We start from the raw sequence: 56,507 nt of genomic DNA, 5'->3' as shown, positions 1-56,507 counted from the left end.
TGTCCTATGAAGCCGCACTCGGCCCGGTTGTCAGCCGGAGACTCCTGGTCTTCGGTTCTTTGGCTGGCTTCACCCTGCTGCTCGATCCGGTCAGGAAGAACTTCGAGCTGGGTCAGATAAACCTCGTCCTCGCGCTTCTCATCATGGCGGACCTGCTCGGCCGTGGCCGGCGGGTCCCGCAGGGTGTCCTCATCGGAATCGCGGCCGGCATCAAGCTCACGCCGCTGATCTTCGTGCCCTTTCTCCTGCTCACCGGCAGGTGGCGCGGCGCGCTCTGGGCGGGAGCGGCGTTCGCCGGCACGGTGGCCGTCGGCTTTCTCGTCGCGCCTGGCTCGTCGGCCACCTACTGGGGTCATGTCTTCCTCGACGCGGACCATGTCGGCGGGATCCCGTTCGTGTCGAACCAGTCGTTGTTGGGGGTACTGGCACGCCCCATGTTGGGGGCCGACGGGGCCGAGCCGCTGTTCATGCCGCTGGCCGCTGTTCTCCTCGTGGTCGGCCTGGTGGTTTCGGTCCTGCTGTTCCGCCGAGGCCTCGACCTGCTCGGCGGCCTCACCTGCGCGCTCACCGCCCTGCTCGTCTCGCCGATATCGTGGAGCCACCACTGGGTGTGGATGGTCCCGATGCTGCTGTATCTCTCCTTCCATCCGAACCGACCCCGCTGGGGAAGGGTCTACGCGACGGCCGCCTTCACGCTCTTCGCGCTCGGTCCGATCTGGTGGTTTCCGAACACGCATGATCTCGGTCTTTCGTACCACGGCTGGCGGCTCGTCGCCGTGAACTGTTATTTCGCGGCGGGTCTGCTCCTTCTCGCGCTACTGACGACCTGCCTGCGCTGGCCGTCGTCGTCCGCGCTGCCGCGCTGGCCCGCGGCCGCACCAGGGAAATCTGTCAGCTCCGCGCCCTGGTCGACAGGTCCACCGAACTCGGCGCAGGCAGGGTGAGCGCGCGCGCCGAAAGACCATCGGTGTCGGCGTGAGTGGTTCGCGGCCATCTCGTGGACACCGTGCTGTTCCTAGGGGTTCGCCAGGCCGAGAGGAGTCGTCATCTCAGGCGCGGGCGGAAATTAATCGTAAGCATGCCGTAGGTTACGTAGACCGATCGCGTACGTTCCGGAAAGGCGCCTACGCTCGCCGCGTGCGATCACGGTGGATCCTCATAACCAGTCTGGTCGGTGTCGTGGTGTTGGCGTCGGGCGCCTGGGTGACCTATGCCGTGGGTGAGTGGAGGGGCTGGTGGGCCGATCCCCTCGTGGAGGACGCCCCGGTGGCGCGGCCGGCGGCGGTGGAGCCGCTCGCGAGTGGGCTGCGGGTGCCCTGGGACCTGGCATTCCTGCCTGACGGGTCGGCGCTGGTCACCGAGCGCGACACCGCCCGCATCCGCAAGGTCGCCCCGGACGGGACAGTCACCGACGTCCGAACCATCACCGAGGTGCCCGAGATGGATGGTGAGGGCGGGCTGCTCGGGGTGGCGGTCTCTCCCTCGTACGAGCAGGACAACCTGATCTACATCTACTTCACCAGCGAAGTGGATAACCGGGTGGCCCGGTTGCGGCTGGACTCGCAGGACCCGCCCGAGCCGATCCTGACCGGCATCACCCGGGGCCAGATTCACAACGGTGGGCGGATGCGGTTCGGCCCGGACGGCATGCTCTACGTGACCACCGGGGAGGCCGACGACCGTCCCAGCGCCCAGGACCGGGAGGACCTGAACGGCAAGATCCTGCGGATCACGCCGGAGGGAAAGCCGGCTCCGGGCAACCCGTTCCCGGGCTCGCCGGTGTACAGCTGGGGGCACCGCAACGTGCAGGGGATCGCCTGGGACGAGACGGGTCAGCTCTACGCCTCCGAGCTCGGCCATCATCAGCTCGACGAGGTGAACCGGATCGAGCCCGGCGCCAACTACGGCTGGCCGAAGATCGAGGGCACCGGTGGCGAGCCCGAGTTCACGGACCCGATCGTGACCTGGCGCCCCCCCGAGGCCTCCCCAAGCGGGATCGCCTACCACGACGGCAAGATCTGGGTTGCCTGCCTGCGTGGGCAGCGGCTCTACCGGGTCAACACCGACGGCTCGTCGGCCGAGCAACTGCTGACCGATGAGTTCGGCCGGCTGCGGCTCGTGACCGAGGCCCCGGACGGCTCGCTGTGGGTGCTGACGAACAACCGCGTCGGCCCGGACTTCGACCTGATCCTCCGAGTGACCCCGTGACCCCGTGACCCGTAACCCCGTGACAGCGCCTCGGCGCTGTCCGGCACAGCGTCGCCCCATGTCTCCGTGAGGGTGACTCGTCGTCCACGATTCGTATCGCCCTACGCGACGCGCTGGCCCGCGTCGATGCCGCGACTCGGCACTCCATGACGCGGGCCAGCCACGCTTACGGCACCTCAAACGGAGGTGCGCGCGTGACGCCGGTCACCAGTTGGCCGCCGGTGTGCCTGCGGGTGAGCGGGAAATGCGCAGGGTCAGCGATCGGGACCGTGTCTGGTGACGCTGGGTGTTTGCCTTCGACCCAAGATCCTGTCTAACGTTGTACTCGTTCCGGTCGGGAGCACGAACCCGCCGGGACGTGAACACCGGGCCGACGCCGAGTTCTGCCCACGGTTTCCGGTGCATGTCGTCTCTTCTTTTCGCGGGGCAGAAGCGGAACACCCGTCTGTGGGTGACCGGGCGGATGCCAAGATGCATTCTCCTTATAGATCATGGCCAGCAGGCCACGGTCTCGCGTGCCCTTTCGGGCCGCTTCCGCAGGTGTCGTGGGAAAGCATTCTTCTTGTCGATCCGACGCACCGCCAAGAGCAGCCTGCGCAACCGTCTCGCCGCCGTCACCGTGGCGGGAGCCGTCGCCACCGGCGCCGGGATGATGGCTGCCTCTCCGGCCAGCGCCGCCTCCGACGTCTCGATCGCCCACGCCGCCAAGAACGCGGGCCTGTCCGGCTGCCGCGGCGTGCCGACCTCCACCTGGGTCGCCATCGCGCTGGCCGAGTCCGGTGGCAACTCGGGCGCTCGCCTCGCCACCAGCATCGAGGACTCCCGCGGCCTCTGGCAGATCAACACCTGGGCCCACCCGTGGACCAAGGGCAAGAACCTGTACGACGTCTCCACCAACGCCGCGGCCGCCAAGAAGGTGTGCTCCATGCAGGGCCCGACCGCCTGGTCGACCTACACCAACGGCGCCTACACGAAGTACCTCAGCCGCGGCCACGCCGCCGCCGCCAAGTCCGGCTGACCGATTCCGAACCGCGCCTGAGCGCTGAACTCGGACGCACGCGGGGCCTCCCCTCACGGGGAGGCCCTCCGTCGTCTCCGGGAACACTTCGGTGGTTTTCCGGAAAATTCGTTGGAGATTTACTGATGCCCATAACCGACCGACCTGCGCGTCGCGCGCCTGGTGACGAGACTGTTGGTGACGAAGGCGCCGAGCCGGGTCTCGCCCTCCGGCGCGACCGGTTCGGACGCGCGGGACGGGTGGGCGGTCGAACGAGTGGACGTCGCCGGGGGATGACCGCGTACGGCCCGTCACCGCGGGCGCCCCGGAACCGGAACGTGTACGGGTCCCGACGTCGGCTGGTGGCCTGGATCGTGGCGGGTGCCGTTGGGCTGACGTCGGCGGGCATGGTCGCGTCCGCGCGGCCGGCGCTGGCGGCCGAGGTGTCGGCGACAGGATCGACGTCCGCGACAGCGTCAACACCGGCGACTGCGTCAACGCCGGCGGCCGGGTCGGTGGCCGTCCGGAAACAGCCGGTCTACACCGTGCGCCAGATCCTTCCGGGCGCGCCGGCCAACGCGGTCGCGCTGACCCTGGACGACGGACCGGACCCCCAGTGGACGCCGCGGGTGCTCACGCTGCTGCGGAAGTACGACGTGCGGGCGACCTTCTGCCTCGTCGGGCGACAGGCGCATGCCCACCCGGAGCTGGTCCGGCAGATAGTCGCCGCGGGGCACGCGATCTGTAACCACAGCATGACGCATCCCCAGCCGTTCGCTCACCAGTCCGCGACCGCGATCGAGAAGGAGATCGGCGACGCCCAGGCCGCGATCAAGGACGCCGCGGGCACCGCGCCGCGCCTTTTCCGCTCGCCGGGTGGTGACTGGTCGGCGTCCGTGTTCACGGCGGCGGCCAGGCACGGCCTGACCCCGATCGGCTGGGACGTCGACCCCAAGGACTGGTCCCGCCCCGGCGTCCAGAAGATCATCGACAACCTGCTGGCGGCGAAGCCCGGGGACATCCTGCTCTGCCACGACGGCGACGGGGACCGCGCGCAGGACGCTGGCACGGACCGTTCGCAGACGGTGAAGGCCCTGGAAACCGCCCTCCCTCAGCTGAAGAGCAAGGGCTACACGTTCGTGACGCTGTAGCAGAGCCGCCAGGACCAACTGGCCAGACCCGGACCGCGCCTCAGGTGGGCGCGCCCCAGGCGCGGACGGCCAGCCTGCCGGTGGTGCCGAGGTCGAGGTGGATCGCCAGGGTCACGGGATCGGCGTCCTGTTGGGCCCGCACCCGCACATACGGGACGTTGACGACGGTGGGGCCGAGCTCGGTGGTGTTGCGCCACATGAGGCCCGAAATGGCGCTCTCGCCTGGCTTCAGGAGCAGCGGACGGGCTGGGTCGTCGAATCCGGCGACGGTGGCGATGCCGCCGCTCCCAGGCACGATCTCGACACCTTCGATGAGTGACCGGTCCTCGGCCAGCAGTTCCAGGAGCGGATGGCCGTCGAGCGGGTAGTCGTGCGTCCCGCAGTTCTCCAGGTGCAGACCCACGACGCGCAGCCCCATCGCGGCATCGCCGTCATCGGCGGTGACGCGGATGCCGGAGGGCGGGCACTCGCCGGACGCGGGTGGCGCCTCGGTGGCGGGCACGCCGTCCACGGATGGGGCCGCGACGGAGGTCCGGGCCGCGACCTCGGCCGCGCCGGGGGCGTCCGCGTGTTCGGATCCGCACGCCGGGAGCAGCAGGAGCGCGGCCAGGGCCGGAAGAAGAAGAGCGGCTCCGCGCATCCGGTCATCCCATCAGGGCCCGAGGCCGGGGCCCGCGCCACCAGCCGTGCCGTATCCCTGAGTAGCGAAAGCGTTACCTTCTGGCTGTCGGGCGTGTGAACTCGGCGTCGCGGATGATCTCGACCCGGCGCCCCGATTCGGCCGCGCGCGATCCTGGCGCGCGAGGTCCCGCCTCGTCGGACGCCCGGATGCTCGGCCCGTGCCGGTATTCGACCGCGAGAACGCCCTCCTCGTGGATGTCGTCTCCGCTGCCGGCCTCCGCTATTCTCGGAGTCCGCGAGCGTGAGGGGCGCGTTCCTTCGACGGGGTGAAATGAGCCAGGAAGAGGGGATCGACCCGGGGGCGCTGATGGGAACCGCATTGGCTGCCTTTCTTGCGCTTATCCTGGCATCCGGGCCATGGAGGGCCCTCTCGGTAATTCTCGGAATTACGCTGACATTGCTGTTGCTGGCAAGCTACCGGGTCACTGACTGGGGAGTTCGACGGGAAACCGCCATGGTGCGTGGTTTCGCGCTCGGCGCGGTAGCGGGCCTCTGCGCGGATCTCGTCGTCGCCTATCCGATGCAGGAGTGGTGGGCGCGCCGGAACTTCGCCGCCTGCCATCAGTCGCAAGACGTCGACGGCTGCTTTGCTCGTCACACCACGGATGCCCTGTGGCTGCCCTGGCTCGTGGTGTTTGTCACCGTAAGCGGCATATATTTCTACCGCTGGTGGAAGCGGCAGCCAGATCGTCGGCCGGCCGCGGAGGAATAGATCAGCCGAATCGCGTGCTCCAGCGCGCCCGACGCGCCGGTGATCGGTACTCCAGGTAGGACGGACCCGGCGCGGCCCGGGCGGCTGGCGCCGTGCCGGCCAGGCACCCGGTCCAGGAAGACTCCCACGACGTGCCCAGCCGGCCCGGATCTTGCCGCGTGCCGCGGGACCAGCGACGCCGCCTCGCGGCCGTCGACAACCAGTACCCGGCCCCTCCGGCCCTCCTGATTCGTGGCCGGAGTGCCCGTGGCCCGGAGACCGACTGCCGGGCGTCGGCGACGCGAGATCGGGGTAGCTGGTCAGCGGGTGGTAACGCGGGCCCGACGGACGAGCCCGCCGTCTACCGGGCGGATCGAACAGATCGTGAAGGAGTGCCGAAATCGACCAGGCTCGCCGGGGGTCCGTCGCGGCTTTCGCCTACCGATCAGAAGGCAGATGGTCGCGCGTCCGTACTGTTCTTTCCCGGACAAATGGTCGTCGCGCCGACCCTTGGCGCGATGGCGAAAAATGCGTCCCCTCGGCCAAGTTCGACGCGAGAGGGTCCGTGGCCGACCGGGCCGTGGCGCGAGTTGCCCGGCGCGGTCGGCCCGGCGAGGGGTGCCGGATGCCTGAACGAGGCGTACCACGATGACCGGTGGTAGTTCGACATTTCCGTATGTTGCCGCCGCGTCCGCGGCGTTCGTCCTTTTCGTGACCGTAGGCACGTTGGCGCTTCCGCCGTTCGCCGGCGCGGTGCTCGCCAACCTCGGGACCGCCGTGGGCTCTCTGGCGACGGTCGTCTGCCTGGCCTGGACCGGCTGGCGCGCGCGAGGGGCGGACCGGCATTGGCGGGTGCTCATCGGGCTGGCGTTGGGCCCGCTGGCCTTCGTCCTGGCCTGGCACATCAGGCAGGTGCTCGAGCACGGTCCCTCCGTCGCGACCGGCCCGCCCGAGACATCCAACGTCTTCTTGCTGATCATCGGGTTGGCCCTGGCGGGTGTGCTGTCCTTCCCCACCGATTCGGTCGACGCCACGGACCGGCGCGTCGGCACCGACCGGGTGGGACGCCGCTGGTACGTCATCACCGTGCTCGACAGCCTGGTGGTCGTCGGCTCCGTCGCGCTTCTCGCGTGGTCGATCCTGTTGGGGCCGCTCGTTGCGCCCAGGCGGGTCGACACCGCTGGACTGCTGTCCGCCGTGGGAGCGACGGTCGGATTCCTGATCCTGCTGGCCGGCATCCTGCTGCTGGCGTCGTTTCGACGGCCACGGTCGGGGCTCGCGCTCGCGCTGCTGGGCGCGGGCCTTGGCGCGATGATGTTGTACGCGGCCATCTACGCGCTTGTGATCGCCAAGGACGGCCGCACCATTCCACCGCCCGTGGACCTCCTCGCGGTCGCCGGGTGGCAGCTGGTCTTCCTGGCCTGCCTGGTGCCGGTGCCCGCTCTGGCGCCGCCCGCCCCGCGCCGCACCCCGCGGACGCTGTGGGCCCACGCCGCGCTGCCCTACCTGGCGCTCGGCGTCGCCGGAGGGCTCGCCGCCAGCCAACTGATCATCGAAGGCGCCGTCGGACGGGTGGAGACCTACGGGCTGCTCGGGCTGCTCCTGGTGATCACGGTCCGGCAGATGATGATGCTGGGCGAGAACACCCGGCTGCTCGTATCGGTCCGGGCGAGCCGACAGGAACTGCACCACCAGGCCTTCCATGATCCGCTCACCGGGCTGGCCAACCGCGCGCTGTTCGCCGACCGGCTCGAGCAGGCGCTCGCCTTCCGAGACGGCCGGCCGTTCGCGCTGGCGTACTGCGATCTCGACGACTTCAAACGGGTCAACGACACGCTCGGCCACGGGGCTGGAGACGAACTGCTGCGGACGACGGCGACCCGCCTGCGCGCCGCCGTCCAGCCCGGGGACACGGTCGCCAGGCTTGGCGGCGACGAGTTCGCGCTGCTCCTCGAGAGCGGCCGCGAGAACCCGGAGGCGGTGTGCCGGCGGCTGGCCGCGACGATCCGGGCGCCCTGCACCCTGGCGGGCCGTTCCCGACCAGTCGGAGCCAGCTTCGGACTCGTCATCGCGGACCCGAAGCGCCACCCGATGGCCGACAGCCTGCTGCGGGACGCGGACCTGGCCATGTACGCGGCGAAGCGGGAAGGCAAGGGCGGGCTGGTCGCCTTCCGGCCAGACCTGTCGACGCCCGAGTCCGCCCCGCAGGCGCGCGCCGATCTCGAACGGGCGCTTCGCGGCGATGATCCCGACAACCTCGTCGAGGTCCGCTACACGCCAGTGGTCGATCTTCATACCTGGCGGACGGTGGCGGTCGAGGCCACGCCGCGCTGGGTCCGCGGCCACACGCGGGAGTACGCGCCGGAGCCGCTGTACCGGCTCGCGGACGAGGCCGGACTGACCATGCCCTTGCTCGACCTCATCCTGCGGCAGGTCTGCTGCGGCCTGGCGACGCGCGGTCCAGCGCGGGCGCCCGCGCCTGTCCTCGTCGCTGTCCCCATGAACCGCGACCTGGAGGAGTCACCGGTCGCCGGCGTCGCGGACCTTCTCGCCGATCACAGCCTGCCCGCGCGGTCGATCGCCCTGACGCTCACCAGCGGGGGAGGCCTCCCGAACCTGACCGTCGGGGTCCCGGTGCTGCGGCGCCTCGCGGACCGCGGTGTCCGGCTCGTCCTCGACGGAGTCGGTGGTGACCGGAGCACCTTCGCCGCCTGGCGCGCCCTTCCAGTCGACCTGGTCAGACTTGACCGTTGCCTGACCCATGTCGGTGACGCGTCGAGCCACGGGCGTGCCTACCTGGTTCGGGAGGCGGTGCTCGCCGCCACCGCGCGACTCGACCTGACCGTGATCGCCACTGACATCGGCGACGCCGCCGAGGCGCGTGAACTCGCGTCGGTCGGCTGCCACCACGGGACCGGTCCGCTCTATGGCCCGCCCCGCCGCCTTGACGAGACACCCGCGATCACGGGATCCGCGCCCACCGGTGCTAGTTTCCCGCGGGTACCTGGTCCTTGACCTGGTCGTAGCCGACCTTGGCTGGCGCGTCGGTCGGTGAGTAGATCACGCGGATCACGCCCGTCGGGAAGATCTCCGTCGCCGTCACCTTCAGGTGGTACGCCGGGTCGCCGTCGTCGAAGAGCCTGCGGCCCTTGCGCGCCGCGACCGGGTGCACCAGCAGGCGCAGCTCGTCGACCAGCCCGGCGGCGAGCAGTTGTTGCACCACGGAGATCGAGCCGGGGATGAGGATGCCCCCGATGCCAGCGTCGGCCTTCAGCGTGGTGACGGCCTCGACGAGGTCGCCCTCGACCAGCTCGGAGTTGCGCCAGGAGAACGTGAGCGGCTGGCGGGAGACGACCACCTTGCGGACGTCCCCGAGCTGCTTGGCGAACGGCGCGTCGTCGCCGCCCGCCGCCTCGCGGTCCGGCCACGCTCCGGCGAAGCTGTCGTAGGTCAGGCGGCCGATGAGCAGTACGTCGGAGGTGTCGTAGTCCTCGGCGACGGCGCGGCCCATGTTCTCGTCGAAGTACGGGAAATGCCAGTCGAAGTCGATCTCGGCTACACCGTCGGCCGAGATGAACAGGGTGGAGATGACCTTCGCCACAGCGCTGGTCCCTTCGCGTCAGGGGGTGTCGGTACGTAGACCGGCGCGGCGACCAGATCTCATCGCCCGGTCACGGATCCTCCGTCCGCCAGGCGTCGGCGATCTGTGTGTAGAGGGCGAGGTGGTCGGCCGGCCAGCGCAGGCCCGCCTCGAGGGTGTTGAGCGCGACGTGGGTGGCGCCGAGCGCGACCCAGCGCTCGACCTTGGCGGTGACGCCGGCCAGGCCGCCCGTCGTCAGCCGTACCTGGCCCTGCAGGCCGAGCGCGGCCGGGTCTCTGCCCGCGCGCTCGGCCGCGGCGCGGACCGCCGTCCAGGCGGCGGCCAGCCGGTGGCCGGCACCGAGCGTGGGGTGGGGGATCCAGCCGTCGGCGAGGCGGCCCACCCGTTCGAGCGCCGTCGGGGCGTCGCCGCAGCCGATCCAGATCGGGATCGGCCGTTGGACCGGCAGCGGGTTAATGCCGGCGCGGTCGACGACGTCGAACTGGCCTTTGTGATCGACGGCCGGCTCGGTCCACAGCCGGCGAAGCAGGTGGATCTGCTCCTCCAGACGGGCCGCGCGGGAGCGGAACGGCACACCCAGGCCGTCGTACTCGACCTCGTTCCAGCCGATGCCGACGCCGAGCCGGAGCCGGCCGCCCAGGAGGGTGTCGACGGTCGCCGCCTGTTTGGCCACCAGCGCTGTCTGGCGCTGGGGCAGGATGAGCACGCCCGTCACGAGTTCGAGGGAACTCGTGGCGCCGAGGTAGGCGAACAGGGTCAGTGGCTCCAGGAACGGGATCTCGTGGTCGTAGTGCCCGGACCAGTCCGGGCGGCTGCGCGAGTCCGCGCCGAGCACATGGTCATAGGCGATGAGGTGGTCGAATCCGAGCCTCTCGACCTGCTCGGCGAACAGCCGAACGGCCTGGGGATCGCTGGGTTTGATCTCCGCCTGCGGGAGCACGGCCCCCATCCGGACCGGCCGGGCCTTCATGACCGAGCACCTTCCGCCGGGGCCGTGGTCGACAGCCAGGTCGGCCGGAACCGGCGCTGCCGGATCTTCCAACTGTTCCCCGCCCGGACGAGCTCGTCGTCGTACCGGCCGAAGACGGAGGTGGCCGCCTGCCTCGTCGCGTCCACCAGGATGGCGTGCAGGTAGCACGACGCGACCGCGACCTGCTCCTGGAACACCGCCTGATGGGTGCTCACCTGGTGCAGCGTCCGGCCGAGGCGGCCGTGGAAGTCGGGCGCCCAGTCCAGGAACTCGGCCAGGGTCCCGACCCGCAGCGGCATCCCGAAGCTGATCGTCGCGTCCGGGGTGAAGCAATCCCGCAGCGCCGCCCAGTCCCGCCGATCGATGGCGACGGCGTACGCGTTCTGCACCGTCATGATCGCGACCGCGTCCACGGCTTCGGTCATGCCACCCCTCACGTCGGTCCTTCGGCCACGTCGACCCTTCGGCCGGTGCCCGCCGGTGCCCGCCGGTGCCCGCCGGTGCCCGCCGGCGACGCCGCGGACCTGGGTGCGTCGCGCGGCCCGCACGCGAATCCGGCCGCGCGCGGCTCGGCGCCGGCATCGCAAGGTGGCATCGTTGTCGACATCGAGATCGATGTCAACATTACCGAGATCGGCGCGGACGCTTCCGGTCGGCGCGGATGTCGAAGCCGAGGAGGGGATCGATCTTCTCGTTTTCGAGGGTTTCGATGACTCCGTCGAGGTGAACCAGGATGGGCGGTGGGTGCCCGGCATTGCTCCACCGCACCTGACCGTGGGCTGGTCCTTCGCGGGCATGCGGCGGCCGGAGGCCGCTCCCGCCTGGGTCAGGACTGGGCGCGTCTGACGATGTCGAGGTAGAAGTCGTCGATCGCGTGCACCGCGCCGAAGAACTCGTCGAGTTCGCGGGGTTTGCAGACGTACGCGTTGGCGCGCAGTTCGTAACTCGCTGACACGTCGTCGGGCGCGTCCGACGTCGTCAGTACCACGACCGGGATTCTCTTCAGGGCCGGATCAGCCTTGATCGCGGCGAGCGTCTCCCGGCCGTCCATCCGGGGCATGTTCAGATCGAGGATGATCAGGTCGGGTCTGCGGCGGGCGGGGTCGCGCAGGTAGGCCATGGCCTCGACACCGTCGCTCACGGCCTGCACCTCCTGCCCGAGACCGCGGGCAAGAAAGGCTTCGGAGACGAGCATCGCGTCGCCAGGGTCGTCCTCGGCGAGGAGCACGGAGTACGGACGGCCCGGCGGGTCGGTAACGATATTGGGTATCTCCGCAACGATAGTTGGTTGCCTCGTGCCGATCCGCGAGCGCCCGACCATCGTCGCACATCGTCACGCCGAGGACCGGCGGTCTTCCTTTGATGATCGTCAGCGGGTATTGGTCGTCCAGATGGCGTGCCGGGCAGCGCCGCACGGGACGGACGCGGACAGGACCCGTAGCCCTGTCACGCCCCAGGCCCTGCCTCTCCGGCCGGCGCCGGCCGTGTTGGGTCTGGCATGCACTCCCGCCGCGTCCGGCGCGGGACCGAGCGGGTGAGGGCGGTGGCCAGCACGACGGCCGCAGCGACGGCGTACGAGCTGACGCGTAGCGTCCAGGCGTCGCCGGGCAGGTCGGTGAACAGGGAGATGTACAGGGGATAGGCGGCCGCGGCCACGACGAGCCATTCCAGCCTGCCGGCGAGGACGGCGAGCGCGGCCAGCAGGACGCCGTACCAGGGCTGGGCGGGCGTCGCGGTCAGGAAGGCGGCGCCGACGAGCCACAGCGCGGCTCGTTCGGCCGGCACGCGATCCGGATCGGCGCGCAGCACCGCGATCGTGACCGCGGCGAGCACGCCGACCGCGACGGCCTTGGCCGCGGTTCCGTGCAGGCCGAGCCCGGCGAGCAGGAGAAACCGGCTGCCCTGGTCGTATCCCTCGACGCTCAGGTACTGCGGGAGGAAGCCGAGGACGCCCGTTCCCACCGCCAGGACGTGCGGGAGATAGGTGAGTCCGACGACCGCGCCGGCCGCGCACAGCAGGCCGATGCGCCGGTGCCGAGAGCCTCGCCCGATCATCGCGGGGAACAGCAGCGCCGGGTAGAGCTTGACGGCTACCGCCGCTCCGAGCAGCGCCCCGGCCAGCCACGTCCGCCGCCTGGACGTCGGCTCCGACGTGGCCATGGACGACGAGGCGGCCGCCGACGTGGCCGTCGGCGGCGTCAGCGCCGCTATGGCGCCGAGCGCGAGCAGGGCGCCGAGGACATCCACATGCGCGTCGGAGCCGACATCCAGGCCGGCGAGCGGCGTCAGGGCGTAGAAGGCCGCGGATCGTGGATCGCGCCCCCGCGTCGCCAGCGTCCTCATGAGAAGGCCGACCAAGGCCAGCGAGGCGAGCGACGCGTAAAGCTGCAGTTTGTGCTCGCGGGGTGGTCCAGGCAGGACGTGCACGGCGGTGAAGTAGGCCTGGGCGACCGGCGGGTAGATGGTGTGCGCGCGGGGGTAGTTCAGCCGGGTGCAGCGCGGGCGGGGGTGGTCGGCGGTGCATCCGGCCGAGTCGGGGAACAGCCAGTCGTCCCGGACCCGGGTGAGCTCGGGGTCGAGCGGGCCGTAGCGGTAGGGATCGATGCCGGCGGCCTGCACCTTGCCGTCCCAGGCGTAGCGGTAGAGGTCGTCGGACAGCCGCGGGCCGCCCGTGAGGGCCATGGCGTGGATCGCGACGGTGGCGGTGAGCATCAGAACGAGGGCCAGCCGGCGGGGAGCGGCCAGCACGAGCAGGGCGGCCGTGGCCAGGCCGAGCGCCCACCACAGCACGGTCAGGTACAGCAGGGCTGGACGGCTGACCAGATAGCCCGGCTGGCGCAGCACCGCCACCTGGATGGCGAGCACGCCCGCGAGCCCGACGGCGGCGCCGATCAGCGCCGCCAGGCGCCACCCGCGTGTCCGTCCCGTCCGCCCGTCGGGCGCGGAGATGGCCCGGGCACCGTCGGGGGCGGCGCGGACGGGGGCAGGGGCGGGGGTGGTCGGCATGCGGCGAGCCTGGCCGCTGTTCGGCCCGAGGTGGGTGTGCCGCGACCGGGCTTCTCCGTTCCGTAAGGCTTCGCGGCCCGCTGGGACGGGTCACCCGGACCTACGGTGCGTGAGTGCGCGTGCCTTCTGGACGATTTCCGCATCCACCCGCGTTCCCGCGGCGCGGCCCGCTGCGCGAGGGCGCCTTTCCGAGCCGGCTGCATGACCCGCGGGTCGCCGCGCTGCTCGGTATCTGGCTCGGGATCGCGTTCGGCGTGTGCTTCCTGACGGGTCTGGTGTCGCACTTCATGCAGCACCCTCCGTCGTTTCTGGACTGGCCCTCCCGGCCGGTCTGGCTGTACCGGGCGACTCAGGGCCTGCACGTGGCCACCGGGCTGGCGACCGTGCCGCTGTTGCTGGCGAAGCTCTGGACGGTGTACCCGCGGCTGTGGGAATGGCCGCCGGTGCGCTCGGCCGCGCATGCCCTGGAGCGGCTGACGATCGTGCCGCTCATCGCGGGCGCCGTCTTCCAGCTGGCCACCGGAATAGCGAACACCGCCCAGTGGTACCGCTTCCGGTTCTTCTTCACCGTCACCCATTACTGGGTTGCCTGGATGACGGTCGGCGCGCTGCTGGTGCACGTCGCCGTGAAGCTCGCGGTCGTGCGGGCGAACGTCGGCTCGGGCCGGGCCGGACGCGCGCACCTCACCGACCGGCGGAGCGCGCCGGAACCGGCCGGGGAGGGGCTGTCGCGGCGTGGCCTCGGGGTCGCCGTCGGTACCGCCGCCGGAGTCATCACCCTGACCACCGCCGGCCAGTTCGTGCCAGGGCTGGCCCGGCTCGACCTGCTCGCGCCGCGGCGGCCCGACCTCGGCCCACAGGGGCTGCCGGTCAACCGGACCGCGGCCGCCGCGCGGGTCATCACGGTCGCCCGTGACCCGAACTACCGGCTGGAGGTCGTCGGCCCACGCCCGTTCACCCTCAGCCTCGCCGAACTGCGGGCCTTCGACCATCACACGTCGAAGCTGCCGATCACCTGTGTGGAGGGGTGGGCCGCCGACGCGACCTGGCGCGGCCCGCGGCTGCGGGACCTGCTCGACGCCGCTGGCATCCCGCCCGGCGCGACGGTGCGGGTCGAGTCGCTCGAGTCGCGCGGCGGCTACCGCGCCAGCGAGGTGAACCCGCCCCATGCCCGGGACCCGCTGACGCTGCTCGCCACCGGGCTGAACGGGGCCGTGCTCGACCTCGACCACGGATACCCGGCCCGGCTCATCGCCCCGAACCGGCCTGGCGTCCTGCAGACCAAATGGGTGCACCGGGTGGTGATGCTGTGAAGGCGAACCGGGGCAAGGCCCTGCGCGGCCTGCTCGCCGCCGCCGGCCTGGCCATGGCCGGATACGGCATCCACGGGCTGCTCACCATGACGCGGGCCACCAACCCGCCGCAGGCGGCTCGATGGCTGATCGGCGGCATTCTGGTCCATGACCTGGTCGCCTTCCCGGTCACCGCCGCCGTGGGGCTTGTGCTCACCCGGTTCGTGCGCGCGCCGTATCGGGCGGTGGTGCAGGGCGCGCTGCTGGTCAGCGCGACCGTCGCCTTGGCCTCCCTCCCGCTGTGGCGTGGCTACGGTGGCTCGCCCGACAACCCGACGGTGAACCCGCTGCCCTACGGGCGGAACCTCGCGATCGTCCTCGGCGCCGTGTGGGCCGGCGCGGCGGCCCTCATCGTCGTCCGAGCGGTGCGGGCATGGCGAGCGCGGCGGGTGTCGGGCCCCGCGGGGCCGACGGGGTCCGCGGAGTCGGCCGGGACGGTGGGGTCCGCGCCGGAACCATCCTGAGCGGCGTCCCCCGCGCACCACGCGAGGGACGCCGCTCACGCGAGATTCACGACCTGCCCAACGCCGCGAAGTGCCGGCCCTCGCTGCGCCAGGTCCGCGCGACGCGCAGCCCGGCGGCCGAGGCGTGGTCGCGGATCTCCTCGGATCCGACGAACGCCCAGGGGAAGGATTTCGACAGCTGCCCGTCCGGGCCTTCCAGGCGGATGAGCAGCTGGCCGGTTGGCGCCGGGTGGGTCTGCAGCTCGACGAGTACCCGACCGGCCGGGCCGAGCAGCTCGGCGGCGCGGGTGAGCAGCCGGCCCGGGTCTCCGCCGATACCGATGTTGCCGTCGGCCAGCACCAGCGTCGACCAGCGTCCCTCCGCCGGAAGCGGGTCGAAGACGTCGCGGCGCAGCGCGGTCGCGCCGGCCCGGCGGGCAAGCCGCACCGCGAACGCCGCCACGTCGATGCCGAGCGTGGGCACACCGCGCGCGGCGAGGGCGGCGGCGAGCCGGCCGGGACCGCATCCGACGTCGAGGGTCGGACCGGCGCAGCGCCGCAGCAGGGACGCGTCCCCCGGCGCCAGCCCGCCACGCCAGGCGAGCACCGGCAAAAGGTCCCGCCGCCCGTCGGGGTGGCTCACCCACAGCCGGCCGTCGGCGGACCGCAGGGCCGCCTCATACACCGAGGTAGGCGACCTGCCCTCCGCGGCCGGCAGGCTCGGCCCGTCGCGCCCGTCGCGCCCGTCGCGCCCGTCGCGCCCGTCGCGCCCGTCGCGCCCGTCGCGCCCGTCGCGCCCGTCGCGGATCGCGGCGGGCGCCCGGCGTCCGGTCGCCGTCGTCGTCATCGCCGGGCCGGTCGTCATCGCCGGACCAGCGGACGGGCCGGGCCGGTTCCAGCGTCGCCGGTCCGGATGGTCCGCACGGTGGCGGCGAAGCGTCCGTGGGGGGCGAGCCGCGCGACCGCGTCGACGTCAGCCTCCGTGTCGACGTCGCGCAGGACGGGCAGCGTCGCGACCCGCAGGCCGGCCTGGGTCAGTCGCTCCCGTTGCCGCGCCCCGGTGTCCGGCCGGGAGGTGGCGACCCCGCGCAGCAGGCGGCCGTCGGGGCGGCGCAGACCGAGCGCCCACCATCCGCCGTCGGCGGCGGGGCCGAACACCGCGTCGGCGTGGGCCAGCGCGCGGCAGGCGTCGGCGAGCAGCGCGGGGGTCACCTGCGGGGTGTCCATGCCGATGAGGAGCGCCGCGCCGGCAGCGGCGTCGAACGCGGCGGCAAGCCGGGCGTCGAACGGTCCGCGGACCTGCGGGACCACCTCGATCGGCACCGGCAGCCACGGGCCGACCGCGCCGTCGAGCACGAGGACGGGCCTGACCGGCCCGAGGCCGGGAAACCGGGCGAGGCGGCTGACGGCCGCCAACGTGTCCGCGATGGCCGCCTCGGCCACGGCCGCGGCCTGCGCCGGGGTGAACGGTGGTGTCAGCCGGGTCTTCACCCGGCCGGGGACCGGCTCCTTCGCCACCACCAGGAGCGTGACAGCGGGAGCCGGCTCGACGGGTGTCGGCCTCGCGGGCCGCTGGGAGATCATCGCAGGCTCGCGAGCGCGGCCGTCATGTCCCGCACCGTGCGGGCCGTGCCGAGCGGCGTCCCGGTCACCTTCGACCGCCCGGCCCGGGGGTGGTAGTCGACGTCCGTCTCGACGATGCGCCAGCCGGCCTGCGCGGCGCGCAGCAGGAGCTCCAGCGGGTAGCCGAAGCGGCGGTCGGTGATCGGCAGGCGCAGCAGCTCCGCCCGGCGGGCGACCCGCATCGGCCCGAGGTCGTGGACTCCGACGCCGCGACGGCGCAGCCGCTGCGCGACGATCGCGTTGCCGAGCCGCGCATGCGGGGGCCAGGCCCGGAAGGAGGTGGGCCGGCGGCGTCCCAGGACGAGGTCGGCGCGTCCGGCCGTCAGCTCGGCGACGAGCTTGGGAAGCTGCGCCGGGTCCAGGGACGCGTCGGCGTCGCAGACGCAGACCACGTCGGCGTCCGCCGCGAGCAGGCCGGCGTGCACGGCCGCCCCGTAGCCGCGCCGCGGCACGTCGACGACCACGGCGCCCCGCTCGCGCGCCAGCCGCGCCGAACCGTCGCGGGAGCCGTTGTCGGCCACGACGGCGCGGTAGCCGGGTGGTATCCGGTCGAGGACCCAGGGCAGTGCCTCGGCCTCGTCCAGGCAGGGGAGCACGACGTCCACCGACGTCGACCTCTGGTGACTTTGCGTGAGCATGATCGCGACTCTAGTAACAGCCCGCCAACATCGACCCTTACCGAACAAGGAAATCCGGCCGGCGAACGACCCTCGCTCCAGGTCCCGCGCGGGCCTCCTTACGAACCCGTGACGGCCTGTCCGGCGCCGACCGCGGCGGGTGCCAGCCGACCTATGGTGGCGGGATGACGCGCATCCTCGTGGTCGATGACGACGCCACCGTGGCCGAGGTCGTCGACCGGTACCTGCGCAACGCCGGATTCGACGTCGACCGGGCGGCGGACGGGCCGGCGGCGCTGCGCATGGCCGAGGCCGTCACCCCCGACCTGGTCGTGCTGGACCTGATGCTCCCCGGCCTTGACGGCATCGAGGTCTGCCGCCGGCTGCGGGAGCTGGCTCCCATCCCGGTGATCATGCTGACCGCGCGCGGTGAGGAGGCCGACCGCATCGCCGGGCTCGAGTGCGGCGCGGACGACTACGTGACCAAGCCGTTCTCGCCCCGGGAGCTCACGTTGCGGGTGCGGTCCGTGCTGCGCCGGGCGAGTGAGCCGCCGCCGGCCGGGTCCGGGGTCCTGCGCGCCGGCACCCTCGTCGTCGACGCGGCCGCTCGCACGGCCTCCCGCCACGGCCTCCCGCTCGGGCTCACCGTGCGCGAGTTCGACCTGCTGGTGTTCCTGTTGCGCCACCCCGGCAGAGCCTGCACCCGCGCCGAGCTGCTGGAACAGGTCTGGGGCTGGACCTACGGCGACCCGTCGACCGTCACCGTGCACATCCGCCGGCTGCGGGAGAAGATCGAGGACGACCCGACGGCCCCGCGGCTGCTGGTCACCGTGTGGGGCGTCGGCTACCGGTACGACCCGCCGACCGCGGCCGAGCCGGCTCCCGCGCGGCGGTCCCACGCCGCCGATGGGTAGGTCCGGCTGGCCGGGTGGGCGCGGTGGGCCGGTCAGAGGGGAGACGGAGTCATGAGCGCGGACCTGCAGGTCATCGGCATCGCCCTGGCCTGCTCGGCGGTGGCCGCGCTGACCGGTGTCCCGCTGCTTCGCCTGCTGCGCGTCCGCCCGCTGTGGGCCACCGCGGGCGTGCTCTGCGTCGTTCCGATCCTCGCGGTCGCTGTCGGCGTGGCAGGCACCGCCCGCGCCATGTTCCTGTCGCGTCACGACCTGCGGGTCGTGCTGATCGTCGTCGCGGTCTCCGCGGTGGTCGCGACCGCCGCCGCGGTGCGCCTCGGCCGGCCGGTCGTCGCGGCCACCGGTTCGCTGACCCGCGCGGCGGACACGCTGGGCGACCCGGCCTACCAGCGGGCCGACCGGATCCCGACGGCCGAGCTGACCGCCCTGGCGTGCACGCTCGACGCGACACACGTACGCCTCGTGGAGGCGCGCGACCGCGAACGCGCGCTGGAGGCCAGCCGGCGCGAACTGGTGGCCTGGATCAGCCACGACCTGCGCACCCCGCTGGCCGGGATCCGGGCGACCGCGGAAGCGCTCGCGGACGGCCTGGTCACCGATGCCAGGACGACCGCGCGCTACCACAGGCAGATGCTCGCCGACGCGGAACGCCTGACCGGGATGGTCGACGACCTGTTCGAGCTTGCCCGGCTCCAGGCGGGAGCGCTCGAGCTGACACTTGAGAAGGTCTGCCTCGCCGACATCGTGTCCGACGCCGTCGCCACCGTCGATCCGATCGCCCGCGCCAGGCGGGTCGTGGTCACCGGCCGTGCCGACGACGCCGTGTACGTCGACGCGGACGCCGCCCAGGTGAGCCGGGCGCTGATCAACCTGCTGGTCAATGCGATCCGCCACACCCCCGACGACGGCACCGTCGAGGTCAGGGTCGAGCGGGAACGCGGCGCGCCGCGCGGCGACCGGCCGGCAGGGCCCGACGACGGCCGGGCGATCGTCGCGGTCGCCGACCGATGCGGCGGCATTCCCGCCGGGGACCTGCCCCGGTTGTTCGACCTGGGATTTCGCGGGGAGACCGCGCGTACCCCAGGCGACGGTGGCGATCATCCTCACCAGCCGCGGATACGGTCCGGCATCGGGCTGGCGATCGTCCGCGGCATCGTGGAGGCCCACGGCGGCGACGTCACCGTCCACAACCAGCGGGACGGCTGCCGTTTCGTCGTCGCCCTCCCGGCCGCCTGAACCCCTCGGGGGCGGCAGGCTTCCGCGGCTCGTAAGATCCGGCGGGCCCCGGCGCCGTTAGCGTCGCGGACATGCGGGTCCTCGTCACCGGCGGCGCCGGCTTCATCGGTTCTCACCTCGTCGACGCGCTGGTCGACACCGGTCACACCGTCCGGGTGCTCGACGCGCTTCTTCCAGCCGCGCACCACGCGAAACCCGCGGTCAACGCGGCGGCCGAGTTCCTCGCCGGGGACGTGACGGACCGGGCCGCGGTGGACGCGGCGCTCGACGGTGTGGACGCCGTCTGCCATCAGGCGGCGATGGTCGGCCTCGGTGTCGATCTCGACGACCTGCCTGGCTACACCACCCACAACGGCCTCGGTACCGCGGTGCTGCTCGCCGCGATGGCCCGCCGCGGGGTGGGGCGGCTCGTGCTGGCCAGCTCGATGGTCGTCTACGGCGAAGGTGGCTTCCGCTGCGCGGCCGACGGCCAGGTGCGCCCCGGCTCCCGGCGGCCAGCCGACCTGGACGGCGGCAGGTTCGAACCACCCTGCCCGCGCTGTGGCGCGCCGTTGCGATCGACGCCCGTCACCGAGGACGCGCCGCTGGACCCGAGGAACGTCTACGCGGCCACCAAGGTCGCTCAGGAGCACCTCGCCTCTGCCTGGGCCACGGCCACCGGCGGCACCGTCCTGGCGCTGCGCTACCACAACGTCTACGGCCCGCGGATGCCACGGGACACGCCCTACGCCGGGGTCGCGTCCATCTTCCGCAGCGCCCTGGAACGGGGCGAGCCACCCCGGGTCTTCGAGGACGGTGGTCAGCTCCGCGACTTCGTCCACGTCCACGACGTCGCCCGCGCCAACCTGGCGGCGCTACGGCACCACTCGGCGCCCGGCGGGCTCGTCCCGGTCAACGTCGGCTCCGGGCAGCCCCACACCGTCGGCGACATGGCCCACGCGCTGGCCCGTGCCTTCGGCGGACCCATGCCCGTCGTCACCGGCCAGTACCGGACCGGCGACGTCCGGCACATCGTCGCCTCCTCCGACCGTGCCCGCGATCTTCTCGGCTACCAGGCGGCGGTCCCTTTCGACGAGGGCATGGCCGCCTTCGCCCGCGACCCGCTCCGCGAGTGACAGCCGGAAGCCGAGCCGCCTCAGCAGCGGGCCGGAAGCAACGGTCTTGAACCCGTCCCCGGCTGATGTCCGGGTCGGTTCAGGTGAACGGTGCGGCCGGTGGCTGGGCCGGGGCGGCGTGTCGGGTCCGGCTCTGGGCGCGGTAGCGCCCGGGAGGGATGGCGCGGTCTCGGGAGAAGGCGCGGGAGAAGGCGTACTCGGAGGTGTAGCCGACGGCGTGGGCGATGACCTCGATCGGGTCGTCGGTGTCGCGCAGCCGGCGAGCGGCGAGGTCCATGCGCCATCGGGTGAGGTAGGCGGCCGGGGTCTCGCCGACGAGGGCGGGAAAGCGGCGCGCGAGGGTTGCCCGGGAGACGGCGACGTGCCTGGCGAGCGAGGCCAGGGTCCAGGCGCGGCCGGGATCGGCGTGCAGGGCGGTGAGCGCCGCGCCGATCGTGGGATCGTTCAGCGCGCGTAGCCAGGAGATCGATGGCGTGGTGGGCTCGGCGCGCAGCCAGGCCCGCAGCACCTGGATGAGCAGGACATCCACGAGCCGGTCGAGCAGCGTCGTGGTGGCTGGCCCTGGCTCGGCGAGCTCGCCTGACAGCAGGCGGAGGGTGTCGGCCAGCGGCCCGGCGCCGGGTGTCCCGGCGGGTACGTGCACCACCTCGGGCAGCAGGGTGAACAGCGGGGTGGTGACGGCGGGATCGTGCCGGTAGGAGGCGCACAGGATCCTGGTCCGCGCCGGTTGGGTTCCGACGTCCAGGCGACCGTCGGTGGCGAGCGAGGCTTTCGACGCGGCGTGATCGAACGGTTCCAGCGGACCGTCCGCGTCGCCGGCCAGGCCGTGTTCGGACCCGGTGGGCAGGAGGACGACGTCGCCGGGCATGAGCCGCAGGGGTGGCTGCCCAGGAAGGCGTAACCAGGCCGTGCCGGCGGTGACGGCATGGAAGGCCGCCGCCGAGATCCGGAACAGCCGCAGGCCCCACGGATCGCCGGCGTGGACCGTCGCGGCGACGGTTCCGCGCACGCCGGCGACCCGCAGCACGTCGGCGAGCAGATCCATTGCCGCAGCCTACCGATGGTCGTCCGACCCGCCGATTCGTGAGACGACCAGACAACAATCTGAGACTTCTCGGCATCGATCAACGCCGTTGCGCGCCATACGGTTGATCTATTCGAGATCGCGACCGGAAGGTGACGCATGAACGTCAACGACAGCATCGCCCTGGTGACTGGCGCGAACCGGGGCCTCGGCGCTCGCCTGGTCAGCCAGCTCCTCGACGCGGGGGCGAGCAAGGTCTACGCCACCGCGCGGGATCCGCGCGCCATCACGCCGGCGGTGAGCGCCGACCCGCGGGTGAGCATCCTGACCCTGGATGTCACCGACCAGTCGAGCGTGGATGCCGCGGCCAAGGTCGCGACCGACGTCACCCTGCTGGTCAACAACGCCGGAGTTCTTGGATTTGGCGGGGCCCTCGACGGCGACCTGGACCTGTTTCAACGTGACATGCTGACCAACCAGATCGGCCTGCTGCGGGTGAGTCAGGCTTTCGTCCCCATCCTGACGGAGAACGCGCCGGGCGCGATCGTCAACGTACTGACGCTGATCGCGCTGGCGCCGGTGGTCGGGATGGCGGGGTACTGCGCGTCGAAGGCGGCCGCGCATTCGATCACCCAGTCCCTGCGGGCGGAACTACGCGGTACGGGCATCGAGGTCGTGGGGGCCTACCCGGGGGGCATCGACACGGACATGCTCGCCGGGGTCGATGCCGTCAAGGCGCCGCCGCGGGTGGTCGCGGAACGGATCGTCGCGGGCATCGCCACCGGACAGACAGTGATCTGGCCCGACGACGCCTCGGCCGGCGCGGGTTCGGTCTACCTGACCGACCCGCTCCGCCTCGAAGGGATGCTCGCGGGCTGACCTACAGCTCTGCCCGGAGCGCGTGCCGTCGGCGCGGGCCGGTGGTTCCCGCCAGCCGTCGGGCGGTCCGAGTTCGGTGGCGTCCGCGGCGGAGTCGATCCGCGTCAGGTCCGCGTCTCGGCCTCGGCGGTCATCCCTGGCCCGGGCAGGACGTCGATGGCGTCGGCGCGTATGGGCTGGTCGCAGTGCGCGCAGTACAGGTCGGCGGGGGCGACGTGGCCGCAGGGCCGGTGTCGGTAGAGCACGGGTGGGCCGGCCGGTCCGGCCAGCCAGCGGTCGCCGAACCGGGCCATGGCGATGAGGACGTCGCACAGGTCGACGCCCTGGTCGGTGAGGACGTACTCGTGTCGCGGGGGCCGGGCCGAGTATTCGCGGCGGGCGAGCACACCCCGTTCGACGAGCCATTTCAGCCGCTCGGTGAGGACCTTGCGGGAGATGCCGAGGTCGGCCTGGATCTGGTCGAAGCGGCGGATCCCGACCATCACGTCGCGCAGGATCAGCGGCGACCAGGGCTCGCCGATCAGGTCGAGTGTCCGCGCGATCGAGCAGACCAGGTCGCCGAACTGGGTGCGTTGCACAGTGCCAGGGTAACCGGGAGGGTTCCCTGAGGGAACTGAACCTGTTAAAGTCAGTTCCCTCAGGGAACTGATCGAAGGGATGCGCTGATGAGCCCGGCCACCACCGACACCGCCCCCGGACCGGCCGGTCCGCTCCGGCAGGGCGACCCGGCCCTGCTCGACACCGCGGCCGCCCGGCGTCTGCTGGCCTCGACGATCCCGGCGCGATTCGCCTATGTCGCCCTGGACGGGACGCCGCGGGTGGTGCCGACGTGGTTCCACTGGACCGGTCACGAGTTGGTGACGGTGACCTACGTCGCCGGACCCCAGATCGGCATCCGGCATCCCGCCAACCGGCTGGCGGCGCTGCGGCGGCGGCCCGATGTCGCCGTGACCATCGACACCGACGGCTTCCCGCCCGAGTCGCTCAGCCTGCGTGGGCCGGTCGAGATCACCGAGGCGTCCGGCCTGGCGCCGGAGTACGTCGCGGCCGCCCACCGCTACCTCGGAGCCGAGGCCGCCGCCGGCATGGTCAGCCAGCTCGACGCGCCGGGCACGGTCCAGGCCCGTGTCGCGCTGCGGCCGACCTGGGTCGGCCTTCTCGACTTCACCGGTCGTAGGCCCAGCGCGCAGGGCGGCGTCGACCAGGAGACGCGGTCAGCCTGACCACCGCGCGGTCAGAAGTCACGCCGCCCGTCGGGGCCGCCCCGCTCACCGGTCACGAGGTTTCCCGTTGGACACCTCGCTAGTCGAGAGTTCGGGGCAGGCCGAAGTGATGGGCGATCGTTGTCTCGAAGCGGGTGATCTCACAGATGAGGTCGCCGGCGACATCGATGACGATGATCCCGGCGAGGTGCAGGCCGCCGGTGACGGGATCGCGAAGGTACTCACCCCACGCGGGCTGGCCGTTCGCGCGCACGGGCACCAGGTGGTCGATCCGTCGCAGGTGGGAGCGGATCGCGGTGAAGAACTGGCGGACGGCCTCGCGGCCGCGGTACTCGAACGGCAGCGGTGGCATCCGCACCCAGGCGTCGTCGGTCATGAGCGCCACGAGCGCGTCCACGTCCAGGTCGGTGAAGGCGGCGACGAAGCGGTCGAGGAGCGCGCGTTCCTCGGGACCGCCGGCCGCTGGCGGCGGCGGGCCGGGAGAGCGGGCCGCGTCCATCGTCGCGCGGGCGCGGCGCAGCGCGCTGGTGACCGCGTCCTCGGTGAGCCCGAGCAGGTCGGCGGTCTCGCTCGCGCGGTATCCGAACACGTCGCGCAGGATCAGGACGGCTCGCTGGTTCGGCGGCAGCAGTTGGACGGCCGTGACGAACGCGAGCGAGATCGCCTCCCGGGACTCGTAGCGGACCTCGGGCCCTGGCGCCTCGTCGGGCAGCCCCTCCAACAGGGCGTCTGGATAGGGCTGTAGCCACGGGACCTCACCCAGATGGGTCGGCTCCGGCGGCGGCGCGGGCAGGGGCGGCGCCGTCGCCGGCCGCCGCGCGGACGAGCGCAGCAGGTTGAGGCACCGGTTGGTGGCGATCCGGTGCAGCCAGGTCCGTACCGACGAACGCCCTTCGAAGCCGGCCAGGCCGAGCCAGGCGGACAGCAGCGTCTCCTGGACCGCGTCCTGCGCGTCCTGGAACGAACCGAGCATCCGGTAGCAGTGCACCGCCAGTTCACCGCGGTAGGGCGCGACGAGGCCGGCGAACGCGTCGCGGTCGCCGGCGCGGGCCCGCTGGAGCAGTTCCACCGACATCTGGCACCTCCGTCTGATCGTCTCCTCCCCTACTGACACCGGCCGCGAGCGGAACTGGTCGCCGTCTGGCCGCCCAGTTTCCGGCGGGCGCCGGTTCTGTTCCTTCGAACGCGTCTCTACCAACCGCGGCCGTCGTGCGGCCTCGATGGCCGACGACGCGCGGACGCCCACGAGGCGGGACCGAAGGAGAACGACGAGACATGTCAGTGCCATCGACACGGACCTTCGCCGAGCACTTCACCACGGCCCTGTGGCTCGGGGCGGCGTTCTCCGCGGTCGGGATCATCGCCGCCGCGGCGGTCCCGGGCCGCCACGACCTCACCTCGATTCCAGCGGCAGCGACCGGAGGAAAGCATGGATGACTTCACGATCGACGACGGCCCGCGAAGCCTGGCCGGCGTCGGCGATGAGCGGCCCGCCCAGCCCGACGGGCCGAGCGGGGGAGGGGACGATCCGATGAGGGATCTTTCGGACCGGACCACGCTCGTCGTCGGCGCGAGCCGGGGCCTGGGCCGGGGGATCGCCCGGGCCTTCGCCCAGGCGGGCGCCCCGGTCGTCGCCGTCGCCCGCACCGGTACGGCGCTCGCGGAGCTCGCCGCCGCCGGCGCGCGCATCCAGACCGCGGTCGCCGACGCCACCGACGCCGCGACGGCGGGGAGCCTCCTCGACCGTCATGAGCCGTCGATCGTCGTTCTGGTCGCTGGCGCCGGCCCGTTGATGCGTCCGCTGCAACATCAGACCTGGGAGACGTTCTCGGTCAACTGGCACACCGACGTGCGGATCGCGTTCCACTGGCTCCGGGAGGCCCTGCTCCGGCCGCTGCGGCCTGGCGCCACCGTGGTCGTCGTCAGCAGTGGCGCCGCGCTGGCCGGGTCACCGCTCAGCGGTGGGTATGCCGGCGCCAAAGCCACCCAGCACCTGATCACCGGCTACGCGCGCGACGAGGCGGACCGCGCCGGCCTGGGAATCACGTTCACCGCGGTGCTTCCCCGGCTCACGCCGCTGACCGGTCTTGGCCGGCCCGCCGTCCGGGCCTACGCGGCGCGCGGCGGCCAGTCGGAGGATGACTACCTCCGCCAGCTGGGCGAGCCCCTGACCCCCGAGATCGCCGGGTCCGCCCTGGTCGACCTGGCGCGGGCCGACCCCGCCACGGTCGCGCCCGGCTACCTGCTCACCGGCGCCGGCCTACGGGATCTGCCGCGGTAGGCGGAGGAAAACCCGGGAAGCGGGCGGCGTAGTGGGTGGGCGGCTCCCCGAAGACGTCCCGGAAGTCGCGGACGAGGTGGGACTGGTCGGTGTAGCCGAGGTCGGCGGCGAGGGCGGCCCAGTCGATCGGCCCGCCGGCGGCCATCCGTTCGGTCACCTCGCGGAGCCGATAACGGCGGATCACCCACTTCGGCCCGACCCCGACGTGCTCGGCGAATAGTCGCTGGGCCTGCCGGACCGTTCCGCCGGTTTCCCGCACCAGAGTGTCCACCCGGGTGATCTCCGGACGGGTGGCGATCGCCGCGACCATCTCGGCGGCCTGCTCCGCCCGCTGGTCTGGAGCGGGCCGGCGGCGGAGCAGGAAACGGTCGACCCGCGCCGCCGTTTCCGCGCCGTACGGAGCCGGCGCCTCGCCGGGATGTGGACTCACCATGGCCGGCCAGTCCGCGAGCAGTTCCCGGACGTCCGCGCCGAAGACCGCCTCCGCGTCCACCGATCGGTCGGTGATGGTCGAGACAGGTGCCCTGAGGAAGCCGCGGAAGCCGCCAGGCCGGAACGCCACACCGAGCACGCCGCCCACTCCGGCCAGCACCTTGACGTGATGGCCGGTGCGCACACCGTTCACCGTCGCCCTGCCGTCCTGGATGACCAGATGGACCTGCGGCAGCGGCACGATGAGCTGGTGGTAGGGCCGCGGGTAGTGCCACGAGGCGGCCCAGAGATGGTCGACGTGGCGGGTCAGCCCGCCAGACGGTGGGTGGCTGGCGTGGCGCTGAAAGCGCGTCCACGCACCCGCGAGCTCGCGGATGTCCCTGGCCACGCCCGCAGGGTACGTCGTCTTTCTCCAATACCGGCCGGTCCGGGTGGTGCTTTCCTACCAACCATGTCTGACGCCAAGATCCTGCTCCACGCGGCGGCGGCGCCGCTGCCAGAGATCATCGACAGCATCGGGCCGCACCGGCTCGGCGCGGCCACGCCGTGCGCCGGGTTCGACCTTCGCGGCCTGGTGAACCACCTGCTGTTCTGGGGCCCGTCGCTGGCGGGCGCGGGCCGCAAGGAGGTCGTGCCGCCCCCGGCCGAGTCGGAGACCGCCGTCGACCTGACCGCCGAGGACTGGGCGTCCGACCTCAAGGGTCAGGTCGAGCGCCTCGTCGGGGCGTGGAGCGAGCCTGACGCGTGGGAGGGCGTCACCCGGATGGGAGGCGCGATGGAGCTGCCGGCGGAGCTCGTCGCCGGGATGGTCGTCGGTGAGCTCGTCGTGCATGGTTGGGACCTGGCCCGCGCGGTCGGTCGGCGCCCGTCCTGGGACGGCGACGTGCTCGAGTATCTGTACGGCGAGATCGCCCGCAGCGCGGAGCTGGGCCGTGAGATGGGTGTCTACGGTCCCGAGATCCCGGTGCCGGCCGGAGCGCCGATGCTCGACCGTGTGCTCGGCCTCTCCGGCCGCGATCCGGCGTGGGCCCCGAAGGCCAGCTGACGTCCCGCACCCTCGGTGTTTCTCAGCCGGTCGCCGAGGTTGCCTGGACCTGGTTGAAATCCTGGGCGGTGCCGTGGCCGCGCTCGGCGGTCTCCCGTTGGTGGATTCGGCGGTAGGCGCGGTTGCGCAGGCGCAGCGGCACCATGGCCAGCAGCGTGGCGAGCAGCGAGCTGGCGAGGATGGCGATCTGGACGTGGTCGTAGCGTTCGCTGCCGGAGCCGAAGGCTAGCTCGCCGATGAGCAGGGACACGGTGAACCCGATGCCGGCGAGGACCGCCAGCCCGAGGACGTCGATCCAGGCCAGGCCGTCGGCGAGCGTGGCACGGGTGAAGCGGGCCACCAGGTAGCTGGCCGCCATGATCCCGAGTGGCTTGCCGATGACAAGCCCGACGATGACGCCGACGGCGGCCCGGTCACCGAAAGCGTCAGCCAGGCCGTCGAGGCCGCCGAGGGTGACTCCGGCGGAGAAGAACGCGAAGATCGGGACGGCCAGCCCGGCGGAGACGGGCCGCCAGCGGTGCTCGAAGTGCTCGGCCAGCCCGGGGCCCGCCTCCGGACCGCCCGCCCGCTCGCCGCGTCGGACGGGCACGACCAGCCCCAGCAGCACTCCGGCGACGGTGGCGTGGATGCCGGAGGCGTGGATCAGGCCCCAGGTGGCGGCCGCCAGGGGCAGCAGCAGCCACCAGGACCGGACCCGGTGGTGCACCAGCACGGCGAACAGCGCGAGTGGGACCAGCGCGCCCAGTGCTGGCAGAACCGCGAGGTGGTGTGTATAGCCGACGGCGATGATGGCGATGGCGATCAGGTCGTCGACCACCGCGAGGGTGAGCAGGAACGTTCGTAGCGCGGTGGGCAGGTGCCGGCCGATGACCGCGAGCACGGCCAGCGCGAAGGCGATGTCGGTGGCGGTCGGGATCGCCCAGCCCCGCGCGGCGTCGCCACCGAGGTTGATGAGGGTGTAGAGGACGGCCGGGACGGCGACGCCGCCGGCCGCGGCGACGACGGGGACCGCGGCGCGGCGCGGGTCGCGCAGGTCACCGGCGACGAACTCGCGTTTGAGTTCCAATCCGGCGACGAAGAAGAAGACCGCCAACAGGCCGTCGGCGGCCCATTCCGCGAGCGTGAGATCCAGATGCAGCCAGGCCGGTCCGACCTGGTAGTCCAGCATCGACTGGTATGACCGCGACCACGGCGAGTTCGCCCAGCACAGCGCCACGGCGGTCGCGACGAGCAGCAGGGCGCCGCCAATGGTTTCCTTGCGCAGGATGGCCGCGATCCGACGCGTCTCCGGCCATGACAACCGGCCGAACAGGGCAGGCGGGGTACGGCTCACGGCGGCGCTCCTGGTCTAAAGGTCAGCGAATACGCTGCCGACCAGGCTTCCCGGCTCACCACTACACCTTCACCGTAGCCAACGGCCCCGGCACGCGCAGGATCTGTGGCGCCCGGCACGGCGAGCCCACCCCGCGGCGCGGCTTGTTGACACCCTCCACAGGGAAAATTCCGTCACCGGTGAGCGGGCGCGGCCCCCGACGGGCGGCTGGTCATGACCTGTGGGGCATTCGACCATGATCCCAGACGTCATGGTGCCGAAAACCGCCCCGTCTGGCGCCACAGCCCATGGGCCGATCCCAGGACCGGCCAGCCACCAGCGACCTTCCGTCGCCCCACATGGCCGCCATCCCGGCCCTCGGGGAAGTAATGGCGGCCGCGGCGCCAGGTCCGTCGCAAAGCGCGGCAAGCGGGACGAATGGTGATGGCAGGCCGGGTGGCGAACAGTCCGGGTCGGTTGTCACCCACACCGGGCTAACGCTGTCAGGAGATCCGGTGGGTCGCGAAGAAGTCCGCGTTCTGCGCCTTGAACTCGGCGTTGAACTGGTGTGCGCCGATCGTGGCGAGCGTTTCGGCGTGGATCGCGGTCCGCTGGTCGGGAGTGAGGCCGGCGGGCAGACGGATCCGGCGGAACGGGTCGTCGGTGGCGTCCGCGCGGCCCGCGGAAGGTGAGACGAGCAGCGCGCCAGCGGAATCGATGAGCCCGGCCTGCTGGTAGGCGGTGACGACGGCCTTCGCCGTGGCCTCGGTGACGCCCGGGACACGCAGGTAGCGCGCGGAGGTGACGGGCCGTTGGCTGACCTCGCGCAGCTCGGTGGGGAACCCGGCGCGGGCGATCGCGGCCAGGTCGGCCTTCTGCTTGGCGGGACGGGTGACGGTGTCGTTGACCCCGACCACCATGAACGTGGGCACCCGAAGCCCACCGAGCCGGTCGACCGCCTTCGTAGGTCCGGCCATGTACAGCGCGACCCCGCTGATCGGGACACCGGCCGCGCTTTCGGCCGCGGCCCACAGCGCGGCGAACGCGCTCCCGTTCGACATGCCGAGGCCGTACGTGGGCGTGCCAGGGTCGATGGCCGTCGTCTCGATGACGTGCCGGCGCAGCCGGTCCAGGCGGGCCAGATCGGGATTGGACGCCAGGGAGGGGTCGTCGACGTCCCAGCGTCGCCCGCCGGAGCGTTCGGTGCTCTCCGTGGCCACGTAGCCGAACCCTCTGCCGATCATCTCGTTGAGGACGTCGACGGTCTCGATCTTGACCGCGAAGTCGGCGCTGCCGCCCGAGCCGTGGAACAGATAAATGATCCCGGCGGGGTGGGCAGGGATATAGGAGTAGGTGGCGAAGCCTTCGAAGTCTCCCTGGTCGGGTGGGACGGCCGGACGTACCGGCTGGATGGACACCCCGACCGACGGGTCGACACTCGCCGCCCTGCCGGGCGTGCCGGGCGTGCCGGCCACCGGCGACCCGCCCCCTGACGAAGGACCGGCCGTGCCCGGCTCGTGGCTGGTACCGGCAGCCCCGCAACCGGCCGTGAGCAGCAGCGCGACGACCAGCATTCCGATCAGCGTTCCCGCCGGGCGTCGGGCGGCGCTCGTCGTCCATGTGCGCGTACCGCGCCCCGCAGAGGTGCTCACGCCCACGAGGTTGCCCCCAGTGAGCGCCCTTCGGGTAAAAAAATCATCAGAGTCCAGCAAATTACGGCGAAGCCGGGCGAACCAGTGGGCAGGAGCACTGGCATGTCCGCGCGGCTGAGGCGAGATATGAGCGTGTGCTCTGCGGTTCCGGCCGGCGGCGGGTCTGGTATGGGCCAGGAGGGCAGTTGGTCCGCCGCCCGCTCGGCCCAGGCTGTTCGCGGGTGACGGAGCTCCCTCAGTCGGGGTGCGCGAAGGCTGACTCGAGCGGCGGTAGCGTGGCGCGGGCGTCGTGGCCGGCGAACCACAATCCCATGACGAAAGCTGTCATCGCCTCGACGTACTGGGCCCGGTCGAGGCCACCCGCGTCGACCGGATGACCTCCCAGGTCTCTTACCAACGTCGCGACCGTCGCGAGCGCGTCCGGATCGTCGCCGCACAACGGCACCGTCAGCGGTCTCGCGTCGTAGGAGCGCTCACCGCCGCGCCAGATCTCGGCGGCAAGCATGCTGAAGGCCTTGACCACGCGCGCGCCGACCGCGACCTTCGCGACCCGGGCGGCGACGGTGTCGATGGCGAGGGTGAACGAGTTCGGCGCCGCGGTGAACGCCTCGGCGGCGAAAGCGTTCGTACAGTCGATCAGAAGGCGGTGGTCGAACGCGCCGTCGGCCGCTCCGGCGGCAGTCAGCGCATCTGTCGCCGCTTCGCCGGGTACCGCGAGCAGGATCACCTCACCGAAGGCCGCCGCGTCACGCAGGCTCGCGGCCGCCGCCCGTCCGCCCAGGCGCGCGGCGAGCGCGGCGGCGCGCTGTGGTGAGCGGGCCGTGACAAGAACCTCGTGCCCGGCCTCGGCCCAGCCGGCACCGAGCGCCTCAGCCATCGCGCCGGCGCCGATCGTGGCAATTCGCACAGCATCTCCCTCGGGGCCGTCATCTCTGCTGTTCCGACGAAACGTGGGATCACGGTCGCCAGGACGACGCTAGAGAAGCCGATACGCACCTATGGGTGCCTATCGGTCGGCGAGACTGGACGACGTGCGCTCCGAGTCGGCCGCCGTCGAACACGTTCACCTCCCGCCCGCCGAGTTCCCGCCGTACGGGGACTTCGCCGCGGACTGCCCGGCGCGGGTGGCCGTAGACCTGTTCACCAGCCGCTGGACCGCGGTCGTCGTCTACGCCCTGCGCGACGGCCCGAAGCGTCCGAGCCTGTTGCGGGCCGAGATCGGCGAGATCAGCCACAAGGTGCTTACCGACACGCTGCGCCGGCTCGAACGGGTCGGGCTGATCCGCCGCCACCGGTACGCCGAGGCCCCGCCGCGAGTCGAGTACGAACTGACCGAGCCGGGCGTCGACCTGCTCGAACCGATCTACGCGCTCGGCCGCTGGGCATTCCGCCACGCCGACACGGTCGTCGCCGCCTCCCTCCGCGACGACGAACTCGAATGACAACGCCGCACCGCGAGGCCTGAACACGGCACGACAACCAGCACACGCGATGGACGATCACACGACGCCGCGGAGGTGTTGGTCTCGACGACTCCGACGTGAACCGCCACACACAACAGCTCGGCGAGGTTCCTGTTTTCCATTGACGCGGAAGGGGATAGGCCACGCCGAGGACCGACCATGAGGATAGTGGCGCGCATGGCGGACAGCCCAGCCATCGGCGAAAGTGACGGCGCGATCGCCGAGGGGGGAGGGGGCTGGTCGCGGCGACCGCTCCTCGGCCCGATGGCCATTCCGCCTAGCGATGGATGACTCTGGGTAACCGGCGGTTGTCGGTAGCCCTGGCTTTGAGTGGGTGCTGGGCGTTCTGGCTACGCAGGTTTCGGCGCCGCGAGTACTCGGCATTCTTGGATTCGGGGACCGCTTATCGAGAATGATGGCCGTCTGAGCCGTACGGGCTCAGCCGTGTCCCAACGCGTCCCGACGTGTTCAGGCGAGGGTGGCGCAGCGCGCCGTCCACCCGGTCGAGCGTGTCGGTCCACGGGTGGGCGGCTACCACGGGTATACCGAGGCGGGACGCACGTCGTACGAGTTGGGTGCCGACCAGGACGCTGACCCGGGCGCGCTCGTGCTGGTCGCCGCTGTCTGGCTCCCGTGTCCGGTAGTTGGCGGCGATGCGCTGCTCATCTCTGTCTTCCAGGACGACAGCGCGTACCGCGTCGCCGAACGGCACGGCGAGTTCCGGGAGTAGGTAGTCGCCCTCGAATACCACCGGCGCGCCCGCCTCGACGTGATCGGCGATCACCGCCTCGAAAGCCGGGCGCATCGTTTCGGCGACCGCGAAATGCAGGTCGCTGGTCTTTTCTGGCTGCCATGACAGCGTTTCCGGGTGGGTGTTCCAGTAGTGCAGTGCCGGCTGCTGTTGGCTCGTCGTCATGGCCGTGAGCGCGGTGACAATGTCGTCCGCCTCCGCCAGCGGTGTGGCGTACCGGATGGCCAACGCGACGGCCACGGTCGACTTGCCTACCCCGGAGGCGCCGCAGATGAGGGTCACTGTCCAGGGCGGCTGTCCGGCAGTCACTCCCATGAGGGTGCATTTTCGCCGATTCCCCGATGCTGCGCGAGGGAGTTTGCCGCCGGCCGCGCGCGCCGGTTCCGGCGGGAGGGGCGCCGCCAAAGGACACCTCAGGGAACGATGGTCTTCCATGCCGGTGCGGCCGGCGCCGCGCACCTCGAAGGGGCGTCGAGGTGCGCTCACCGCGTGGTCATGTCAGCGGACTCCGGCACGTCCTCGTCCCATGGCCGCGCCCGCCCCCTCAGCTCGGCGGAGCCGGGTAACCGCGGTACGGCGGCGACCAGCTGTTGGGTGTACGCGTGCCGCGGTCGCGTCAGCACCGGGCCGGTGGGACCGGTCTCCACCACGGCGCCGTCCTTCAGGACGAGCACGCGGTGCGCGAGGTGCCGCACGACGCCGAGGTCGTGGGAGATGAACAACAGGCTGGTGCCGTGCTCCCGCTGTATCTCGGCGAACAGGTCGAGGATCTGCGCCTGCACGGAGACGTCGAGCGCGGACACGGCCTCGTCCGCGACGACCACGGCCGGGGTCGGCGCGAGCGCCCGCGCGATGGCGACTCGCTGGCGTTGGCCGCCCGAGAGGGTGCGCGGATGCCGATCGAGGTAGGACGCGGGAAGGTGGACCTGGTCGAGCAGCTCCCGAAGGCGCCGTTCGCGGGCAGTTCCGTGAATGCCGACGCTGTCCAGGCCTTCGCCGATCACCTTCCGCACCGGGTAGCGCGGGTCGAACGAGCCCAGCGGATCCTGCGACACGAACCGCAGGTGCTGGCGCGACGGCCGCCGCGAGCGCTCTCCGAGCGCGCTCCAGGGCCGGCCGAGCAGGCGGACCTCGCCGTCGTCGGGCTGGACCAGGCCCAGCACGACGCGCGCCAGGGTGGTCTTCCCCGATCCTGACTCGCCGACGACGCCCAGGGTCTCCCCGCGACGAAGGGTCAGATCGACCCGGTCGAGCGCGACGAGCTCCCGGGAGGCGCCGCCGGCTCGCCGAGCGCGCGGGAGGCGGAAGCGCTTGGTGAGACCGTGCGCCTCCAGGACCACCTCGTCGCCCGGAGGCCTGGCCGGCAACGGGGCGCCGGTGACGAGCGAGTGCCCCCGCGTCGCGGCGGTCGGCACCGCCTGGAGCAGCTGGCGGGTGTACTCGTGCGCCGGCCGCGTGAGCACCTCCGCGGCGGCTCCTCGTTCGACGACCTCCCCGGCGCGCATCACCAGGATCTCGTCGGCGAGCTGGCCGACCACGGCGAGATCGTGGCTGATCAGCAGGAGAGCGTCGCCGCGTCGCTTCCGCGCCCCAAGCAGCTCGAGCACCTGGGCCTGGACCGTGACGTCGAGCGCCGTGGTCGGCTCGTCCGCGATGAGCAGGTCAGGAGCGGCCGCGATCGCGGAGGCGATCAGGACCCGCTGGCGCTGGCCCCCGGACAGCTGGTGCGCCCGCTGGCCTATCCGGCGTTCGGCGTCCCCGATGCCGACGTCGCGCAGGAGTTGGAGCGTCCGCTGCCTCGTCGAGCCCGCGCCCACGGCCGAGCCCGCGGCCGCGACCGCGGCGCGATGGGTGCGCAGAACCTCGGCGATCTCCTGCCCGGCCGTCCGGAGCGGGTCCAGGGAGAGCAGAGCGTCCTGGTGCACGAAACCGACGCGTCGGCCGCGGACTCGGCGCCACCCACGTTCGCCGAGGGCGGTGAGATCGGTGTCGCCGAGGGTCAGCCGACGCGCGGCGTACGCGCCGGAGCGGGGGAGCAGCCCCACGATCGCTCGCGCGGTCACGGACTTGCCGGAGCCCGACTCGCCGACGAGCGCCACGCAACGCCCGGGAACCAGCGTCAGGCTGACGCCCCGCACGATCTCGGTCGTCGTCCGGCCGTCGCTGAACCGGATCCGCAGGTCCTCCACGACAAGCGGCGGACCGGGGCGCTCTCGCGGCTGCCTGGCCGGCGCGGCCGGCCGGGCGCTCACAGCGGCTCTCGGCTTTCCAGCCGGCGCTGCGCGCGCCTGCCCAGCGTGAAGATCGCCAGAACGAGGCTGGTCAGCGCCAGCCCGGGGAACACGGAGATCCACCAGGCGACCCGCAGGTAGTTGCGGCCCTCGGAGAGCATCGCTCCCCACTCCGGGCTCGGGGGCGCGAGGCCCAGCCCGATGAAGCTGAGCGCGGCGGCGCCGAGCGTCGCGCCGCCCAGGCCGACGGTGGCGAGCACGGGCACGGCGGCGATGGCGTGGGGAAGCACGTGGCGCGCCACCACCACGCGGCGGGGCAGGCCCAGGGTCACGCCGTGCTCGACCCATCCCTGGCCACGCACGACCTTGGTCTGCGCACGCACGACCCGGGCGAACCGGGGCACGGAGGAGACTCCGAGCGCGAGCACCAGGTTGCCGCTGCCTGGGCCGGTGAAGGCGATGAGCACCATGGCGAGGAGCAGCCCCGGGAAGGCCGAGAGGATGTCGAGGAACCGGGTCAGGATCTCGTCGAGCCACGACGACGCGAGGCCGGCGAGCAGACCGAGCGGCACACCGGCGACGATGCCGACGGCCGTGGCGGCCAGCGCGATGAGGACGGAGTAGCGCGCGCCGTGGATCACGCGCGCCAGCACGTCGCGCCCGAGCTGGTCGGTGCCGAGAAGGTGGGCGGCGCTCGGTGGCTCGAGCGCCCGCGACGGGTCGGCCGCGAGCGGGTCGGCGACGCCGGTCGCGCCCGGCCACACGACGATCAGGAGCGTGAGCGCCAACCCGGCGGCGGTCGCGATCAGGACCGGATCGACGCGTAGCTGACCGACGCGTAGCTGACCGACGCGGCGCTGACCGACGCCGTTCGGCCGATCGTCGGGAGCCACGGCGGTCACGACGCGGCTCCCACGAGCCGGGGGTCGATGACCAGCGACAGCAGGTCCACGACGGTGCTGACGACCACGAACACGAACGCGGCGAGCAGCGCGACGCCGAGGATCGTCGGAATGTCCTTCGAGCTGATCGCCCGGAGCGCCACCTGGCCGATGCCCGGTCTGCCGAAGACCTGCTCCACGATCACCGCGCCGCCGAGCAGGTTCCCGACGGCGAAGCCGGCCAGGTTCAGGGTGGGGATGCTCGCGTGCCGCAGTCCGTGGCGCACCCGCAGCCCAAGGTCGCTCACCCCGCGGGATCGCACGGTCAGGGCGAACGGCTGTTCCAGTGCGCGCTCGAGCCCGTCTCGCAGCACCGGGGCCAGACCGCCCACGGCACCCAGCGCCAGCGTCAGGCTGGGCAGCACCAGCGCGGACAGGTCGCCCGCGCCGGCGACCGGAAACCACGGCAGCGTGAAGCTGAAGACGAACAGGAGCAGGATGCCCACCCAGAACTCGGGCGTCGACGCGAGCAGCAGCTCGCCCGCGCCGGCCAGCCGGGTCAGGAGCCGTCTTCCCGCGGTGAGCGTGGTGATCAGGATCGTCAGCAGGGCCGCGAGGGCGGTCGCCGTCACCGCCAGTTCGACCGTGCTCGCGAGCTGCGCGCCGATGACCTCGGTGACCGGCCGCTTCAGCACGTACGACGTGCCGAGGTCGCCGTGCAGCAGCCGCCCGAGGTAGCCGGCGTACTGGACCAGGAGCGGCCGGTCCAGGCCCCACTCGGCCGCGATCACCGCGCGCACCTCGGGGGTGTCGTGGCCCTGCCCGATGAGCAGGCGCACGATGTCGCCGGGCGCGGCGTGGACGGCGAAGAACGTCAGGGTGACCGTGCCCCACAGCACGAGGACGAGCGACCCGAGCCGGCGCGACACGGAGACGACCGGGCCCAGGATCGCCTCCGCCGCCAGGCCGCGGATCATGCGCGGTCGCGCCACACGTCGTACAGGTTCGACGGCTCGCCGAAGTACGGCCTGGCGGCGACGCCGTGCACCCAGCGGCCCGCGGCGATCTGGCTCTGGCCCTCGATCAGCGGCAGCACGAGGAACTGTTCGAGGATGACGTACCGCTGCAGCGCCCGGTAGGCCTCGGCCTGCTCGGCCGGGTCGGTGCTGCTCGCCGCCTGTGCCAGCCACTCCTCGGTCTTGGCGTCGGAGAAGTTGCTGAGGTTGACCGCCCCGCCCGCCTCCTTGGCCAGCCAGTGCCACTCGAGGGCGGTCGCCCCCTCGCCGCTGATCGAGTTGTCGGACGCGCCGTAGTCGACGGCCACGAAGTGGTCGATCCAGGTGCCCTGGTCGACGGACTGGATGTCGAGGTGGAAGCCGGCGCTCTGCCGCAGCTGCGCCTGCAGCGCCTGCAGGACGACCTCGTGGCTGTCGGCGGTGAAGGCCGGTGTGGTGTAGATGCTGATGGTCAGGCGTGCGCCCGCGGCGTTGACGCGATAGCCGTCGGAGTCGCGGGCCGCCCAGCCGGCCTCGTCCAGCAGCCGGTTCGCCAGCGCCGGGTCGTTGCCGTAGGTGCCCTCCAGGGCCGGGTCGTACAGCGCCACCTCGGCGGAGTTGACGTTCGACCAGGCCCGCTCCCGGTTGCCGCGGTAGACCGACTTCAGGATCGTGTCGACGTCGGCGGCGGCCACGAGCGCCTCACGGACCCTGATGTCCTGGGTCGGCCCGGCCGAGGCGTTCAGGTAGAGCGACCACGGGGAGCCCGTCGTGCTCGACGACTGGTACTCCAGCCGGTCGTCCCCCTTGACGACCTCCACGTCGTTGCCGCCGAGGCCGTCGATCACGTCGACCTGCCGGGAGGTCAGCGCGCCCAGCCGGACCGACGCCTCGGGGAGGAACCGGTAGGTCACCGAGTCGAGGTAGGCGGGACCCGTGTGGGCGGCGATGCTGGGCGCCCAGTCGTAGTCGTCGCGGCGGACCAGCCTGACCTCCTGCCCCTCGGTGAAGGAGTCGATCACGAACGGCCCGGTCCCGGCGACGCCCGGCCCGCCGGCGGTGATGTCCGGGCTGTCGTACGCGCTCGGCGCGACGAGGAACACCGACGACACATAGGCGAGGAACGGGCTGTAGGGCTCCGTCAGCGTGAAGGTCACCTGGTGGGGGCCGGCCACGTCGACCGAGGCGAGCTTGGCCAGCGGCCCCTGCCCGGCGGCCTGGCTGTCGTAGTCCGGGTCGTTCAGCTTGGCGAAGTTGGCCTTCACCGCGGCGGCGTCGAGCGCCTCGCCGTTGCTGAACGTGACGTCATCGCGCAGCGTGAAGGTGTACACGAGGCCGTCGTCCGAGACCGAGTAGTCCGTCGCGAGCAGCGGCACGTACCCGCCCCGCGCGTCCCGGGTCAGCAGCGACTCGTAGGCGTTGAGGAACAGCGGCCGCACCCTGGTCTGGCCGTTCAGCTGCGGGTTGATGGTGTCGGGCTCGACCTCGAAGGCCCAGGTGACCGAGCCGCCCGGGACCGCCTGACCGGTTGCGGCCTGCGGCCCCGGGTCGGCGTCCGAACAGGCACTGAGCGTCAGCGTCGCGCAGACGACGAGGCCGAGGGCCAGCACCCTGGGCCGCCGGAGCCCGGGAAAGACACCGTTCGTGCGCAGAGCCATCGGCTCCTCCTGAAGACGTCGACGCGACCGCGAGAAACGTAGGGTGCCTACGCTTCTCGCCATGGTTCACATCGGAACGGCTTCAGGGACGGCTTAGCCTCGAAGTCAGCGGTCTGGCGAGAACTTCTCTCACATCTGCGGGGACGACGTGATCCCGTCGAGGGCGAACCGCAGGACGATCCGGCTCTGGTCGTGCTCCATCGGTGACGTCTCGCGGATCCAGGCCGACGACAGGATGATCGCCCACAGCTCCTCGGCGGTCACCGATGGCTTGACCTGCCCGGCGGCCTGCGCGCGCTTCAGCAGGCGGAGCGCGGCGGCGTGCATGGCCTGGCAGGACTCGTAACCGGGCGATCCCTCCGCGTAGTACGCGGCGTGGAGCAGGGTGGTCAGACCTCGAAAGAGGCTGGCGTGCGCCACCGCGTCCTCCACCCATTCGCGCAGCGCCTGGATGGGTCTGGCCGCTCCCGACAGCTCCGCCGCCCGGGCGGTCAGCCGACCGAGGCTTTCCCGGATGAGGGCGTCGACGAGGATCCCGCGGCTGGGGAAGTGCCGGTACAGCGTGGCGATCGAGACGCCGGCGGTCCGCGCGATGTCCTCCAGCGAGGCGTGCGTCCCGTCCCGCGAGAACGCCGCGTGGGCGGCGACCAGGATCGCCTCGTAGTTGCGCCGGGCGTCGGCGCGCTTGGGCGGGCTCGCGACGAACGCGCTCGGCGCCGCGACCGCCTGCGCCTGGGCCTGGGCCATGCTCCGGATCATACCTCCGGTAAACGTAGGCACCCTTGACTTATCGGGTAGGGTCCTCGATTGATCAACCATGGAGGGAGAAGGCATGAGGCTGGGCGTTCATGACCCCGCGCCGGTCTGGCGGGGAGCGACGCCGGGTGACGCCCTGCGGGAGAGCGTCGAGCTCGCCAGACAGGTCGAGCGGCTCGGCTACCACCGCTACTGGGTCGCTGAGCACCACGCGACCCCTGCACTGGCGAGCTCGAGCCCCGCGGTCCTGGCGAGCCACATTCTCGGCGCGACCTCGACGATTCGCGTCGGCGCGGGCGTCGTGCTCCTCCCGTACCACTCGCCGCTGACCATCGCCGAGCAGTTCGGCACGCTCGCCGCCCTGCACCCGGGGCGCACCGACCTCGGCATCGGCCGCGGCCAGGGCGGCCCGGAGGAGGCCTCGCGGCGGCTGGGGCAGGGCAGGCGCCAGTCGTACGCCGAGCAGTTCGCCGAGCTCGCCGCCTACCTCGACGGGACGTCGCCGCTGCCCGCGAGTCCTCGGGCCGCCGCGTCACCGGAAATCGTCATCGTCGGCAACAGCGAGTCCAGCGCCGAGTTCGCGGGCCGCGCGGGCCTGCCCTACATCTACGCGGAGCTGTTCCGCCCTGGCCTCGCCGCCCCCACGCTGGCGCTGTACCGCAAGGCCTTCCACCCGACGCCGGACCGGCCGGCACCGGTGGCCGGCGTCGCGGTGGGCGCCGTGCTCGCCGACACCGACGAGGAGGCCCTCCGGCTCGCCCGCGCCTTCGTGCTCGGCCAGCTGATCATGCGGACGGCGGATCCGCACACCCTGCTGCCCACGGCGGACGAGGCGGCCAGCATCGGCCTGACCGCTGCTCAGGAAGCCTTCGTCGCCGAGAAGCTCGCTCCGACGTATGTGGGCAGCCCCGCCACCGTCGAGCCACGATTTACTGAGCTCGTCGAGTCGTCGCGTGCCGAGGAGCTCCTCGTCATCAGCCCGATCCCGGGGCTCGACCACCGGACGCACTCCTACGAGCTTCTCGCCAGCCTGCTGCGCTGAGTGCGTATGGCCCTCTCGGCCAACGAGCCAGACACCTGCCGTCTGCCCTGCCTGGCGCGGCTGCCCGATCCTGGCCTCAGCGCCTGTCACAGGCCGTGAGCGGCGGAGTTCGGACGACGGGCCTATAGCCAGCCGTTGCGTTTGAAGGCGTGGTACAGCACGACGCAGGCCGTGACCATGAACGTCAGGACGGCGGGGTAGCCCCACTCCTGGCGCAGTTCGGGCATGTGGTCGAAGTTCATGCCGTAGATGCCGGCGGTGGCGGTGGGGACGGCGGCGATCGCGACCCAGGCGCTGATCTTGCGCATGTCCTGGTTCTGCGCGACGGAGACCTGGGCGAGGGTGGCCTGCAGGAGCGAGCCGAGCAGGTCGTCGAATCCGGCGACGCGTTCGGTGACGCGGTGTACGTGGTCCTCGACGTCGCGGAAGTAGCTGCGTACCTCGGGCGGGATCGGGCCGACGTCGCCGTCCGGGTCGGCGAGCGTACGCAACGGGGTGGCCAGCGGCAGCACGGCGTGCTTGAACTCGACCACTTCCCGTTTGAGCTGGTAGACGGCCCCGGCGTCGGGGAAGCGGGTCCGGTGGTCGAACACGGCGTTCTCGAGAGCGTCGATGTCCCGCTGAATGAGATCGGCGACCTTCAGGTAGTCGTCGACGATGTGGTCGGCGACGGCGTGCAGCACGATGGCGGGCCCGCGGGCGAGCAGGTGAGGACGTGCTTCCAGCCGGGCGCGCAGGGTCTGCAGTTCGCCGTGCGCCCCGTGGCGGATGGTGATCACGAAGTCGCGGCCGACGAAGAGCATGATCTGCCCGGTCTCGACGATCTCGGAGGTGGCGGAGACCTTCTGATGATCGACGTAGCGGATGGTCTTCAGCACGGCGAACAGGGTGTCGTCGTAGCGTTCCAGCTTGGGGCGCTCGTGGCGCTGGGTGGCGTCCTCCACCGCGAGCGGGTGCAGCCCGAAGGTGGCCGCGACCGCGGCCAGGTCATCCTCGGACGGCTCGTACAGGCCGAGCCAGACGAAACCGTCCCTGCCGGCGCGCGCGGAGCGCAGCGCCGCGTCGAACCCGCGCGGGTGCGGGTCACGCTCGCCCCGGCGATACACCCCGCACGCCACGACCGAGTCGCGCGTACCCAGGGGCGGGCCCTGCAAGCTGGAGGTGCGACGCCGAGGGTGCACCAACGACACCGGCTTGCGTAGGGCGCTGCCCAGCCGGCCGGCACCGTCCCGGAGGGCGGAGGCCGGGGTGGGCGCGGGCCGGCGCGACCCGGACATACCGTCGTGTTCCCCATCCACGGGGCAAAGCCTACGGTGATCGACGGCGGCGCGATCCACTGGCCGTGACATCTTCCCCACGGCTGTGTCGGACTGACCTATGGCTGTGTCGGACTGATCCGCTCGAGCTTGGTCCAGCCGCGCCAGCCGCGTTCCTCGAGCAGTTCCAGGAGCCGGCGGGCGATCGGCATCGAGTCGAGGAAGACGGAGTCGAGGAGCCGCGCGAGCTCGTCGGGCATCGCCTCGTCGTGGTTCTCCCATTCCGCGGCGTCGGCCTCGATGAGGGCCACGAGCCGGTCGCTGACGGCCGCCACGCGCGGGTCGTCCGCCGCCCAGTCGATCGCGGCGGCCAGATCGCGGTAGAGCTCGACCGTCGCCGGGTCGTCGAGTTGCTGCTGCTTCACCTTCATGTAGAGCGGCATGTGCTCCGGGAGCTGGGCGGCCACCAGGATCCAGGAATCCCGCTCGCCCTCGATCATCGGTTCCGGCAGTCCGATCCCGCGCAGCCGGTCGAGGTAGGCCACCGCCTCGGGCGGCAGGGCCAGGCTGTCTCCGGCCGCCAGCTGCGCGATCCGCTCGCGGTGCCGTTGCCGCTCCCTGATCTCCGCGCGCAGGCGCCGGTCGATGTCGGCGACGGCGGCGGTGAACTCCTCTTCGCTCGCGGCCAACAGCTCGTGGACGCGGGCGAGCGGCACGCCGGCGTCGGCGAGCGTACGGATCTTGATGAGCTCGACGACGGCGCGGGCGTCGTAGCGCCGGTAGCCGGAGTGGTCGCGCTCCGGCTCCGGCAGGAGGCCCTTGGCGTGGTAATGCCGCACCGCGCGCACGGTGACGCCGGCGTACGACGCCAGCTGGCTGATCGTGAGCACCGCGCCAGTCTCCTAGTCGGCCAAAGGGTGTGTAAGGATGATCTTTCTTTGCATACCCGGCGGCCGTTCCCGGGCACACTATTTCGCGGGCACCCGCAGGAACAGCCGACGCGACCAGAGGTAGCCGAGCAGCGCGATCAGGACGCACCAGCCGATCGCGAGCCACAGGTCGGAGTCCGTCGAGGCGCCGGTGACGAGTGCGCGCAGCGTGTCGATCATCGGGGTGAACGGCTGGTGCTCCGCGAACTGGCGCAGCCCCGTGGGCATCGCGTCGGTCGGCACGAAGCTGCTGCTGATGAACGGGAGGATCACCAGGAACAGCGGCGTGTTGCTGGCCGTCTCGACGCTGTCCGCCGCCAGGCCCATGCCGACGGTCAGCCAGGTGAGCGAGAACGCGACGAGGATCAGCAGCGCGATCGCGCCGAGCCAGCCGAGCGGGCCGGCGTCGGAGCGGAACCCGAGCAGGAACGCGAACGCCGCCACGATCACCACGGCGCCTCCGGTCTTGAGGACGGCGCCCAGCACGTGGCCGGTGAGCACCGACGCCCGGGCGATGTTCATCGTGCGGAACCGGGCGATGATCCCGGTGGTCATGTCGCTCGCGGTCGAGATCGCGGTGCCGAGCGCGACGCTGGCGACGGTCATGAACAGGATGCCCGGCGTGATGAACACGAGGTAGTCGCCGCGGTCTCCGCCGCCCTCCTGTCCCGGCAGGCCGGCACCCAGGGTCCCGCCGAACACGTACACGAACAGCAGCAGGAACAGGATCGGCTGCGCGACCAGCATGATCGACAGTGAGGGGTAGCGGCGTATGTGCAGCAGATTGCGCCGCAGCATCGTCGCCGAGTCGCGGACGGTGTAGGTGGTGCTCATGCGGGGATCTCCTGCGCGGTGGGCGCCTCGGCCGCGTGGCCGGTGAGCGCGAGGAACACGTCGTCGAGATCGGCGGACTCGACCGTCAGCCCGGCGACGCCGTCGTCGTCGAGGCCGTCGAGCACGCGGCGCAGCCCGGCGAGGCTGCCGTCGGCCGGGACCTGCAGGGTGAGCGCCTCGGCGTCGGCGGTGGCTTCGGGATGCGCCGCCGCCGCGGCGGCCAGCCCCGCGGCGTCGGTGAACTGCACCGACACGTGCCCGCCGGGCACCCGCCGCTTCAGCTCGGCGGCCGTGCCCTCGGCGACCAGGCGGCCCTTGTCGAGAACCCCGATCCGGTCGGCCAGCTGGTCGGCCTCCTCGAGGTACTGCGTCGTCAGCAGCACGGTCACGCCGTCGGCGACCTGCTCGCGCACGATCGCCCACAGGTCGCGACGGCTGCGCGGGTCGAGACCGGACGTCGGCTCGTCGAGGAAGATCAGCCGAGGCCGGGCGATGAGCGTCATCGCCAGATCCAGCCGCCGCTTCATGCCGCCCGAGTAGGTCTGCGCCCGCCGGTCGGCCGCGTCGGTGAGGTCGAAGCGTTCCAGCATCACGGTGACGGCGGTGGTCGCGGCCGCTCGGTCCAGGTGCGCCAGGTCGGCCATCAGCCGCAGGTTCTCGCGGCCGGTGAGCAGCTCGTCGATCGCGGAGAACTGCCCGGTGACACCGATCGCGGCGCGCACCCCGGCGGGCTCGCGGCGCACGTCGAAGCCGGCGACGCGGATCTCGCCGTCACCGGGGGCCAGCAGGGTGGAGAGAATGTTGACGATGGTCGTCTTGCCGGCGCCGTTGGGCCCGAGGAGCGCGTAGACGGTGCCCTCCGGGACGGTCAGGTCGACGCCGTCCAATACGGCGTGGTCGCCGTAGGACTTGGTGAGCCCGGCAACCTCGATCGCGGGGTTGGTAGCGGTCATGCCGCCATGCTGGAACCCTGACGCAGGGTCAAGGTCAAGCCCGGATACGCATGAAGGGGAAAACGTCGGTAGCCGGACACCTCCCGCGTCGCTCGCGGCAAAGGGCCGTGTGGCGCCGCGCCGGTCAGTGGGGGAGGGAGGCGTGCCGTTCCAGGAAGGCGGCGACGTCACCTTCCGATTCGATGGGCAACGGGTACACAAGGAGGCGGTCGACGCCGAGTTCGGCGTATCGGCGCGCCGCGGCGGCGGTGACCTCGACCGGGTCGAGCTGCATGTAGATGGTTTCCAGGCGGCCGAGCCGGGCCGGCCGCTCGACCTCGGTCGCCGCCGCGGCGAGCCCGGACAGGTGCGTGACGAGGTCGGCGGCCGTGCCGTTGCCGAACCAGCCGTGCCCGCGAGCGACCGCGCGGCGGTAGGCGGCCTGGCTGTGGCCACCGATCACGATGCGGGGGCCTCCCGGCCGCACGGGCCGTGGGTGGGCGTCGATGTTCGCGAACGCGACGTACTGCCCGTCGTAGGCGGGCTGGGAATCCAGCCAGAGCGAGGTCATCGCGTCCAGGTACTCGTCCGTGCGGCGGCCTCGGCCGGCCATCGGCACCCCGATGGCGGTCATCTCCGGTTCCAGGTAGCCGGCGCCGACACCGAGCAGCACCCGCCCTCCGCTGAGCACGTCCAGGCTCGCCACCTGCTTGGCGAGAACCAGCGGGTTGCGCTGGGGAAGAATGACGATCCCGGTGCCCAGCTCGAGCCGCCGGGTGACGGCGGCCACGTAGGCGAGATGCAGCAGGGGATCGAGGATCGGGTCCGTCGCCTCCATCGGCGACGATGGCACCCGGGGGCTGGGAAGGACGACATGCTCACCGGCCCACCAGGAGCGGTATCCCAGCTCCTCGGCCAGCCGGGCCAGACGGACGGTTGCCTCCGGGCCAACCGTCGCCTTCGCGTTCAGGCCACTGACACCGAGTTCCACACGCACGCTCCTTGAGGACTTTGCCGGGTCGCCAGGTCGCTGAGCCGGGCCGAGGGCGTGGTCACCCGCCGCGCCGCCCGCATCGGCGGGTGGTCTGACGGCACCGCGAACCTGGCGCGACGACCCATGGATATGGGTGTTTGTCGGGGTGCTGACGCTGTTCGTCAGTGCGGGATGTCGAGCACGGCCTTGCCCGTGACGCGGCGGGACAGCAGCGCCTCGGCGGCCTCGGGTGTTCGCTGCCAGGGGCCGCGCCAACCGATCTGGGGATCCAGCTCGCCTCGGTCGAGCAACCGGACGAGGTAGGCGAGGTCTTCGGCCAGTCCAGGGTCCATGACGAACGGCTCGATCCGCCGCTCGCCGGACCGGTGGCGTTCCCGCTCGAAGTCGATGATGGTCGGCTGGCCGGACGCCTTACCGATGGACAGCAGGACCCCGCCCGCTTCCAGCAACGCAAACGCCTCGGCGAGCTGCTGTCCGCCGACGTTGTCCAGAACCCCGTGGACCGGTCCGGTCACCTGTTCCGGGCCGATGACGATCTCGGCGGCACCGAGCTGGCCGAGGCCCTCGCCGCGCGCCGGGCTCCCGACCGACGCGACGACCTCTGCGCCGGCTCGGGCGGCCAGCTGCACGGCGAACCGCCCCACCCCACCGGAAGCTCCGGTGATCAGGACCCGGCGGCCCAGGACCGACCCGAGTCGACGGACCGCCCGCAGCGCGGTCACCCCGGCGACGGGCAGCGCCGCCGCGGCGCCCGGATCGAGCCCGACCGGCAGCACCGCCAGCTCCGCGGTGGACACGGCGCGGCGGCGCGCCCAGGCACCGTCCCAGCCGAAGGTCACGACCGGCGTGCCAGCCGCCGGGCCGGAGCCGTCCTCGGCCGCCGAGACGACGATCCCGGCGGCGTCCCACCCGTGAACCTCGCCAGGGCTGGCCCGCCCTGCCCGGTAGGCCAGCTCGCCGAAGTTCAACGAGAATGCCCGAACCTCGACCAGCGCCTGGCCAGGACCGGGAACGGGTTCGGCCACCTCCGCCAGACGTAGGCCGGCCGGCTGGTCCGGGTCGTAGACGAGTGCCTGCATGGCGCCTTCCTCGGGACTGAGCGCTGGGGCGATCCGGTGCCGCCAGACCACCGTGCCCAGCTTCTTCGTGCCGGTCCAAGACCTGTTGCTATAACCAATGGTTATGGACGTGCACGTGCGGGATCTCCGTTATTTCGTGGCGGTCGCGGAGGAGCAGAGCTTCACCCGGGCGGCAAGTCAGCGGCTGTTCATCTCCCAGCCCGCGCTGAGCAAGCAGATCCGCCAGCTGGAGCGGTCGTTGCGGACCACCCTGTTCGAGCGGAAGGGGCGAACGCTGCGACTGACGCCGGCCGGAGAGGCACTGCTGCCACATGCCCGGCGGCTCGCCCAGGACTGGGAAGCCGCGCTGCTCGCCGTCTCGGAGGCGTCGGCCCAGGCCGGCGCGATGGTACGGGTGGGCTTTCAGACGCGGATCGGTCGCGGGCTCGTCCCGGCCGTCACCGCGCGGATGCACCAGCGGCTTCCCGGCTGGAAGCTGGTCTTCCGCCAGGTCTCCTGGGCCGACCCCACGGTTGGCCTGGCCCAGGGCGAGGTAGACGTCGCGATCGCCTGGCTGCCCATGCCGGACACTGGCGCGCTTTCCTGGCGGGTCGTGGCCCGCGAGGAGATATGGGTAGCGGTGGCGCGCGGCCACGACCTCGCCGGCCTGCCCATGGTGCCCTTCGCCGACCTCGTCGACGAACCCTTCATCGCGCTGCCGCGAACGGCCGGCGCCCAGCGGGACTTCTGGCTCGGGACAGCCGCCCGGCCGTTCCCGGCCGTCATCGCCGGAGAAGCCGAGACCGCGGAGGAGTCGTTCGAAGCGGTCGCCGCCGGACTAGGGATCACCCTGCTCTCCGCCGGCAACGCCGACATCTACCACCGCGACGACATCGTGTGCCGGCCAGTCAGCGGACTGCCGCCCAGCGAACTGGCCGTCGTCTGGCGCACGGGCGACAACCGACAGTTCATCGACGTCTTCGCCGACGTCTGCTGTGCCTGCTCCCATCCCATGGCCCCGGCCAGCCCCGCGAGCGAGCCCAAAGCCTGACCGGGCCGCCCGCCGGTCACCAGGACCGCCGCTGAACTCTCCTGTTCGGCCCCGCTCGCCACCATCGCCACCCACAGCTGTCCGGCGGCGAGGACGAAACGGAGCCGTGCTGTCGGCCGGACAGCGGTATCCGAATCCGCCCGGTCCGCCGCGCCGAGGACCCGACGTCACCTGTGTCACCGGCGCCGCCACCTGGCTCATCGATTTCGCCACCCGCGCCACCCGTGCTACCACGGCCGTCCACTGCCTCCAGACCGGGGACGCGCGCCGAACCCATCCATGCTGAAACTATGTTCTACACCTTCGAGCTACTGGGCACGGCAAGGGGTGCTGCCTCCGGCGGCCGGAGTGCTCCTCGAGTCCAGAGAAAGAGAACCCGGATCTAGTATGTGACGCGCGGCATGTCTAGGGTGCGGGCATCGCGCAGACCGGAGGCGCACCACCTGATGGGGGGCATGTTCCGGCTCGCCGACACCGCCACGGCACATCTGGGCCCCGGTGTCGGCGTCCGCGTCCGCGCGGCCCGGTTCAGCGCCGGAGGGTTTACCGGTTTCACATGGAAGGCAAGAAAATGCTCGGTGAGACAGAGTCCCGGACTGCCGACGCGTCCTTATCCGGCTCGCGGCGGTCACCGGAGCGCCGCGCGCCGCGCCCCCGCTGGAGCGTCGCGGGCCTCCCACGGAACCGGCTCGGGTTCGAGCCGCCGAGACTGCCCCGGTTACTCGTCGCTCTGGTCGCGGTGCTCGCCACGGCCTGTTCGGCATCGACCGATCAGGCGAGCAGTGACCCCGGCGCCGACGGCTGCGACACGCCCGGATACAGCGCCGGTGAGATCCGGCTTGGTTTCGTCTACCCGGACTCCGGTGCGGGCGCCTCCGCGCTGGCCGCCGCCCGGAGCGGGTTCATCGCGCGGATCGAGCAGGCAAACGCGGCCGGCGGGATCCATGGCCGCAAACTTGTCTATTCCTGGCGGGACGACGGCAGTTCGCCCACCCAGAACCTGGAAGCCGTCCGCGACCTGGTCGAGAACGAGAACGTGTTCGGCATCCTCGAGGCGTCGATCAGCGCGGCCACCGGAGCCGAGTACCTGCGAGAACACAACATCCCGGTGGCCGGCGTCCCGGCGGAACAGTTCTGGGCCGACCCGCAATACCGCAACATGTTCGCGTACGCGTACCAGTTCACCGACGGACCGTCGGTCTCGACGTACGGCGAGTACATAGAGGCGCAGGGCGGCACCCGGGCGGCGGTGATCGAAAATGATGTCAGCCCGGTCGATCACGACGTCGCGACGAGGATCACCAGCAGCCTCGCGTCGGTGGGCATCCCGACGGTGCCCAACCGCTTCGTCTTCAACCCGACCATCACCGACCCGGTCCAGCTGGGCGAGAAGCTGGACCAGGCGAATGTCGACGTGGTGATCACCACCACCAACGGCTCCGCCCTCGCCGAGATCGTGCGAGGCGTGAAGGCGGCCGGCGCCCCGGTGAAGGTCGTTTTCGCGGCCAACGGGTACGACAAGGGCCTGCTCACCCAGTACGGCAGCGCGCTCAGCGGCCTGAGCGTGGCCACCAGTTACGTCCCGTTCGAGTTCGGCGGCCCGGCCCACCAGGCCTACCTGCGCGCGATGCAGTACTACGCGCCCGAGCTCCTGCCGCCCGACCAGCAGCTTGCCCTGGTCGCCTACATCGACACCGACCTGTTTCTCTACGGGCTGGACAAGGCCGGTACCTGCCCGACCCGCGACTCGTTCATCGACACCCTGCGGGCCAGCACCTACGATGCCGGCGGCCTGCTGCCGGGACCCGTCGACCTGACCAGGGACTTCGGCCAGGTCAATCTCTGCTACACCTTCATGAAGATCAACGCGACCGGCGACCGTTACGACGTCGTCCCGAACCCGAACGCCACTCCCGAGAACCCCAACCGCTGGTGCGGCCACCGGCTGAACCAGTAGTCCCGTCGCCTGCCGCCCGAGCCAGCCCCGAGGCGCGAGCCGTTCCGTGGCGTCGACGCGATGTTCTTCCGGCTGGACCCCGGCGTGGGTACCGGCGCGGTCAGGTGAAGGTCGCCACGCTGACCGCGCCGAAGATCAGCGTCAGGCCGCCAAGCGCGGTGACGGTGAAGGTGGCCAGGGGGCGAAGCCCGGTATCGGCAACCCACTTCCGTACGGATGGGCCGCTTGCGAGGAGGGGGAGCGCGGTTGTGGGCAGTCGGGCGGCCAGCGCGACGGTCACCAGCCAGCAGGCGCCGAGTACCCAGCCGGCCAGGACGTCGCTCGGGTAGTGGACGCCGAGGTACACGCGTGACAGGCCTACCGCGACGGCGAGGACGCCGGCGGTCACCCAGGCGGTGGCCCGCAGCGTCCAGTTGGCCGTAGCCATCGATGCCAGCCAGGCCACCGTTCCGAGAACGACGAGCGCACTGGTCGTGTGCCCGGACGGGAACGAGTGTCCTGTCTGGGCCACGACCTGGTACATCGGGTCGGGCCGGTCACGGCCGATCAGATTCTTGATGCCGGAGACGAGCAGTGTCCCGCCGGTGCTGGCGACGACGGCGAGTACGACCGGGCGCCAGGACCGCAGCCGCAACGCGACGGCGGATGCCGCCACGGCGAGAACGGCGACGAGGAGGGCCTGGCCGCCGATGTCGGTGACGCGCAGGACGACGGTCTCGACCGTGTCGGTGCGCCGGTGGGCTATCCACGCGACGGTTGGCCGGTCGACGGCAGTGAGGTCGTCGTCGTCATGCACCTCGTCCAGGATCTGCAGAAAGATCGCGGTCAGCGTGAACGCCGCCGCCATGCCCGCGGCGAGGACGAGCAGGCCACGCGACGCCGGGCTCGTCAGCCAGAGTGGCAGTCGTCCGCGCGTGGACCAGCCTTGGAACCTACGCGCGGCCGGTTGCGCGCAGAGCACCGCGCCGTAGGCGACCGCCACCGCGGCAAGCGCCAGCGCCAGGCTGACGAGGGTGGTTCCGCTCAACGAGGCTCTCCTTCGATCGGATACTCGATCATGTTCTCCGCGGCGCCGAGACCCTGGTCGCGGCGGTGCGCCGTCGCGGTGGTCGGCCCGGGAGTGGTTGGCCCGGGAAGGGCTCGGGCCTACGGTCGCGCGGCCCATGGTTGCCGCGCGCCAGGGCCGCCGCCCACCCGCCGCGTTCCGTGATGGGGAGCTATGGGCCGAATGCGCCGCCCTCGACGAGGATAGGCAGGCCGATGCCGATCAGAACGACACACCCAGGTGACCGATGAGATCCACTCGCTCACCGGCGTGACACCTCGCCCGTTGGAGGTGTTGGTCGAGGCCGACCGCGCGGCCTACACCCCGCCGGGCTAGGTGAGCCTGGCCGGGTTCCTGGTCGGCGGGCGCTGGTCGCGGATGGGCCTCGCGGCCACATCAACGGGTTGTCGGTTTGTCGATCTGGGCCACGGATTGCCCCTGCCTGGGCTTAGCCTGGTACTGATCGGAATGGACGGGAAGGAGATCTTTCGATGCCCAGGTGTCCGCACACATCCTGTCGACGGTCCCGATGAACGCGCCGGTGGTCGTCGCGGTAGTGGGTGGTGGGGCCAGCGGTTGCCTCGCGGCCACCCAGCTGGCAAGAACCGCGGCGGTTACCGGCCGAAGGTTCACGATATTGCTCGTCGAGCCGGACGACCTCGGTGAGGGCCTGGCTTATCGGACCCGGGATCCGCGGCACCGGCTCAATGTCCCGGCCGCGAAGATGAGCGCATTCGACGATGACCCGCAGCACTTCCTGCGCTGGCTTCGCCGGCACGTCGCGGTCGACTTTCCTTTCAGTGGTTTCGCGCCCCGCCAGTTCTATGCCGACTACCTCCGCCACACGCTGGAGGAGACGCTGCGCGCCGCGACGCGGGTGCGCTGCGAGCAGGTGCGGGCCCGCGCGACGGGCGTCCGCCGGCACGGCAGCCGGCTGCGGCTGACGCTCGACGACGGGACCAGCCATCCGGTCGACGCCGTCGTCCTGGCGATCGGGCACGGCGCCGCGACGACGTCGTGGGCTCCGCCGGCGCTCGCCCGGTCGCCGCGGTTCGTCGGTGATCCGTGGCGGGCGGATGCCCAGCCTCGCGTCCCGGCCGGCGGCGAGGTGCTGCTCGTCGGCTCGGGCCTGACCATGGCCGACATGGCCCAGCGCTGGAGCCGGGCCGGCGTGCGCCTGCACGTGACCTCGCGGCACGGGCTGCTTCCGCTGCCCCACGCGCTGGACCCGGCGCCGCCGCTCGCCGCCCCACGGCTGCCCGACGGGCCGGTCAGCCTCGCCCAGGCCCGCCGGCTTGTCTTCGATCACATCCGCGCGGCCGGTGGCGACTGGCGGCGGGCCGTGGACGCGATGCGCCCGGTGACGGCCGAGCTGTGGTCACGCCTGGACGCCGCCGCCCGTTCCACCTTCGTCGCCACGACGATGCGGCGCTGGGACCAGGTCCGCCACCGCGTCGACCCGGCCATCCACGCCTGGCTGGAGCAGCGCCGCGCCGAGGGATCGCTGGTCACGCACGCCGCGCGGGTCGTCGACGCCCGGGACACCGCGGCCGGCGTCGAGGTCTCGCTGAGCGACGGCTCCCGGGTACTCGCCGCGGCCGTGATCAACTGCACCGGCGCGGGCGCCGGCGTGCGGACCAGCCATGACCCCCTGGTCATGAACCTGCTCGCCTCGGGCCTCGCGACCCCGGACAGCCTGGACCTGGGCTTCGCCACCGAGAACGGGCGGCTGGTCCCGGCCGACGGCCCCCGGCCCGCGATCTGGGCCATCGGGCCGCCCCGCCGGGGGGAGCTGTGGGAGAGCACGGCGATGCCCGAGATCCGCGGCCAGGCGGCCGCGCTCGCGCGCGCCGTCCTGGCCGCCCTGCCCGGGCCACGCACCGTCCAGCGGGTGCGCGACCCCTATGGCCTGCCGCTGACCGCCAGCCCGGCGGCCGCCGATCGCTACGTCGCCGGGCTCGGACGGATCCTGCGGGTGCGGTCCGGAGCCGAGACGCTGGTGGCCGAGGCGGTCGCGGCCGACCCCCAGTTCGCCCTCGGGCAGGCGGTGCTGGCGCTGCTCGGTGCCGAGTGGGGCGCCGACGTCGACGTGGAGACGGCGCTGCGGGACGCGCAACGCCACGCCGGCCGGGCCGACGAGCGCGAGCGGCGCTTCATCGAGGTCGTCGCCGCCCGCATCCGCGAGCCGGGGGCCGGTTCGGCCGCGGCCCTGCTGAGCTACATCCAGGCGTACCCGGAAGACGCCCTGGCCGTCAGCATCGCCGTGCCGACGATCGCGTTCAGCGGCGCGACGGAGATCCCGGCCGAGGCCTGGGCCCTGGTCGAAGGACTGGCGGCCGTCTACCGCGACGACTGGTGGTACCGGGGGCTGCTCGCCTTCACCCGCCAGGAGCAGGAGAACTGGGACGAGGCGGCCGAACTCGCCGCGCTGGCGCTGGCCGTCGAACCGACCGCCGGTCACGCCGTCCACGCGAAGACCCACGTCCACTACGAGACCGGTGACCACGAGGCCGGGCTGGCCTGGTTGGACGCCTGGATCTCGACGTCGGGGTCTGACTCGTCGCAGCGGGCGCACTTCGCCTGGCACGCGGCCCTGCACGAACTCGCGCTCGGTGACGACAACGCGGCCCGGGCGCGTTTCTCGGCCCAGCTCTCGCCGCCGGCCGTCTCCGGCGTCCGCGCGCTGATCGACTCGGCGTCGCTGCTGTGGCGCGGCGTCGCGGCCGGCGCCTGGACGTCGGTGGAACTCGGACCGGTGCTGGAGACGGTTCCCGCCGCGTTGCTCGTCGATCCGCCGACGCCCTTCGTCGGGCTGCACTCGGCGGTCGCGCTGGCCGCCGCGGGGGACTGCCGCCGGCTCGCGCAACTGCGCCGGTCCGCGGCCGCCCGGACCAGCGCGGTGTTCACCGACACCGTGGCGCCGCTGGCCGACGCCCTGATGCACCTCGTGCACGGTGATCCCGACCGGGCCACCGACGCGCTGCTCGCGCTGCCCGGCGTCGAGCGGCTCGGGGGCAGCGCCGCGCAGCGCGAGATCGTCGAGGACACCACGATCTACTGCGCCATCCAGGCCAACCGGCCCGAGATCGCCCGGTCGCTTCTGCAGACCCGGCTCGACCGCCGCCGCTCCCCGCGCGACATGCGGCGCCGGGCGCAGCTCCTCACCGAGCAGCACACCGCGCACTCGTCACGGCACGAGTGAGCGGTACTTCACCCCGGGCCGGCGGCAGCGGGCGGGGCCAGGGAGACGGTGGGTAGGAGCCCACAGGTGATGTGCCGGTGCCGGTTCGGCTGCTCCGATCGTGACATCTACCGGAGCAGCCGAACCGGCTGTCGACCGTCGGCGCGCAGTTGGGGCGGCGTCCTGTCAGTCCGGGATCGGGTCAGTCCGGGATCGGGCTGGAGCCGGTCACGTCGAAGGCGGTGGGGTTGCCCTTGTTGTCCAGGGTCGCGGTCAGGCCGCCCCGGACACAGACCGCCGGTGACTTCGGGTACGCCTTGCCGTTGCAGCGGAACTTCAGGCCGGCGGCACCGGGTAGGTCGATCTCCGGCATCGCCTTGATAGTGGCGTTGACGGTCGCCGGGGTGATGTCCCCGGTGATGTTGTCGAGCGATGCCACGAGGCCGCCGAGGACGACGAACATGCCGCGGCCGGCGGGGGCGGCCTGGTCGATGTCGTCACCGTAGGTGTCGAGCACGGTGTTGTAGAGCGTGGTGGAAGGCTCGTCTCCGCCGACTGGCACGCTGGCCCCGATGACCATCCCGTCGAGCACCTCGGCGGAGACGGCCTCGCGGGTCGCGTCACTGAGGCACTGCGAGATCGCGCTGATGGTGCCGTCGTAGCCGACGGCCTTGAGGCCGTCGAAGGCGCTGATGCAGAAGGCGTCGTTCCCGACCACGAAGACGAGGCCGGCGCCGCCGTCGAGCACCGTCTTCATCTGCGGGGTCATGTCGGCGGTGCCCGGCGGGACCGTGACGAGCTGGTATTCGAGGCCGTTGTCTTTGTAGCGTCCTGGTGCGACCCGCTGCGCGACCTCGAGCGCGTTCGGCACGTCGATCACGATGGAGGCGACCTTGTCGACGCCCTTGTCCTTGGCGAGGCTGATCGGCAGTTGCAGGGTCGTGAAGCTGGGGTCGCCCAGGATGTAGGACGTGTCGTCGGCCAGGATGGCCGGGTTGCCGGCACCGAAGATCATCGTTGGGATGCCGGCGTCGGACAGTGGCTTCCAGACGCTTTCCGTGACGGAGGACTCGCCGACGGCTACGGCGACGACATCCTTCTCGATCATCTGGTTGCCGCAGTCGGCGCCCCTGGCGGGATCGGACTGGGTCTCACAGCTGACGATTTCGATGGGCCGGCCGCCGATGCCGCCCTTGTGCTCGTTGAAGTACCTGGCGGTCGCCTCCGCCACGGCGAACTGGACCGAGTTGTCGACAGCGGCGGACTTGCCGTCCGAGACGACGCCGATCTTGACCGGCTCGCCCGTCGCCTGGTCCAGCGGACCCAGCGGGTCCGCGCCGATGCTCGGGCTTCCGCTGGCAGGCGTGTCGCCGGCGCCGGCGTCGGACCCACACGCGGCGACGAAGAGAAGCAGGGTCAACGGCACGGCTAAGAGCATGCTCAGCGAATGTCGTGGTGCCGGCTTTCGCCTCGAACGGCCGAGTGGAACGCTTTTGTTCCGCATAGCTCCTCTTGTCATGGTGTTTGCGCACGGCTGAATCAGCCGCGCGCAGGGGCTGCGTGGATGGGCTTGGGATTAACGACGTGGGGTTATTCGGAAACCGGCTGGTGTGCGGCATCAACGTCGCACTACGAATGAGGGTCAATCCGCGTTCGCGGCGTTGACCGTCCCCTGATCCAGGGGTTAGCTGCTGAACCCGCCGACCTTCTCGATTTCGGCAAGTTCTCGGCTCGCTCCAGCGATGATCACAATCTTGCCGGTCAGGCCCAGTCCCTCCTGGCGCTGCGCGGTGAGACGACCCGCGCCCGCCATTTGACCAGTGTTCAAATGGGAGGGTAACACAGCCCGACCCCAGCGGATCGTGATCAAATCGGGCAGACAAGGCTCGGCGGCGCGATTCCCTGGATGGCTCGACCACGACGCCGTCCGCGACTGACCTACCCCTGCCGCGTAGCCCTCGGAACCCTCGAGGGCGCCGCGAACCGCGGCAGGACGATCAGGCGGCTTGCCCGCGCTCCGCCGCTTGGTCGCTTCGCGCAGCCGGCCGCTGACAGGCTCGACGAGCGCGCTGTGGCTGATGATCAGGCCGACATGTCGCCGTCGACGGCGACCGCCACGGCGGCCCGCCCCCGGGACCGTTCGGCGCGGTTGAGTGGTCGCTACGGTGGGCGAGTGGCGCGTCGTGAGGGGGAGCAGGTGGCCGCGAGCCCGGTGCCGCGGGGACGGCTGGACAAACGGCAGGCGATCCTCGAGGCCGCCTTCGACGTGTTCGCCCGCGAGGGTTACGGCCCGGCGAGCGTCGAGGTGATCGCGACGGCCGCCGGCGCGGCCAAGCACACCGTCTACAACCACTTCGGGGACAAGCTCGGGCTGTTGCGCGCGGTGATCGCGGCCGAGGCGGAGCGCACGGTCACCCGGAATCTCGCCGCCCTGGACGGCCTGCGCGCACCGGCGCCCGATGTGCGGACCGCGTTGGAAACGACCGGATTTCGGCTGTTGCAGTGCTTCAACGACGACCGTTCCTCGGCGATGCGGCGGCTGGTGTACGCGGAGATCGCCCAGGCCCCGGACCTGCTCGATCTGCTCCAGGGCCAGACGGTGGACACCGTCACGGAGACGTTGGCCGACCGCCTGGCGCGCCTGGCGCTGGCGGGCCAGTTGAGCCTGGACGACCCGGTTGAGGCGGCCGAGCAGCTCAAGGCGCTCCTGGTGGGTCCCACGGAGGGGCGTTCCCGGTTGGGCACGCGGCACGTCCCCGACGCCGACCTGCGCAAGGTGGCGCGCAGCGCGGTGGCCACGTTCCTGCGGGCTTTCGGCCCGGGCACCCGGCCGCTCTGATCTCCACCCTTCGGTCGTGATCGTCGGCGGGCCGCGCTGGACATGAGGCTGGCCCCTGAGGCGACGGGACCGGCCTGCTGAGGGCCGCCTAGTTCCGTACCCACCGACGTCCACCCGGCCCCTGCCCACCCGTCCGGTGAGTGGCGGCCCCGAAGTGTGCGCCCCCACCCCCGGGGCGGGCCCCCGGGGGGGCGGGCACTCGCG

The 56,507-nt window shown here is 71.9% G+C and carries 52 protein-coding genes and 1 pseudogene (1 of these 53 running past the window's edge); 22 read left to right on the top strand and 31 right to left on the bottom strand.

All coding sequences use genetic code 11. From position 1 onward, the window contains the following. The 4 genes from I6A81_RS22580 to I6A81_RS22565 all read left to right on the top strand — a co-directional run. On the top strand, positions 1-944 hold the 3' portion of the coding sequence (locus tag I6A81_RS22580; RefSeq protein ID WP_238429100.1) for a glycosyltransferase 87 family protein. 391 nt of this gene lie to the left of the window's left edge; only the last 944 of its 1,335 coding nucleotides appear in the window; its start codon lies off the left edge, out of view; its stop codon occupies positions 942-944. A 235-nt stretch (positions 945-1,179) separates the two neighbouring features. Beyond that, complete coding sequence (locus tag I6A81_RS22575; protein WP_307874836.1) at positions 1,180-2,208, top strand: PQQ-dependent sugar dehydrogenase; 1,029 nt, start codon at positions 1,180-1,182, stop codon at positions 2,206-2,208. A gap of 562 nt (positions 2,209-2,770) precedes the next feature. After that, positions 2,771-3,226 (top strand): transglycosylase SLT domain-containing protein, encoded by a 456-nt coding sequence (locus I6A81_RS22570; protein WP_203003149.1) that lies wholly within the window; start codon positions 2,771-2,773, stop codon positions 3,224-3,226. 524 nt (positions 3,227-3,750) lie between these two features. Then, on the top strand, positions 3,751-4,356 hold the full coding sequence (locus I6A81_RS22565; protein ID WP_307874835.1) for a polysaccharide deacetylase family protein: 606 nt from the start codon (positions 3,751-3,753) through the stop codon (positions 4,354-4,356). A gap of 40 nt (positions 4,357-4,396) precedes the next feature. Here the strand turns inward: I6A81_RS22565 and I6A81_RS22560 are convergent, their stop codons facing one another. Further along, positions 4,397-4,996 carry a DUF4232 domain-containing protein gene (locus I6A81_RS22560; RefSeq protein ID WP_203003151.1) on the bottom strand — a complete coding sequence of 200 codons (600 nt, stop codon included), beginning with the start codon at positions 4,994-4,996 and terminating at the stop codon, positions 4,397-4,399. A gap of 312 nt (positions 4,997-5,308) precedes the next feature. Here I6A81_RS22560 and I6A81_RS22555 point away from each other — a divergent pair, with 312 nt between their 5' ends. Both I6A81_RS22555 and I6A81_RS22550 read left to right on the top strand, forming a co-directional pair. Next, complete coding sequence (locus I6A81_RS22555; RefSeq protein WP_203003152.1) at positions 5,309-5,749, top strand: hypothetical protein; 441 nt, start codon at positions 5,309-5,311, stop codon at positions 5,747-5,749. Between the two features lie 690 nt (positions 5,750-6,439). Next, complete coding sequence (locus I6A81_RS22550) at positions 6,440-8,743, top strand: putative bifunctional diguanylate cyclase/phosphodiesterase (protein WP_307874834.1); 2,304 nt, start codon at positions 6,440-6,442, stop codon at positions 8,741-8,743. On the opposite strand, the gene I6A81_RS22545 is transcribed toward I6A81_RS22550, so the two are convergent. The 6 genes and pseudogenes from I6A81_RS22545 to I6A81_RS22520 all read right to left on the bottom strand — a co-directional run bounded on the left by I6A81_RS22545 (position 8,715) and on the right by I6A81_RS22520 (position 13,305). Next, positions 8,715-9,329 carry a dihydrofolate reductase family protein gene (locus I6A81_RS22545; RefSeq protein ID WP_203003154.1) on the bottom strand — a complete coding sequence of 205 codons (615 nt, stop codon included), beginning with the start codon at positions 9,327-9,329 and terminating at the stop codon, positions 8,715-8,717. The genes I6A81_RS22550 and I6A81_RS22545 overlap by 29 nt on opposite strands. Positions 9,330-9,399: 70 nt before the next feature. Continuing rightward, positions 9,400-10,299, bottom strand: a complete 900-nt coding sequence (locus tag I6A81_RS22540) for an LLM class F420-dependent oxidoreductase (protein ID WP_203003155.1) — start codon at positions 10,297-10,299, stop codon at positions 9,400-9,402. Then, positions 10,296-10,724 carry a nuclear transport factor 2 family protein gene (locus tag I6A81_RS22535; RefSeq protein ID WP_203003156.1) on the bottom strand — a complete coding sequence of 143 codons (429 nt, stop codon included), beginning with the start codon at positions 10,722-10,724 and terminating at the stop codon, positions 10,296-10,298. The genes I6A81_RS22540 and I6A81_RS22535 overlap by 4 nt, the downstream gene beginning before the upstream one ends. A gap of 199 nt (positions 10,725-10,923) precedes the next feature. After that, a pseudogene (locus I6A81_RS46275) lies at positions 10,924-11,070 on the bottom strand (hypothetical protein); the annotation flags it as partial. Positions 11,071-11,125: 55 nt separating this feature from the next. Next, entirely contained in the window at positions 11,126-11,620 is a 495-nt protein-coding gene (locus I6A81_RS22525; RefSeq protein ID WP_203003158.1) for a response regulator, read from the bottom strand. A gap of 125 nt (positions 11,621-11,745) precedes the next feature. Continuing rightward, the gene (locus I6A81_RS22520) at positions 11,746-13,305 is read right to left on the bottom strand and encodes a glycosyltransferase 87 family protein (RefSeq protein WP_203003159.1); all 1,560 of its coding nucleotides are present in this window, start codon (positions 13,303-13,305) and stop codon (positions 11,746-11,748) included. A gap of 113 nt (positions 13,306-13,418) precedes the next feature. On the opposite strand from I6A81_RS22520, the gene I6A81_RS22515 reads away from it, so the two are divergent. Together I6A81_RS22515 and I6A81_RS22510 are read left to right on the top strand one after the other, a co-directional pair. Further along, the gene (locus I6A81_RS22515) at positions 13,419-14,618 is read left to right on the top strand and encodes a molybdopterin-dependent oxidoreductase (RefSeq protein WP_203003160.1); all 1,200 of its coding nucleotides are present in this window, start codon (positions 13,419-13,421) and stop codon (positions 14,616-14,618) included. Beyond that, positions 14,615-15,121: a hypothetical protein gene (locus I6A81_RS22510; RefSeq protein WP_307874833.1), complete on the top strand. Its 507-nt coding sequence runs from the start codon at positions 14,615-14,617 to the stop codon at positions 15,119-15,121. The genes I6A81_RS22515 and I6A81_RS22510 overlap by 4 nt, the downstream gene beginning before the upstream one ends. Before the next feature lie 46 nt (positions 15,122-15,167). On the opposite strand, the gene I6A81_RS22505 is transcribed toward I6A81_RS22510, so the two are convergent. From I6A81_RS22505 to I6A81_RS22495, 3 genes are all read right to left on the bottom strand, one after another. After that, positions 15,168-15,965 (bottom strand): methyltransferase domain-containing protein, encoded by a 798-nt coding sequence (locus I6A81_RS22505; RefSeq protein WP_238438361.1) that lies wholly within the window; start codon positions 15,963-15,965, stop codon positions 15,168-15,170. Then, positions 15,962-16,618, bottom strand: coding sequence for a TIGR04282 family arsenosugar biosynthesis glycosyltransferase (locus tag I6A81_RS22500; RefSeq protein WP_307874832.1), 657 nt, complete (start codon positions 16,616-16,618; stop codon positions 15,962-15,964). The genes I6A81_RS22505 and I6A81_RS22500 overlap by 4 nt, the downstream gene beginning before the upstream one ends. 62 nt (positions 16,619-16,680) lie before the next feature. After that, on the bottom strand, positions 16,681-17,361 hold the full coding sequence (locus I6A81_RS22495) for a glycosyltransferase family 2 protein (protein ID WP_203002843.1): 681 nt from the start codon (positions 17,359-17,361) through the stop codon (positions 16,681-16,683). 164 nt (positions 17,362-17,525) lie between these two features. Here I6A81_RS22495 and I6A81_RS22490 point away from each other — a divergent pair, with 164 nt between their 5' ends. The 3 genes from I6A81_RS22490 to I6A81_RS22480 all read left to right on the top strand — a co-directional run bounded on the left by I6A81_RS22490 (position 17,526) and on the right by I6A81_RS22480 (position 20,602). Next, positions 17,526-18,254, top strand: a complete 729-nt coding sequence (locus tag I6A81_RS22490; RefSeq protein ID WP_203002844.1) for a response regulator transcription factor — start codon at positions 17,526-17,528, stop codon at positions 18,252-18,254. A 51-nt stretch (positions 18,255-18,305) separates the two neighbouring features. After that, entirely contained in the window at positions 18,306-19,487 is a 1,182-nt protein-coding gene (locus tag I6A81_RS22485) for a sensor histidine kinase (RefSeq protein ID WP_203002845.1), read from the top strand. Between the two features lie 71 nt (positions 19,488-19,558). Next, the gene (locus I6A81_RS22480) at positions 19,559-20,602 is read left to right on the top strand and encodes an NAD-dependent epimerase/dehydratase family protein (RefSeq protein WP_203002846.1); all 1,044 of its coding nucleotides are present in this window, start codon (positions 19,559-19,561) and stop codon (positions 20,600-20,602) included. A 79-nt stretch (positions 20,603-20,681) separates the two neighbouring features. On the opposite strand, the gene I6A81_RS22475 is transcribed toward I6A81_RS22480, so the two are convergent. Continuing rightward, complete coding sequence (locus tag I6A81_RS22475; protein WP_203002847.1) at positions 20,682-21,647, bottom strand: AraC family transcriptional regulator; 966 nt, start codon at positions 21,645-21,647, stop codon at positions 20,682-20,684. 138 nt (positions 21,648-21,785) lie between these two features. Between I6A81_RS22475 and I6A81_RS22470 the strand changes: the two genes are divergently transcribed. Further along, positions 21,786-22,505 carry an SDR family NAD(P)-dependent oxidoreductase gene (locus I6A81_RS22470; protein WP_203002848.1) on the top strand — a complete coding sequence of 240 codons (720 nt, stop codon included), beginning with the start codon at positions 21,786-21,788 and terminating at the stop codon, positions 22,503-22,505. 104 nt (positions 22,506-22,609) lie between these two features. Here I6A81_RS22470 and I6A81_RS22465 read toward each other — a convergent pair whose 3' ends face one another. After that, a complete protein-coding gene (locus I6A81_RS22465; protein WP_203002849.1) occupies positions 22,610-23,083 on the bottom strand; it encodes a winged helix-turn-helix transcriptional regulator in 474 nt (157 codons plus the stop codon). 87 nt (positions 23,084-23,170) lie between these two features. On the opposite strand from I6A81_RS22465, the gene I6A81_RS22460 reads away from it, so the two are divergent. After that, positions 23,171-23,728: a pyridoxamine 5'-phosphate oxidase family protein gene (locus I6A81_RS22460; RefSeq protein ID WP_203002850.1), complete on the top strand. Its 558-nt coding sequence runs from the start codon at positions 23,171-23,173 to the stop codon at positions 23,726-23,728. 79 nt (positions 23,729-23,807) lie between these two features. On the opposite strand, the gene I6A81_RS22455 is transcribed toward I6A81_RS22460, so the two are convergent. Then, the gene (locus I6A81_RS22455; protein WP_203002851.1) at positions 23,808-24,803 is read right to left on the bottom strand and encodes a sigma-70 family RNA polymerase sigma factor; all 996 of its coding nucleotides are present in this window, start codon (positions 24,801-24,803) and stop codon (positions 23,808-23,810) included. Between the two features lie 200 nt (positions 24,804-25,003). Between I6A81_RS22455 and I6A81_RS22450 the strand changes: the two genes are divergently transcribed. Next, positions 25,004-25,165 carry a hypothetical protein gene (locus tag I6A81_RS22450; RefSeq protein ID WP_203002878.1) on the top strand — a complete coding sequence of 54 codons (162 nt, stop codon included), beginning with the start codon at positions 25,004-25,006 and terminating at the stop codon, positions 25,163-25,165. Between the two features lie 94 nt (positions 25,166-25,259). Next, positions 25,260-26,009 (top strand): SDR family oxidoreductase, encoded by a 750-nt coding sequence (locus I6A81_RS22445; protein WP_203002873.1) that lies wholly within the window; start codon positions 25,260-25,262, stop codon positions 26,007-26,009. Here the strand turns inward: I6A81_RS22445 and I6A81_RS45720 are convergent. After that, on the bottom strand, positions 25,975-26,829 hold the full coding sequence (locus I6A81_RS45720; RefSeq protein ID WP_203002852.1) for a helix-turn-helix domain-containing protein: 855 nt from the start codon (positions 26,827-26,829) through the stop codon (positions 25,975-25,977). The genes I6A81_RS22445 and I6A81_RS45720 overlap by 35 nt on opposite strands. Before the next feature lie 63 nt (positions 26,830-26,892). On the opposite strand from I6A81_RS45720, the gene I6A81_RS22435 reads away from it, so the two are divergent. Next, positions 26,893-27,486, top strand: coding sequence for a TIGR03086 family metal-binding protein (locus I6A81_RS22435; RefSeq protein WP_203002853.1), 594 nt, complete (start codon positions 26,893-26,895; stop codon positions 27,484-27,486). A 22-nt stretch (positions 27,487-27,508) separates the two neighbouring features. On the opposite strand, the gene nhaA is transcribed toward I6A81_RS22435, so the two are convergent. The 3 genes from nhaA to I6A81_RS22420 all read right to left on the bottom strand — a co-directional run bounded on the left by nhaA (position 27,509) and on the right by I6A81_RS22420 (position 31,357). Beyond that, positions 27,509-28,819: a Na+/H+ antiporter NhaA gene (gene nhaA, locus I6A81_RS22430; RefSeq protein ID WP_203002854.1), complete on the bottom strand. Its 1,311-nt coding sequence runs from the start codon at positions 28,817-28,819 to the stop codon at positions 27,509-27,511. A gap of 482 nt (positions 28,820-29,301) precedes the next feature. Further along, positions 29,302-30,450, bottom strand: a complete 1,149-nt coding sequence (locus tag I6A81_RS22425; RefSeq protein WP_203002855.1) for a hypothetical protein — start codon at positions 30,448-30,450, stop codon at positions 29,302-29,304. A 235-nt stretch (positions 30,451-30,685) separates the two neighbouring features. Then, on the bottom strand, positions 30,686-31,357 hold the full coding sequence (locus I6A81_RS22420; RefSeq protein ID WP_203002856.1) for an NADPH-dependent F420 reductase: 672 nt from the start codon (positions 31,355-31,357) through the stop codon (positions 30,686-30,688). Between the two features lie 124 nt (positions 31,358-31,481). Between I6A81_RS22420 and I6A81_RS22415 the strand changes: the two genes are divergently transcribed. Next, positions 31,482-31,892: a winged helix-turn-helix transcriptional regulator gene (locus tag I6A81_RS22415; protein ID WP_203002857.1), complete on the top strand. Its 411-nt coding sequence runs from the start codon at positions 31,482-31,484 to the stop codon at positions 31,890-31,892. A 424-nt stretch (positions 31,893-32,316) separates the two neighbouring features. Here the strand turns inward: I6A81_RS22415 and I6A81_RS22410 are convergent, their stop codons facing one another. The 6 genes from I6A81_RS22410 to I6A81_RS22385 form a co-directional block, all read right to left on the bottom strand. Continuing rightward, complete coding sequence (locus I6A81_RS22410) at positions 32,317-32,946, bottom strand: hypothetical protein (RefSeq protein WP_203002858.1); 630 nt, start codon at positions 32,944-32,946, stop codon at positions 32,317-32,319. 200 nt (positions 32,947-33,146) lie between these two features. Further along, positions 33,147-34,853 carry an ABC transporter ATP-binding protein gene (locus I6A81_RS22405; protein WP_307874831.1) on the bottom strand — a complete coding sequence of 569 codons (1,707 nt, stop codon included), beginning with the start codon at positions 34,851-34,853 and terminating at the stop codon, positions 33,147-33,149. 59 nt (positions 34,854-34,912) lie between these two features. Further along, positions 34,913-35,797, bottom strand: coding sequence for an ABC transporter permease (locus I6A81_RS22400; RefSeq protein ID WP_307874830.1), 885 nt, complete (start codon positions 35,795-35,797; stop codon positions 34,913-34,915). Then, the gene (locus tag I6A81_RS22395; RefSeq protein WP_203002860.1) at positions 35,794-36,753 is read right to left on the bottom strand and encodes an ABC transporter permease; all 960 of its coding nucleotides are present in this window, start codon (positions 36,751-36,753) and stop codon (positions 35,794-35,796) included. The genes I6A81_RS22400 and I6A81_RS22395 overlap by 4 nt, the downstream gene beginning before the upstream one ends. Next, positions 36,750-38,429, bottom strand: coding sequence for an ABC transporter substrate-binding protein (locus I6A81_RS22390; RefSeq protein WP_203002861.1), 1,680 nt, complete (start codon positions 38,427-38,429; stop codon positions 36,750-36,752). Before I6A81_RS22390 ends, I6A81_RS22395 begins: the two co-directional genes overlap by 4 nt. Positions 38,430-38,558: 129 nt before the next feature. Beyond that, positions 38,559-39,176 carry a TetR/AcrR family transcriptional regulator gene (locus tag I6A81_RS22385; RefSeq protein WP_203002862.1) on the bottom strand — a complete coding sequence of 206 codons (618 nt, stop codon included), beginning with the start codon at positions 39,174-39,176 and terminating at the stop codon, positions 38,559-38,561. An 85-nt stretch (positions 39,177-39,261) separates the two neighbouring features. On the opposite strand from I6A81_RS22385, the gene I6A81_RS22380 reads away from it, so the two are divergent. Further along, on the top strand, positions 39,262-40,227 hold the full coding sequence (locus tag I6A81_RS22380; protein ID WP_203002863.1) for an MsnO8 family LLM class oxidoreductase: 966 nt from the start codon (positions 39,262-39,264) through the stop codon (positions 40,225-40,227). A gap of 122 nt (positions 40,228-40,349) precedes the next feature. Here I6A81_RS22380 and I6A81_RS22375 read toward each other — a convergent pair whose 3' ends face one another. The 6 genes from I6A81_RS22375 to I6A81_RS22350 all read right to left on the bottom strand — a co-directional run bounded on the left by I6A81_RS22375 (position 40,350) and on the right by I6A81_RS22350 (position 46,251). Then, the gene (locus I6A81_RS22375; RefSeq protein WP_238429035.1) at positions 40,350-41,504 is read right to left on the bottom strand and encodes a magnesium and cobalt transport protein CorA; all 1,155 of its coding nucleotides are present in this window, start codon (positions 41,502-41,504) and stop codon (positions 40,350-40,352) included. 98 nt (positions 41,505-41,602) lie between these two features. Beyond that, positions 41,603-42,373 (bottom strand): MerR family transcriptional regulator, encoded by a 771-nt coding sequence (locus tag I6A81_RS22370; protein ID WP_203002864.1) that lies wholly within the window; start codon positions 42,371-42,373, stop codon positions 41,603-41,605. Between the two features lie 78 nt (positions 42,374-42,451). Next, entirely contained in the window at positions 42,452-43,246 is a 795-nt protein-coding gene (locus tag I6A81_RS22365; RefSeq protein WP_203002865.1) for an ABC transporter permease, read from the bottom strand. Further along, entirely contained in the window at positions 43,243-44,199 is a 957-nt protein-coding gene (locus I6A81_RS22360; RefSeq protein WP_203002866.1) for an ABC transporter ATP-binding protein, read from the bottom strand. The genes I6A81_RS22365 and I6A81_RS22360 overlap by 4 nt, the downstream gene beginning before the upstream one ends. Before the next feature lie 124 nt (positions 44,200-44,323). After that, positions 44,324-45,169: an LLM class F420-dependent oxidoreductase gene (locus tag I6A81_RS22355; protein WP_203002867.1), complete on the bottom strand. Its 846-nt coding sequence runs from the start codon at positions 45,167-45,169 to the stop codon at positions 44,324-44,326. Between the two features lie 164 nt (positions 45,170-45,333). Next, positions 45,334-46,251, bottom strand: coding sequence for a zinc-binding dehydrogenase (locus tag I6A81_RS22350; RefSeq protein ID WP_203002868.1), 918 nt, complete (start codon positions 46,249-46,251; stop codon positions 45,334-45,336). 103 nt (positions 46,252-46,354) lie between these two features. Here I6A81_RS22350 and I6A81_RS22345 point away from each other — a divergent pair, with 103 nt between their 5' ends. Both I6A81_RS22345 and I6A81_RS22340 read left to right on the top strand, forming a co-directional pair. Then, the gene (locus I6A81_RS22345; protein ID WP_238429028.1) at positions 46,355-47,281 is read left to right on the top strand and encodes a LysR family transcriptional regulator; all 927 of its coding nucleotides are present in this window, start codon (positions 46,355-46,357) and stop codon (positions 47,279-47,281) included. Positions 47,282-47,852: 571 nt separating this feature from the next. Next, positions 47,853-49,238 (top strand): ABC transporter substrate-binding protein, encoded by a 1,386-nt coding sequence (locus I6A81_RS22340; protein WP_203002870.1) that lies wholly within the window; start codon positions 47,853-47,855, stop codon positions 49,236-49,238. Between the two features lie 100 nt (positions 49,239-49,338). Here the strand turns inward: I6A81_RS22340 and I6A81_RS22335 are convergent, their stop codons facing one another. Next, complete coding sequence (locus I6A81_RS22335; protein WP_203002871.1) at positions 49,339-50,265, bottom strand: phosphatase PAP2 family protein; 927 nt, start codon at positions 50,263-50,265, stop codon at positions 49,339-49,341. Between the two features lie 517 nt (positions 50,266-50,782). Here I6A81_RS22335 and I6A81_RS22330 point away from each other — a divergent pair. Then, complete coding sequence (locus I6A81_RS22330; protein WP_307874829.1) at positions 50,783-53,485, top strand: FAD/NAD(P)-binding protein; 2,703 nt, start codon at positions 50,783-50,785, stop codon at positions 53,483-53,485. Between the two features lie 181 nt (positions 53,486-53,666). Here I6A81_RS22330 and I6A81_RS22325 read toward each other — a convergent pair whose 3' ends face one another. Beyond that, entirely contained in the window at positions 53,667-54,902 is a 1,236-nt protein-coding gene (locus I6A81_RS22325) for an ABC transporter substrate-binding protein (RefSeq protein ID WP_307874827.1), read from the bottom strand. Positions 54,903-55,637: 735 nt separating this feature from the next. Here I6A81_RS22325 and I6A81_RS22320 point away from each other — a divergent pair. Further along, positions 55,638-56,303 (top strand): TetR/AcrR family transcriptional regulator, encoded by a 666-nt coding sequence (locus tag I6A81_RS22320; RefSeq protein ID WP_307874826.1) that lies wholly within the window; start codon positions 55,638-55,640, stop codon positions 56,301-56,303. Positions 56,304-56,507: the final 204 nt, after the last annotated feature.

Origin of the sequence: Frankia nepalensis (assembly GCF_016786325.1) — a bacterium.
Taxonomy (GTDB): Bacteria; Actinomycetota; Actinomycetes; order Frankiales; family Frankiaceae; genus Pseudofrankia; species Pseudofrankia nepalensis.
This window is presented reverse-complemented; position numbering and strand designations above follow the sequence as displayed.

Excerpts from the sequence above, each read along its gene's own strand:
- I6A81_RS22350 (WP_203002868.1), bottom strand. The coding sequence starts at position 46,251 with ATGCAGGCACTCGTCTACGACCCGGACCAGCCGGCCGGCCTACGTCTG.
- I6A81_RS22375 (WP_238429035.1), bottom strand. The coding sequence starts at position 41,504 with ATGTCCGGGTCGCGCCGGCCCGCGCCCACCCCGGCCTCCGCCCTCCGG.
- I6A81_RS22445 (WP_203002873.1), top strand. The coding sequence starts at position 25,260 with ATGAGGGATCTTTCGGACCGGACCACGCTCGTCGTCGGCGCGAGCCGG.
- I6A81_RS22480 (WP_203002846.1), top strand. The coding sequence starts at position 19,559 with ATGCGGGTCCTCGTCACCGGCGGCGCCGGCTTCATCGGTTCTCACCTC.
- I6A81_RS22520 (WP_203003159.1), bottom strand. The coding sequence starts at position 13,305 with ATGCCGACCACCCCCGCCCCTGCCCCCGTCCGCGCCGCCCCCGACGGT.
- I6A81_RS22390 (WP_203002861.1), bottom strand. The coding sequence starts at position 38,429 with ATGGCTCTGCGCACGAACGGTGTCTTTCCCGGGCTCCGGCGGCCCAGG.
- I6A81_RS22470 (WP_203002848.1), top strand. The coding sequence starts at position 21,786 with ATGAACGTCAACGACAGCATCGCCCTGGTGACTGGCGCGAACCGGGGC.
- I6A81_RS22325 (WP_307874827.1), bottom strand. The coding sequence starts at position 54,902 with ATGCTCTTAGCCGTGCCGTTGACCCTGCTTCTCTTCGTCGCCGCGTGT.
- I6A81_RS22340 (WP_203002870.1), top strand. The coding sequence starts at position 47,853 with ATGCTCGGTGAGACAGAGTCCCGGACTGCCGACGCGTCCTTATCCGGC.
- I6A81_RS22525 (WP_203003158.1), bottom strand. The coding sequence starts at position 11,620 with ATGGTCGGGCGCTCGCGGATCGGCACGAGGCAACCAACTATCGTTGCG.
- I6A81_RS22495 (WP_203002843.1), bottom strand. The coding sequence starts at position 17,361 with ATGCTCACGCAAAGTCACCAGAGGTCGACGTCGGTGGACGTCGTGCTC.
- I6A81_RS22560 (WP_203003151.1), bottom strand. The coding sequence starts at position 4,996 with ATGCGCGGAGCCGCTCTTCTTCTTCCGGCCCTGGCCGCGCTCCTGCTG.
- I6A81_RS22485 (WP_203002845.1), top strand. The coding sequence starts at position 18,306 with ATGAGCGCGGACCTGCAGGTCATCGGCATCGCCCTGGCCTGCTCGGCG.
- I6A81_RS22345 (WP_238429028.1), top strand. The coding sequence starts at position 46,355 with ATGGACGTGCACGTGCGGGATCTCCGTTATTTCGTGGCGGTCGCGGAG.
- I6A81_RS22460 (WP_203002850.1), top strand. The coding sequence starts at position 23,171 with ATGAGCCCGGCCACCACCGACACCGCCCCCGGACCGGCCGGTCCGCTC.
- I6A81_RS22365 (WP_203002865.1), bottom strand. The coding sequence starts at position 43,246 with ATGAGCACCACCTACACCGTCCGCGACTCGGCGACGATGCTGCGGCGC.
- I6A81_RS22455 (WP_203002851.1), bottom strand. The coding sequence starts at position 24,803 with ATGTCGGTGGAACTGCTCCAGCGGGCCCGCGCCGGCGACCGCGACGCG.
- I6A81_RS22505 (WP_238438361.1), bottom strand. The coding sequence starts at position 15,965 with ATGACGACCGGCCCGGCGATGACGACGACGGCGACCGGACGCCGGGCG.
- I6A81_RS22535 (WP_203003156.1), bottom strand. The coding sequence starts at position 10,724 with ATGACCGAAGCCGTGGACGCGGTCGCGATCATGACGGTGCAGAACGCG.
- I6A81_RS22360 (WP_203002866.1), bottom strand. The coding sequence starts at position 44,199 with ATGACCGCTACCAACCCCGCGATCGAGGTTGCCGGGCTCACCAAGTCC.
- I6A81_RS22385 (WP_203002862.1), bottom strand. The coding sequence starts at position 39,176 with ATGGCCCAGGCCCAGGCGCAGGCGGTCGCGGCGCCGAGCGCGTTCGTC.
- I6A81_RS22395 (WP_203002860.1), bottom strand. The coding sequence starts at position 36,753 with ATGATCCGCGGCCTGGCGGCGGAGGCGATCCTGGGCCCGGTCGTCTCC.
- I6A81_RS22490 (WP_203002844.1), top strand. The coding sequence starts at position 17,526 with ATGACGCGCATCCTCGTGGTCGATGACGACGCCACCGTGGCCGAGGTC.
- I6A81_RS22555 (WP_203003152.1), top strand. The coding sequence starts at position 5,309 with ATGAGCCAGGAAGAGGGGATCGACCCGGGGGCGCTGATGGGAACCGCA.
- I6A81_RS22380 (WP_203002863.1), top strand. The coding sequence starts at position 39,262 with ATGAGGCTGGGCGTTCATGACCCCGCGCCGGTCTGGCGGGGAGCGACG.
- I6A81_RS22475 (WP_203002847.1), bottom strand. The coding sequence starts at position 21,647 with ATGGATCTGCTCGCCGACGTGCTGCGGGTCGCCGGCGTGCGCGGAACC.
- I6A81_RS22435 (WP_203002853.1), top strand. The coding sequence starts at position 26,893 with ATGTCTGACGCCAAGATCCTGCTCCACGCGGCGGCGGCGCCGCTGCCA.
- I6A81_RS22450 (WP_203002878.1), top strand. The coding sequence starts at position 25,004 with ATGTCAGTGCCATCGACACGGACCTTCGCCGAGCACTTCACCACGGCC.
- I6A81_RS22540 (WP_203003155.1), bottom strand. The coding sequence starts at position 10,299 with ATGAAGGCCCGGCCGGTCCGGATGGGGGCCGTGCTCCCGCAGGCGGAG.